A 56,078-nucleotide genomic window follows, 5' to 3' on the forward strand; every position below is an offset into this window, starting at 1 on the left:
CCCGTCCGCGCCATCAGCCGCCAGGGTGATGACGGCCCGCTCGCCATAATGAAGCGCATTCTCGACCAGATTGGTCAGCGCCCGCTTCATCCCGAACCGACGCAGGCGGCAGTCGAAATGATCCGGCCCGATATAGCGGACATCGCGACCATGATCGGTCGCATCGTCCGCCAGATTGGCGCACAGGATGGCGAGATCGGTCAGCTCGGGCTGTTCGACATCCCCCTCCCCGCCCAGAAAAGCGAGCAGCGAGGCGACCATCGCCTCCATTTCCTCGATGTCGTTGCCGATCGCCTCGCGCACATCCTCCTGCGCGATCGCATCGGCGCGCAGGCGCAGGCGGGCGAGCGGCGTGCGCAGGTCATGGCCCACCGCCGCCAGCGCCCGGGTCTGTTCGTCGATCAGCCGGCCGATCCGTGCCTGCATCCGGTTGAACGCGCGCGTCACATGGCGAACCTCGCCCGGCCCGCGTTCGGGCACGATCAGCGCCCCCTGCCCGCCCTGCCCGCGCCCCAGCTTGTCGGCGGCCCGCGCCAGCATCCGCAGCGGATGGAGGATACGGCCGATGAGCGCGCCGCTGAGCAGCATCAGCGCGATCGCCGGGATCAGCGCGAGCAGCACCCGGCCCAGCGCCAGATCGAGCGTACGCACCCCTTCGCGCATCCGGAAGATGAGGATCGACCCATCCTCCAGCCGCAGGTCGCCGGTCACGACGGAGGTCCGCCCGGGCGACGTCAGCCGCAGATGGATGTCGTTTCGGGCGAGAGTCGGTTCCCAATCGATGATCTGCCGGCGCATGCCGGCCATTGCCGGTGCGATCGGAGGCAGCGGCGGCGTCTCGGCCGACCAGCTGACGATATAGCGATCGGTGGTCAGTTCCTCCGCGACTTCGACCCGCTCGGACGGCGGACGCTCGCTGAGCACCCTCCGTGCGACGATCAGATGCTCGGCCAGCCGCCGCGCCTCGTCGTCGCGGACCGAGACATGGCTGGCGCGCTCGTAGAGATAGGTGGAGACGGCGAATTCGATCGTGACCGCCAGCAACAGGATCGCGACGATCCGGCCCAGCAGACCGACCGAGGGACGGATCACCGGCGCTCGACCGGCACGTTCAGCATATAGCCGACGCCGCGTACCGTCACGATCGGCGCGGCGCCACCCGCCCCCGACAGTTTGCGGCGCAGGCGGCTAACCAGCACGTCGATGCTGCGGTCCGAACTGTCGCCGATCCGGGCGCGCGACAGCTCGATCAGCCGCTCGCGCGCCACCACGCGCTGGGCGTTATCGAGAAAGGCGACGAGCAGGTCGAACTCGGCACCGGTCAGCTCGACCTGCGCACCCGACGGCGACATCAGTTCGCGACGCGGCAGGTTGGCGGTCCAGCCGTCAAAGCCGAGGATACCCGCTTCGCGCTCGCCCGGTGAATTCTCCAGCCCGCCCCGCCGCAGGACGGCACGGATGCGCGCCACCAGTTCGCGCGTGCTGAAGGGCTTGGGCAGATAATCGTCGGCGCCCAGTTCCAGCCCGACGACCCGGTCGACCTCGCTGCCCTTGGCGCTGATGAAGATGATCGGAACCGCGCTTTTCTGCCGCACCTGCCGGCACAGGTCGATGCCGCTAGTGCCCGGCAGCATGATGTCGAGCAGGATCAGGTCGATCTGCCCGACCTCCAGCGCCTGCCACATTTCGGGGGCGGCATTGGCGAGCTTGACCGCGAACCCGTTCTCTTGGAGCGCGCGGGCGGTCAGGGTCCGAAGGGCGGGATCGTCCTCGACGATCAGGATGGTTGGCGGCGTCACCCCCTCTGGCTAGGCAGGTGCGCGTCCGGCGTCAACGGCCGTTCCGGACCGATCCTCGTCCAGTCGCCGCAGCGTGGCGGCATAGCGACCGGCGCGTTCGGTATAGCCCAGCGCCGATCCGCGGAGGCGTTCGCGGTCTTCGGGACCGAGTGTACGGATCGCCTTTGCCGGCGCGCCGACGATCAGGCTGCCCGGGGGGAAGCGCTTGCCCTCGGTCACCAGCGCGCCCGCGCCGACCAGCGATCCCGCCCCGATCACCGCATCGTTCAGGATGGTCGCGCCCATACCGATCAGGCACCCCTCCTCGATCGTGCAGCCATGCAGAACCGCGCGGTGTCCCACGGTGCAGTCCGCGCCGATGGTCAACGGACTGCCCGGATCGGAATGCAGCACCGCTCCGTCCTGAATATTGCTCCGCGTGCCGATATGGATCGGCGTATTGTCCGCCCGCACGACCGCACCGAACCACAGGCTGACCTGCTCGTCGAGGATCGCCTCGCCGACGACATCGGCCGATGGGGCGATCCAGGCGCTGGGGTGTATCTGCGGTCGGCGGTCGTCCAGGGCGTAGAGTGGCATCAGGCGGCATCCCTTCGGTCGGTCTTGCCCGACAGACGATAGCGATGGAGCAGCGGTTCGGTATAGCCATTGGGCTGCACCGCCCCCTCGAAGATCAGCGCGCGCGCCGCCTGGAAGGCCAGCCCGTCTCTGCCCGAACCGCTCATCGGTCGGTAGAGCGGGTCGTCGCCATTTTGCGCATCGACCTTCGCGGCCATGCGGGTCAGTGCCGCATCGATCTCCTCCGCCGTCACGACGCCGTGGAGCAGCCAATTGGCCATATGCTGCGCCGAGATGCGCAGCGTCGCGCGGTCCTCCATCAGGCCGACATCATGGATGTCGGGCACCTTCGAACAGCCGATACCCTGATCGATCCAGCGGACGACATAGCCGAGCAGCCCTTGGGCATTGTTATCAAGTTCGACCCTGATCTCCGCCTCGCTCCAATCGCGCGAGGCCGCGACCGGCGGTGTCAGCAGGCGTTCGAGCGGCGCCACGGCTTCGCTGGCCCGCGCCCGCTGGCGTGCGGCGACATCGATGCGGTGGTAATGGGTCGCATGCAGCGTGGCAGCGGTGGGCGACGGCACCCAGGCGGTCGACGCGCCGGCCATGGGATGCGCGCCCTTTTGCGCCAGCATGTCCGCCATCCGGTCGGGCGCCGCCCACATGCCCTTGCCGATCTGCGCCCGGCCGGCAAAGCCGCATGCCAGCCCGATCTGGACATTGCGGTCCTCATAGGCGGCGATCCAGTCGCTGGCCTTCATATCGGCCTTGCGCACCATCGGGCCGGCGTGCATCGCGGTGTGGATCTCATCACCGGTGCGGTCGAGGAAGCCGGTGTTGATGAACACGATCCGGTCCTTCACCGCATGAATGCACGCCGCCAGATTGGCCGAGGTCCGGCGCTCCTCGTCCATGACGCCGATCTTGATCCGGTGCCGGGTCAGGCCCAGCATATCCTCGACCGCGTCGAACAGGCGATTGGCGAAATCGGCTTCCTCCGGCCCATGCATCTTGGGCTTGACGATATAGATCGACCCGGTGCGGCCGTTGCGCATCGGTTCGCGGTCGCGTCCGTCGCGCTGGGCGATCAGGCTGGTGACGATGGCGTCGACGATCCCCTCGGGCGCCTCGCGGCCATCCGGCATGCGGATGGCCGGGGTCGTCATCAGATGGCCGACATTGCGGACGAACAACAGGCTGCGACCGGGCAAGGTGAAGGCCGTACCATCCGGTGCGGTATAGTGGCGATCCTCCGCCAACGTGCGGGTCTGTGTCCGGCCGCCCTTGTCGAAGCTGGCGGACAAGGTGCCGTCGATCAGGCCCAGCCAATTGGCATAGCCCGCGATCTTGTCCTCCGCATCCACCGCCGCGACCGAGTCCTCCAGGTCGCAGATGGTGGTCAAGGCGGACTCGAGCGATATGTCGGCGATGCCCGCCCGATCGGTCCGACCGATGGGATGGCTGCGGTCGACGACAATCTCGATATGCAGCCCATGGTGACGAAACAACAGGCCGGTCTCGCTGCGCCCCAGGAATGCGTCGGGGTCGCGCAGGGTCGCGACCGCCGCCTCGACATCGGTCACGTCATGCCAGCTGCCGGCAATGGGCAGCGTATCGTCGAGGAAATCGCGCGCCCAGCGGATGACGGCCTCGCCGCGCTCCATGTCATAGCCGCGCGTATCGCCGGGCGGCAGGATCGCGTCGGTGCCGTAGAGCGCATCGTACAGACTGCCCCAGCGCGCATTGGCGGCGTTCAGCAGGAAACGGGCGTTGAGCATGGGCACGACGAGCTGCGGCCCGGCCAGCCGCGCGACTTCGTCATCGACCGATCCGGGCGCGATGGTGAAGGGTTCCGGCTCGGGCGTCAGATAGCCGATCTCGGTCAGGAACGCCCGCTGCGCCGCGCCGTCCTGCGCGCCGCCTGCGCGATACCAGTCGTCGATCCGCGCCTGCAGCGCATCGCGCCGGGCGAGCAGCGCCGCGTTTTCAGCAGCGAAACGCGCCAAGACATCGGCCATGCCCGCCCAGAAGCGATTAATGTCCACGCCGCTGCCCGGCAGGGCACGCTCCTCCAGGAAACGGACCAGCGCAGGCGCAACGGACAGGCCGTGACGGTCGATCATATCCACTCTCCCATTCTCCTCACGACGGGATAGGGCATCGCCAGTCGCATCGGTAGATGGCATAATCGCACACCTGTCGATCGCTGGAGGAACGAATGGACCCCGATCTCGCGCTGTTCGTCGATGTGGTGCAGGCCGGCAGTCTGGCCGGCGGGGCCAGGCTCTGGCGGCTGTCGCCCGCCATGGTGTCGAAGCGGATGGCGCGGCTCGAGGCGCGGCTGGGGGTCCGGCTGCTTCACCGCACTACCAGACGGCTGACCATGACCGAGGCGGGGGCGGCCTTCCACGCCGAGGTCGCGCCGCTGATCGCCGGTCTTCGGGCGGCGGAGGCGCGGGTGTCGCCGATCGCCGCCGGGCCAACGGGTCCGTTTCGCGTGACCGTGCCGACGTCATTCGGACGGATGTGGGTCGCGCCCCATCTTCCCGGCTTTCTGGAACGCTATCCGGCCGTTCGCCTGTCGCTGGACCTGACCGACGACTTCGTCGACGTCATGGGCGAACGGGTCGACCTGGCCATCCGGATCACCGCCGCGCCGCCAGGCGGCTTGGCGGCGCACCGGTTCGCGGACAATCGCCGCGTGTTGTGCGCCAGTCCGGCCTATCTCGCCAAGGCCGGTACGCCGGACAGCATCGCGGCACTCGCGGATCACCGGCTGCTCGCGGCGAAGGGCCAGTTGCCGTGGCGGTTGACCGGCGCGACGGTAACCGGGGAAAGTCTGGTCGAGACCAATTCCAGCGAGGTGGTGCGGGAGATGGCGCTGGCCGGCGCCGGCATCGCGCTGCGGTCGCTGTGGGACGTGGCCGATGCGCTGGCGGATGGCCGGCTGGTGCGGGTGCTACCGCGCTATGAGGGGTCCGTGGCGGTCGGCATCATCGGGCTTCACGCCCCCGCCCGCGCGCCGGCCGCCGTCCCCGCCCTGATAGCCCATCTGGCCGAGGCATGGAGGGATGCGGCCTGGATGACATGACGGGTCCGTCATTTTTCCGTGCATCCATGGGCGACAGCTTCTAGGCAGGGCGGAGTTCAACAGAAATAGCAGGGCATTCGAATGGCAGGGGGTTTGGTTGCGTTGCTGGACGATGTGGCGGCGATCGCCAAGCTGGCGGCGGCGTCGCTCGACGATGTCGCGGGGGCCTCGGCCCGGGCCGGTGCGAAGGCGGCGGGCGTCGTCATCGACGATACGGCCGTCACGCCGCGCTATGTCGTCGGCCTCGCGCCGCAACGCGAACTGCCGATCATCGGCAAGATCGCGCTGGGGTCGCTCCGCAACAAGCTGCTGTTCCTGCTGCCCGCCGCGCTGCTGCTCAGCGCCTTCGCGCCCTGGGCGATCACGCCGATCCTGATGCTGGGCGGCGCCTTTCTGTGCTATGAGGCGAGCGAGAAGATCGTCGAGACGCTCATGGGCGGGCATGGTGCGGAAGAGGAAACCGCCGTTACCGATCCCAAGACGCTGGAGGATCGGCAGGTGTCGGGCGCGATCCGGACCGACCTGATCCTGTCGGCCGAGATCATGGCGATCGCGCTGTCCGAGCTGCCCGATATGTCGATCTGGACCCAGGCGATCGCGCTGGCGCTGGTCGGCATCGCGATCACGGTGGGTGTCTATGGACTGGTTGCCGCGATCGTGAAGATGGACGATATCGGCCTGCATCTCGCGCAGCGCGGCAACAGCGTCGCCCAGGCGGCCGGGCGCGGGCTGGTCAAGGCGATGCCGGTTCTGCTGCGCGTCCTAGCGGTCGTCGGCACGGCCGCGATGGTCTGGGTCGGCGGCGGCATCATCGTGCACGGGATGGAGGAGTTCGGGCTGACCACCCTGCCCCATCTGATCCACGACACCGCGCATCACGCGGCCGAGGCGCTGCCCTTCGCCGCCGGTGCCGTGAACTGGATCGTCGGCGCGATCGGCGCGGCGATCGTCGGACTGATCATCGGGGCAGTGATCGTCGGTGTCCTCCATGTCCTGCCGGGGCGCAAGGCGGCGCACTGAGCCGCGGTCAAACGCCCCGCACGCCATCGGCTTCGAACAGATCGGGCGCGATCATGCGCCCGGTCACCGCAACGGATTTGCCGACATGATCGACGGGCACGCGCGGCAATCGCAATTCGACCGTTCCGCCCTCATCCCGCTGTAGGATGAAGGCACCGTCACGGCGGATCAGCCGCCCCGTAAAGGTCAAGGGCGTCATCGGCTCGGGCGGACAGTCGGTCATGCCGAGGCAACGGCACGCATCGCACCGGGGTTCCACCGCTCAATCACCATGAGCCGGCTCCACCTGGTTCCGGCCGTTGCGCTTCGCCCGGTACAACGCCTCGTCCGCGCGCCGGATCATCCGCGCGATCTCTTCATCCGATCGCCAGGCCGCGACGCCCGCGCTTAGCGTCACCGCGATCGACTGGCCGTCCGCCATGATCGGGGACGATGCGATCATCTGACGAACGCGCTCGACGATCCCCAGTGCCTCGCCCTTCGTCGTGCGGGGAAACAGGATCGCGATCTCCTCGCCGCCATAGCGGGCCACGACATCCTGCAACCGGACCCCGCCGCGAATGGCGGCGGCGATCGCGACCAGCACCGCGTCGCCGGCACCATGACCATAATCGTCGTTGACCCGCTTGAAATGATCGACGTCGAGCAGCGCGAAGACGAACGCCTCGCCCCTATCCCGCGCCCGCATGACGGCCGCGTCGATCGTCGCCATCAAGGTCCGGCGGTTGTCGAGGCTGGTCAGCGGATCGGTGCTGGCCAGCCGATCGAGCTGCGCATTGGCGTCGCGCAACTCGCTGGTCCGCCGCTCGACCATCGCCTCCAGCACGCGCGCACGCCGCCGGACGACGGCGGTGACCAGCCAGAAGGCACCGCCCAGCGCCAGCGCCGCCAGCAACGCCCCCAGGATTCGCGCCGGCCACGTCTCGTACCATTGGGGTGCCACCATGATGCGCACCCGGTGGGTCACCGTCTGCGCCGCAAGGCCCGGCACCTGCGCGCGCAGCCGCAGCCAATATTCGCCCGCCGGCAAATTCGTATAGGTCGCGCTGGCCGGGGTCCCCGCCGGCACGATCATCCACCCCCGGTCGAACCCTTCCAGCCAATGGCTGTACCGGATTTCCTCGGGCGCGTCATAATCGGTCAGCGAGAAACCAAGCCGCAGGGTGCGCCCTTCGCGCTCCAGGTCGAGCACCGGCTGCCGCGCGGCCGAGTCGATCGGCATGGCCTGCCCGTCGATCTCGGCTTCGCTGACGATCAACCGCCCGGCTTCCGCGTCATGACGCCGTGCGAGCAAGGCATTCGGGTTCAGGATGATCAGCCCGTCGGGCGACCCGAAGAGCAGCGAACCATCGGCGGTGCGCGCCGCCGCACGCTGGTTGAAGGCGTTGATGGTCAGCCCGTCGCGCCGGCTCATGACGTGGATCGAGCGCTGACGCGGATCGATGACCGAGATGCCCCCGGCCCCGGCGGCCCATAGCCGCCTGCGATCGTCGAGCGCCAGCGACGCGACATTGTCCCCGGCCAGGCCTTGCGTCTCCGCCAGCGCCCGGAAGTACCAGCCCGTTCCATGGGACCGGCCGAAGGCCACGCCGCCATAGGTCGCGGCCCAGATGTTCCGGCCGTCCGGAATGATCGAACCGACATAGTTTTGCGGCAGGCTGAAGGGGTCGCGAACATTGTTCGCATAGGTCACCACCCGTCCCGTTCGCAGGTCCAGCCGGGCCATACCCGCCGGGGTTGCCAGCAGCACATCGTCGTCCGACAGGGGGACGATGTTGATGATCTCGTTATTGGGCAGGCTATCGGGGTTCGCCGCCTCATGCTGGAGCTGTCGGACCGCGCCCGTGGCCCGATTGCGGAGGAACAGCCCCTTATAGGTGCCGATCAGCAGATCGGTGGCCGTCTCGCCCAGCGAAATGACCGGCAGATCCTCGATCAGCGCGGTGGGAACGTCGCGCTGCGCCAGCGTTTGCGGATCGATGGCGATGACGCCGCGCGCGCCGATCAGGATCGTGCCGTCACGCGCGTCGAGCAACGCCTTGATGTCCTGCCCGGCATGATGCCCGTGCAGCTTGATGTGACGAACCCGCTCCCCCTGCCGGTCGAGCTGGTCGACCGAACCATCGCTCAGGCCCAGCCAGAGCCGGTCCCGGCGGTCGACCAGGATGCTGCGGACATTGTCGTCGGCCAGCGCCATCTCGGGTCGGGGCATGGCCGATCCGATCCGCAGGATATTGTCGTTCGGCCCCCTTGTCCGCGAGGCACCCAGTTCGGTCGCCGCCCAGATGCCGCCATTGCCGTCGAGCGCCAGCGCGCGCACCGTATCGCCCGCCAAGGATGTGGGATTGGCCGCCACCCGGCGAAGCGCGCTGGCGAAGAAGTTGCGCGCCGGATCGACCAGCACGATCCCCGCGCCATCGGTTCCGATCCAGATACGCCCATGATCGTCCTCCATCAGCGCGCGAATGGTGCGATGCGCGATCAGCGGCGCGGACTCCGCCAGCGACGCAAGCTGGACGAATTGTGGGCGCGGCCCCCGCGTGGTCGACACATAGACGCCCTTCGAGCCGGTGCCGACCCACAGCCGTCCCTTGCGGTCGCGCAGGATCGACCAGACGTCGCCCACCGAATGCGTCGCGTTGACGAACATCCGCTCGAACCGCCGCGTCCCCGGCCGCATGGCCCAAAGCCCCTGCTCGCAGCCCGCCCACAAGGTGCCGTCCGGATCGCGATGCACGGCGAACGCGCCCTGCCGGCGACTGCTCCCCTCCAGTGGGATCACACTGGCGGTCATGGGGTCGATCATGTCTTTCGACCGCACATAATGATGAACGCCCTCATCCGATGCGATGAAGGCACCCCCCGCTCCGTCGGGCGCGAGGCTGGAGATGCGGCCACCGATATGCCCGGACGACGGGCTCAACCGGACGAAACGCCCCGTGGCGGGATCGAATCGCGCGACGCCACCGACATTCGTACCGATCAGAATACCGCCATCGTCGAGCGCCAGCAGTGCCCGGACATAATTGTCGGGCAGGCTCCGGCGGTCGGTCGCGACCTGTTTGAAGGTACGGACACGCTGCCCGTCATAGCGGGTCAGGCCGCCACGCGTGCCGATCCACATCGTCCCATCCTTGGCGCGGACGATCGCGGTCGTGGTGACATGCGGCAAGCCCATGGCATCGCCAAGATTGGTAAAGGAGGCCGAACGCCACGCCGCCCATGGGTCGGCGGCCCCGGCGCTCGCCCAAGGCATCGTCGCCATGATCAGAAGCAGGGCGGCCGCGCCCACGGATCTCAATAACGTCATGCCGTCATCCCGAGACACGTCGTAGCAGCATGATGCATAAAAGTGGGTTAATGCCTGAGACCGGTAACATCGACGCGCGTTTTTCTTTTGTTCCGGTTTTGGGTGGCCCTTGCTTTCGGTGCAGGCTATCATACCGCAACCTAACGACGTTTTTCCTCTGACGCGGCGGAAGAGCGAAACAGCGCGGCCCCCTTTGAGCGACGAACACGATACGCCTTCGACCACCCGCAAGATCATCCATGTCGACATGGACGCCTTCTATGCGTCGGTCGAGCAACGGGATGATCCGGCGCTGCGCGGTCGTCCGGTCGCCGTCGGCGGGTCGCGGGCGCGAGGGGTGGTCGCGGCGGCAAGCTATGAGGCGCGCGGCTTTGGCGTGCGGTCGGCGATGCCGTCCGTCACCGCGCTGCGGCGATGCCCCGATCTGGTCTTCGTACCGCCGCGCTTCGACGTCTATCGCGCCATATCCCAGCAGATCCGGGCGATCTTCGCCTGCCACACCGATCTGATCGAACCGCTATCGCTCGACGAGGCCTATCTTGACGTGACCGAGGATCGCAACAGGCTGGGGTCGGCCACCGCGATCGCCGAGGCGATCCGGGCGGCGATCCTGACCGAAACCGGGCTGACGGCGTCCGCCGGGGTCAGCTACAACAAGTTCATCGCCAAGCTGGCGTCGGATCAGAACAAGCCAAACGGCATCTGCGTCATCCCGCCGCACCACGGCGCCGCTTTCGTCGCCGCCCTGCCGGTCAAGCGCTTCCACGGCGTCGGCCCCGTCACCGCACGCAAGATGGAGGCGCTGGGCATCCTGACCGGGGCCGACTTGCGCGACCAGTCGCTCACCTTCCTGCAACGCCATTTCGGCAGCTATGCCGATTATCTCTACGGCGCGGCGCGCGGTATCGATCATCGCCCTGTTCGCGCGCATCGCATTGCCAAGTCGGTCGGCGCGGAGCGTACTTTCGAAACCGACCTGTCGGCGCGTGAGGCCCTTCACGCCGCGCTGGAAAGGGTCGTGGAGGCGGCCTGGACCCGTATCGAGCGCAGCGGCGCGACCGGGCGGACGGTGACCCTGAAACTACGCTATAGCGACTTTCGGACGATCACCCGCGCGCGGTCCTCGACGCAAGGCATCACCGATCGCGCGGAGTTCCTGGCGATGGGCATGGCGCTGCTTGACCAGCAACTGCCGATCGATGGCGGCGTCCGCTTGCTGGGCCTGACGCTGTCGGGTCTCAGCATGTCCCAAGCCGAAGACGGGGACACCGTCTGCATTCCGGTCCAGCCCGAATTGCCGTTGTGACGGACGGACCGCGCGTCAGGCGAGAACGCTGACGGCCACCGCCTCGTCCGATGGCACGGGCATCATCGGCAAGGCGCGCCGCGCGGCGAGCTTGCGGGCTTCGCAGGGCGCGACGGGGCGCGAGAACAGGAACCCCTGCAAGTGGCTGGCACCCGCGACCCGCAACGCCTGGGCCTGCGCCTCGGTCTCGACGCCCTCCGCCACAACTCCCAGGCCCAGCGCGCGGCCGAGGTGGATGATCGAATGGACGATGGCCGCCGACTCGCGCTCACGTCCCATGCCGTCGATGAAGCTACGATCGATCTTCAGGCAATCGAGCGCGAATTTGCGGATATTGTAGAGGCTGGAATAGCCCGTCCCGAAGTCATCGAGCGCGATGCGGAAGCCCAGCTTGCGCAATTCGCACAGGGTCTGCGCGGCGCGTTCGGCGTCGTCGAAGATCGCGGTTTCCGTGATCTCGATCTGGACCCGGGCGGGGTCGACGCCGGCGCGGCGGACGCTGTCGAGGATATGGCCGACAAAGTGCGACCGGCGAAACTGCACCGGGCTGAAATTGACCGAGACATATTGATCCGGCCAATGCCGCACCTGCGCCAGCGCTTCGTCGAGCACCCAGTCGCCCAGTTGGTGGATCAGGTTGCTCTCCTCGGCGATCGGGATGAAGATCGCGGGACTGACCGCGCCATGTTCCGGACTGTGCCAGCGGACCAGCGCCTCGAACCCCGCGATACTCAGGTCGCCGCGCCCGACGATCGGCTGAAAGACCAGGGTCAGTTCGTCGCGCGCGATGGCCTGGGTCAGGCCGGCCTCCACCAGACGACGAACGCGAATACCCTCGTCCATCTGTTCGTCGAACAGCCGGACGATACCCCGTCCGGAGCGCTTGGCATCATTGAGCGCCATGTCCGCGCGACGCACGAGGTCGGTCGGATCACGCTCGCCCGCCTCGTCGCTCATCACCAGTCCGCAGGACGCGCCACAGCGTACGGAGTGGCCCAGGATGCTGAAGGTCTTGGCGCAGGCGGTGACGATGCGTTCGCAGGCGGCGATCGCGACGCTCTCGTCGGCCATATCGAAAATGATCCCGAACTCGTCGCCGCCGAGCCGCGCCACCAGCGCGCCTTCCGGGGCGGCGTGCTGAAGGGTCGCGCAGACCTCCCGGATCAGCTCGTCACCCGCCAGATGACCAAGCGTATCGTTGACCAGCTTGAACCGATCGAGATCGAGCATCGCGGTGACGAAGCGGCCGGGCATGCGCCCGCGCTCGGCGAGACCGCGCAGAAAGGCCGAGCGGTTGGGGGCGTCGGTCAGCGCGTCATGCATCGCGATGTGCATCGCGCGGCTCTCATTGGCGCGAAGCTCGGCCGATTTCTCCTCCAGCGCGACGACCTGCGCGGCCAATTGCGCGCGCGCCTCGGCCAGTTCGCGGTCATTCTGCCAGCGTCGGCACAGCGCGATCGCGGTCTGCGACACCTCGGCAGGCGCGAAGGGCTTGGCGATGTAGAAAATCTTGTCGGCCGGGCCGGCGACCTGGCTGATCTCGGCGGGGGTGAAGTCAGTGTATCCGGTGACGATCACCAGATGAATGTCGGGATCGAGCTGGCGGATACGACGCGCCGTCTCGCGGCCGTCGATCCCCGGGGGCATGCGAATGTCGATGAAGGCGACCGCGAAGGGCCGATCCGTCGCCAGCGCGCGGGCGACCTCGGCCACCGCCTCCTCGCCTTGGAAGCAGTGATGGATGTCCTCGATCGTATCGGCTTCGGCCGCGCGCTGCCCTGTGTCGGCGGGCTGCGGAACAGGCGAGAAGCAACGGTCATAGCTGGCATGAACGGCCGCTTCGTCGTCGACGATCAGAATACGCATCCGGTTACCATCACTCTCACGCTACTTTACGAAAGCGATGGTAACCATAGACGTTTAATCTGACGTAAATGGACAGTTATTCGACGGTTACACTCTTTGCCAGGTTGCGCGGTTGATCGACGTCGGTGCCCTTGGCCACCGCGACATGATAGGCGAGCAGCTGGACCGGGACCGCATAGACGATCGGCGCGATCAGCGGATGGACCTTGGGCATGGTGATCGTGGCGATGCAGCCCTCGCCTGCCGCCTCGATCCCGTCATAGTCGGAGATCAGCACGACCTTGCCGCCGCGCGCCTGCACCTCCTGCATGTTCGACACGGTCTTTTCGAACAAGGGCCCCGACGGCGCGATGACGATGACCGGCACCGATTCGTCGATCAGCGCGATGGGGCCGTGCTTCATCTCGCCGGCGGCATAGCCCTCGGCATGGATGTAACTGATCTCCTTCAGCTTCAGTGCGCCCTCGAGCGCCAGCGGATAGTCGGTGCCGCGACCGAGATACAGGACGTCGCGCGCACCCGCGATGGCACCCGCCATGCCCTCGATCGCTTCGTCATAGGCCAGCGCGCCGTTGATCGCGGCGGGGGCTTCGGCGAGGTGGCGGACGATCTGCTTTTCCTCGTCGACGCTCAGCCGCCCCTTGGCCTTGGCCAGGTTGGCGGCCAGTGCGGCGAGCACGCTGAGCTGGCAGGTGAACGCCTTGGTCGAGGCGACGCCGATCTCCGGCCCGGCATGGGTGGGGAGCAGCAGGTCGGCCTCGCGCGCCATCGAACTGGTGGGCACGTTGACCACCGCCGCGATCGTCTGCCCCTCGCTCTTGGCGTGGCGCAGCGCGGCGAGCGTATCGGCGGTCTCGCCCGACTGGCTGATGACGATCATCAGGCCGCCTGGCTCCATCACCGGGGTGCGGTAGCGGAACTCGGAGGCGACATCGATGTCGACCGGCACGCGCGCGAACTGTTCGAACCAATATTTGGCGACCATGCCCGCATAGAAGCTGGTGCCGCAGGCGACGATGGTGACGCGCTTGATCCCCGACAGGTCGAAGTCGGGGATGGGCAGCGCGATCTGCCCCTCCAGCCGCTGGAGATACGAGCGCAGCGTCTGAGCGACGACGATCGGCTGCTCGTAGATTTCCTTCTGCATGAAGTGGCGGTGATTGCCCTTGTCGATCAGCGCGCCGGTGACGCCCGAGATCGTGACCGGACGGTCGACCGGGTTGTTGTCACGGTCATAGACCTGCGCGCCTTCGCGGGTGCAGACGACCCAGTCGCCCTCGTCGAGATAGGCGATACGCTGCGTCAGCGGCGCGAGCGCCAGCGCGTCCGAGCCGAGATAGGTCTCGTCATCGCCGTATCCGACGACCAGGGGCGAGCCGAGCCGTGCGCCGATCAGCAGATCGGGCTGGTCGCGGAACAGGATGGCGAGTGCGAAGGCGCCGTGCAGGCGGGGCAGGATCTCGCGGACGGCAGCGACGGCGTCCAGCCCCTGCTCGACCTTCTCGCTGACGAGATGCGCGACGACTTCGGTATCGGTCTCGCTGGTGAAGACGCGGCCGCGCGCCGTCAATTCTTCGCGCAGCGCCTTGAAATTCTCGATGATGCCGTTGTGCACGACCGCGACATGATCGGTGGCATGGGGGTGGGCGTTGTTGGTGGTCGGCCCGCCATGCGTCGCCCAGCGGGTGTGCGCAATGCCGATCGTGCCGGGCAGCGGATGTTCGGCCAGCTCGCGCGCCAGGTTGACCAGCTTGCCCGAGGCGCGCCGCCGCTCGATCGAACCATCGTCGATCGTCGCGATGCCGGCGGAGTCATATCCGCGATACTCCAGACGGCGCAGGCCATCGAGCAGACGCTCGGCGACATCCTCGCCGCCCAGGATTCCCACGATACCGCACATAAGTCTTACTCCCCAGCCTTCTTCGCGGCCTTCTTGGCCGTCATCATATCCCGAAAACGCTTGGCCCAACCGGCCTTGGTCTGACGCTCGGCGCGAACCAGCGCGAGCGCATCGGCCTCGACATCGCTCGTCACCACCGCGCCCGCGCCGACAATGGCACCGGCCCCGATCGTCACCGGCGCGACCAGCGCCGAATTGGAGCCGATGAACGCCCCCTCGCCGATCACGGTGCGATATTTGAGGAAGCCGTCATAATTGCAGGTGATCGTGCCCGCACCGATATTGGCCCCCGCCCCGACCTCGGCATCACCGAGATAGGTCAGGTGATTGGCCTTGGCGCCGGGACCGAGAACGGCCTTCTTCATCTCCACGAAATTGCCGACCCGTGCGCCCTCTCGGACGTCGGCGCCAGGGCGAAGCCGCGCATAGGGACCGATGTCCGCACCGGTCGCGACCTTGGCGCCCTCCAGATGGCTGAAGGCGTGGATGGTGACGCCATCGGCGACCGTCACACCGGGGCCGAAGACGACATGCGGCTCGATCACCACGTCCCGCCCGATCAGGGTGTCGTGCGAGAACCACACGGTATCGGGCGCGATCAGCGTCGCGCCTTCGGTCATGGCACGCATGCGCCGGCGCTGCTGCCAGTCGCCCTCGACCACCGCCAGTTCGCCGCGACTGTTGACGCCCGCGACCTCGCCCGCCCCGGTTTCGATCACCGCCGAGTGCCGGCCATCGCCCGCTGCCAGCATGACGATGTCGGGCAGATAATATTCGCCAGCCGCATTATCGTTGCCGACCCGGTCGAGCAGGCCGAACAGATCCTCGGAGCGAACCGCCATCAGTCCGGAATTGCAAAGCGTTACGGCACGCTCTTCGGTGCTGGCATCCTTGAACTCGACCATGCGGTCGATCCGGCCATCGGCGTCGGCGATGACCCGGCCGTAAGCCGCAGGATCGCTCGGGCGGAAGCCGAGAACGACGGCGGCGGGTCGGTCGGCTTCGCTCAACCGGTCGATCATCCGCTTCATCGTCGCGGTCTCGACCAGCGGCACATCGCCGTAAAGGATCAGCACATCGCCATCGAAGCCCGCCAGCGCATCCCGCGCCTGCGCCACCGCATGGCCGGTGCCGAGCTGCTCCGCCTGAAGCGCGGTGCCGACGCCCAGCGGCGCGACCGCCGCCTCGACCTGTTCGCGGCCCGCACCCGTGACGACGACGACACGTTCGGGCGACAATCGCCCGACGCTGTCGATCAGGTGGAGCAGCATCGACCGCCCGGCAATGGGGTGCAGGACCTTGTGCAGGTCCGACTTCATGCGGGTGCCCTTGCCCGCGGCGAGGATGATGGCGGCGACTGGTCTCGTCATGGCGGTTGCGCCTGCCATGGATTTCCGGCCAAAGCCAGCCCGCAGACTGCACCGGGACCCGATTATGGACAGCTATTCACGTCACCGTTTCCCCTTCGCCATCGTCGGGTTCGATCTGGACGGAACCCTGCTCGACACGAGCGGCGATCTGGCCGCCGCCGTCAACCACGCGCTGGGCTCGATCGGGCGCCCGCCGCTAAGCGTTGACGCGGTCAAGCCAATGATCGGCGGCGGTGCGCGCGCGATGTTGCGGCACGGGCTGGATGCGACCGGCGGCCATGACGACGCGACGCTGGATGTGCTGCATCGCCGGCTGCTCGACCATTATGAAGCGAATCTGGCGGTGCACACCGCGCCCTTCCCCGGCGCGCTCGACGCGCTCGACGAACTGGCCGTGCGCGGCGTGACCATGGGGATCATGACCAACAAGCTCGAACGCTTCGCGCGCGCGATCCTGGGGGGGCTGGGTCTTGCCGACCGGTTCGCCGCGATCATCGGCGGCGATACGCTGGGGGTCGCCAAGCCTTCACCGATTCCCATCCAGGCGCTGGTCAACCAGTGTGGCGGCGGCAGGGCGGCCTTTATCGGCGACTCGATCTTCGACGTTCAGGCCGCGCGCGCCGCCGGCCTGCCGATCGTCGCCTGCCGCTTCGGCTTTCTCAGTCAGCCGGTCGAGGAGCTGGGCGCCGACGCGATCATCGACGACTATGCCGGGCTTATCCCGACGCTGGAGCGGCTCTCCCCTTCCGCCACTTGATCCACAGGTGGCGGAGCAGAAGCGGAAGCGGCATCCGGATCAGATGCGACCGGACGTAGAAGGCCAGTCGCGTAAGAGGATGGCGCCCCCGCCCCCAGCCATCGCGTGCCAGCATCCGTCGCCGAAAAATCCGGTCCGGGATCGTCAGCCGCTGCCAGCGTGGCGCGACAGGCGTGGCGTAGAGCGCATGGCTCAGCCGCATGGCCCGGTCGACGGCAAAGCCCAGCCCATGCTGCGCCGCACGTTGGGCCAGACCATCCGCTCCGCCCTCGACGACCAGCGCATGAATGTCCCACAGATTGCGCAGCCCCCCCGACAGGTCGCCATCGGCGAAGAGATGCGCGGCCGCGTGAATCAGCATGTCATTGTGCGACAATATGGCGAGCCCCCCGCCCAGGGGGACGGCATCGGCGATCAACGCCGTCGCATCGGGTGTCGGCCGCGCGGTCGGGGGAAGGATGGTGTGGTGCACATCCAGCATCCGGTCGCGATCGCGGTGGATCAGCGGCGGCAGCTCGTGCATCCAGCGGCGATAATAGAGATCGTCATAGGCGTCGGGCTTCACCCATTCCCAGCCCGCCTCGGCCAAGGCAGCCTCGGCGGCCGGTAAGACCGCCTTGGGCAGCAGGATGTCGCAGTCGCCGATCGATCGTCCCTGTCCGGCGGCCAGCCCCGCCGCCACGAACGCCGTCCCCTTCAGCAGGATCACCGGAACGCCCAATCCCGCCAAAGCGTGCGCGACCCGATTGGCTTCCCATAGCGCGGTACGGCGCACCTCCGATGCCTCGGCGCGGGCATCGTCCAGGACCGCCCGGACCTCCGCCGTTACGGCCAGACCGTCAAGGCGATGGGCGAGCGTCCCCAGCAGCAGTTCGGCGCGTGCGACTGTCACGACATCCATCCACTCGGAAAGGCCGAGTGCATGCGCATTGCCGGGATCGCGCAGCATGGCGACGAGGCGCGCGGATGCCGTCACAGCGCGGCCCATAACGCCTCGACCGCCGCAACACCGGACGGCCCGTCGGGATAGTCGAACGCGATCGCCGGCACCGTCGAACGCAGCCGGACCATCGCGCGGAAACCGGCTTCCCCCAGAGCGACATAGTTGGTCGAGGCTTGGGTCAGCCGCACGAAGCTTTCGGCCGGTGGCAAGACGCGGGTAGCGGCGGGAAAGCCGAACCGAGGAAAGAGGATGAGAACGGGCTTGGCCGGCCGATCCATGGCGGCGAGCGCTTCCACGCTGGGCGCGACATGGCGAATATCGCCCTTCGGCGTACCCGCCAGAAGCGGCCCCACCCGGCTGCCCGCCGGAATGACCGACAGGCTTTCGTTCTTCAGGCTGACCGGACGTGGGAAGGGCACGACCAGCCCCGTGTCCGGCTCGATCAGCGCGAACTCGTCGCTCAGGAAGCGCCAGCCCTGTTGGGCCAGCAACAGCGCGAGCGTCGATTTGCCCGCCCCGGATATGCCGCTCATGATGACCGCCCGCCCGTCGCGCTCGACGACGGCGGCGTGCAGCAGCAGATGGCGACGATGCCCCAATGCCATCTGCAAATTCATGCCCAGTTCGGCCGCCAGCAGGCCCTGCCCCAGCGGCAGCGGCGCGGCCTCGGGCAGGCGGTAATCGCCGCCGATCCGCACCGATGGACGTATCCAGCGCCGCCAGACATGCTCCGCCTCGAGCCGCACCGTATAGTCGGCGAAATCGGGCTTGGGATAATCCCGGTACAGGGCCTCAATGGCGGCGATCGGCGCGCGCCAGTCCGAACCCAGACGATAGCCGACCGGGCCGACCCGCAAGATCGTCGCGTGCCTCATAGACGGTCGACCAGCCCCACGGCTTCCAGCTCGTCCAGCCGCGCCTGCAAGGTCGTGGCGGCGTCGGCGGCGTCCAGATCGAAACGCTGCGTCAGGAACTGGACCAGTGCGGCCAGCGTCAGCGGTGCCGGCACCAGCGCCTCCATGATCTGCGGCGCCGGCTCGCTCAACAAATGGGTGATGCCGGAGGGCCGGTGGAAGACCGCCGTGAAGATGTCCAGCGGCTCGACCAGGATCAGATCCGCCGCCACCGTGCGATAGCGCGGCTCCGCCATGGATCAGCCACCCGGCATCTGAAGCGAGGCGTAGCAGGTGAAACCACCCTGCCCGCGCTGCAACCGCCGGATATAGTTCAGATAGGCCTGGTTGCTGAAGTAATTGGTGTTGGGCAGCATGCCGCCCTGCAACGCGCGCTTCACCTCCTCGCCGGTATAGGGGCGGCTGGGCGGCGCGAAGGCGAACAGGGTGCGCGCGGGCACCGTCGAACCATCGAGCGCGATATAGCTGCCCGCCCGCGCCTGATCCGGGATCGGGATTTCGCAGGTCAGCACCGATCCCGTCGTCTGCGCCAGCGCGGGGCGGATCGCGACCACCGTACTCGCCCCCAGTGCCCCCAGCATCAGCGCGCGCCGGCTGGTCGCGCCGCCGGCCGGCGCCTCGGTCGCGGGCGGCAGTTCGCCATGTTCAGAGGGTGTTGGCGGCATCTCTTCCATATCGCGGGTGATGTCCCACATTCGCCGCGGCGGAACAAGCACCTGGCGCTGCCCATATGCCCCAAGCTGGGAGGAAGACAGGCCGCCCCGCGCCCGCTACATCGATGCGCCATGGGATTCGGCATTCGCACCTTGTGGGCCATCATCGTGGCGGTCGTCGCGGCCGTCGTCGTGTTCCTGTCGGGGGGACCGGGCCCTGCCATCATCACGCTGGTCGGCGGGATCGCCGCCGCGCTGGTCGCCAGCGAAGGCGTGAAGACGGACGAGGACGACGAGGACGCGGGCGAGGAGGACGGCGCGCCGCTGTCCCCGCTGCTCACCGAAGCGCTGGACGCGATCGTCGAGCCGGTCCTGCTGATCGACGAGGGTCGGGTCATCCTGGCCAACCGCGCCGCCCGCACCCTGCTGGGTGCGCATATCGTCGGCGAGGACGCCCGGATCGCCATCCGCCACCCCGCCGCCGCCGAGCGCCTGCTGGCGGCCGGACCGGTCGAGCCCGAACAGCCGATCTCACTGGTCGGACTGGGGTCGCTCGACCATCGTTGGGACATGCGGGTCGCCGATGTCACCAATGGCCAGCGCGTCGTCCATCTGATCGACCAGACCGCGCATGACGCCGCCGAGCGGATGCGCGTCGATTTCGTCGCCAATGCCAGCCATGAGCTTCGTACTCCCCTCGCCTCGATCCTCGGCTTCATCGAGACGCTGGGCGACGAGGCCGGTGACGATCCCGAAATCCGCGCCCGTTTCCTGAAGGTCATGTTCGACGAGGCGCGTCGGATGCAGCGGCTGGTCGAGGACCTGATCTCACTGAGCCGGATCGAGGCCGACAAATATCGCCAGCCCGCCCAGCCGACCGATCTGGCTGAGCTGGTCGAGGATGTCTGGGAGGAGTTTCTCGACTCCGGCGCGCCGCGCGCCAAGGACATTGCCTGCGACCTGGGCGAGGACCTGGCACCCGTCGCCGGCGACCGGGCGCAGCTGTCGCAGATGCTGCACAATCTGATCGGCAATGCGATGAAATATGGTCGGGCCGACACACCGATCCGCGTCACGCTGGGGCGCGACGGCGACATGCTGCGTCTGAGCGTCGCCGACCGGGGCGAAGGGATCGCCGCCGGCCATATCCCCCGGCTGACCGAACGTTTCTATCGCGTCGATTCGGGGCGCAGCCGCAGCATCGGCGGCACCGGCCTTGGCCTCGCCATCGTCAAGCATATCGTCGAGCGGCATCGCGGGCGGCTGGACATCGCGAGCGAAGTGGGTGTCGGCACGACGGTGACGGTGCGCCTGCCGCCGCTAAAGACCAGCACAAAAAGCCTTTCCGAGGCGGGTGTCACAAAAGAGCAATAGAAATGTCACACGGGGGTATGGTGAGCGTGGCAGCGCCAGCCCACACCCGTTCCGGTGGCTCAAGGAAATGAATGCGCCTGCCCTGCCTATTCGCCGCGATGTTCGCGCTGGCGGCCTGTCACGATCAGGCCAATGGTGGCGGTGCGGGCGTGCGCGACCAGATCACGGCGGTGGGGTCCTCGACGGTCTATCCCTTCACCACGATCATCGCCGAGCGCTTCGTCGCCGCTGATCCGGACGCCAAGGCACCGGTGATCGAGTCGACGGGCACGGGCGCTGGCATGAAGCTGTTCTGCGCCGGGATCGGTGCGGGCCATCCCGACATCGAAAACGCCTCGCGCCGCATGAAGGCGAGCGAATATCGCGAATGCGCCGCGCACGGCGCGAAGGCGCTGCTTGAAGTCCAGATCGGTATCGACGGCATCGCCTTTGCCGAATCCAAGCGCGGTCCACGCATGGCGCTGACCACCGCCGACATCTACCGCGCGCTCGCTGCCCGGCCCGGCGGGCGGGTAAACGGTGCGCGCACCTGGCGCGACGTGAACCCCGCACTGCCGGCCATTCCCATCCAGGTCTATGGCCCGCCCGCGACCAGCGGCACGCGCGACGCGCTCGCCGAGCTGATCATGACCCGTGGTTGTGACGCGGTGGAACCCGGCGCAACCGCGCTGGCCCGGCGGGATGCCGAGGCGCATCACCGGACCTGCACCCGCATCCGCGAGGACGGCGCCTATATCGACGCCGGCGAGAACGACAATCTGATTGTTCAAAAGCTGCAATCCAATCCCAACGCGATCGGCATCTTCGGCTATTCCTATCTCGAGGAAAACCGCCACATCGTCGACGGTGTCGCGATCAATGGCGTCATGCCCAGCTATCAGGCGATCGCCGAGGATCGCTATCCTGGATCGCGGCCGCTCTATGTCTATGTGAAGAAGGCGCATCTCGACGCGATCCCCGGTCTTCGCCAGTTCCTGATCCTCTATGCCGACAATTGGGGGCAGAACGGCCCGCTGGTGCGGCGTGGCCTGATCGCATCACCGGCCCCCATCCAAGCGCGGGCACGGGCCATCATCACGCGCGAGACGGTGCTCGATCCGGCGACCCTGCCATCATGAACGGTATCGTCCTCCTGATCCTGATCGTCGGCCTCGGCCTGATCGCCTGGGCCGTTTCGCGGATGCGCGCGCTGGGTTTCCGGCGGCGGCTGGGCACGCGGATCAGTTCGCTGCCGCATCATCATGGCTGGTATGTCGCGCTATGGACCGCCGCGCCGCCTTTGCTGTTCCTCGCCATCTGGGCGGCGACGTCGCCAGCACTGGTTACCGACATGGTGCTCGGTACGCCCGCCGCCGCGCAACTGCCGCCTCCGGGGTTCGAGCGCGCCGCGATCCTGTCCGAGGCGCGGGCGCTGGCCGCCGGGCGCGCGCATGGGGCCTTCCATACGCTGTCCCGTACCCTGGCACCCGCCTATGACGCGGCGCAGGCGCGGGTCGACTGGATCGCGACGGCGGTCGTGCTGATGCTGGCGCTGGCCGGCGGAACCTATGCCTATCTGCGGGTCCGCCCGGACTTTTCCGCGCGGACCCGGATCGAGCGGGTCATCCTCGGGCTGTTGCTCGGCGCGTCGCTGATCGCGATCCTGACCACCGCCGGGATTGTCGCATCGCTCCTTTATGAGGCGGGGCGCTTCTTTTCGGTCGTGCCGATCACCGATTTTCTGTTCGGCACGCATTGGAGTCCGCAGGTCATCGACCCGCGCGATCCCGGCGCGTCGCTGGGCGCGGTGCCGCTATTCTGGGGCACCTTTTTCATCGGCGCGGTGATCGCGATGGCGGTCGCCATCCCCTTCGGCCTGTTGAGCGCCATCTACCTGACCCAGTATGCCGCGCCGCGCGCCCGCCGCATCATGAAGCCGGTGCTGGAGGTGCTCGCGGGCATCCCGACCGTCGTCTACGGCTATTTCGCGGCGCTGACCGTCGCGCCGGCGGTGCGGCAATTCGCCGTATCGATCGGCATCGACTGGGCCTCGTCGGAAAGCGCGCTCGCCGCCGGGCTGGTCATGGGGGTGATGATCATCCCCTTTGTCTCGTCCATGGCCGATGACAGCCTGGCCGCCGTGCCCAATGCGATGCGCGACGGCAGCCTGGCCATGGGGGCGACCCCGTCGGAGACGATCACCCGCGTCATGCTGCCCGCCGCTCTTCCGGGTGTCGTCGGCGGCGTCCTGCTGGCCGTCAGCCGAGCGATCGGCGAGACGATGATCGTCGTCATGGCCGCCAGCGGCGTGGCGACGCTGACCGCCAACCCCTTCGCCAGCACGACGACCGTCACCCGCCAGATCGTCGACCTGCTGACCGGCGAGGCCGAATTCGACAGCCCCAAGACGCTGGCCGCCTTCGCGCTGGGCCTGACATTGTTCGTCATCACGCTGCTCCTCAACATCATCGCGCTGACGGTCGTGAAGCGTTACCGGGAAAGCTATGAGTAAGCGGCCGTCCCTGCCCGTGGCCGATGCGCCGGTCCGCCCGACGGTGTGGGACAGCCCCGCCATGGCGCGACGTCTGCGCCGACGTTATGCCGCAGAGCGGCGCTTCCGCCTGCTGGGGCTCGCCGCCGTCGCCTTGTCCGCTGCCTTTCTGGCGTTCCTGCTGGTGACGATGGTCGCGCAAGGGATTCGCGGTTTTACCGAAACAACCATCACGCTGCCGATCGACCTCGCCGCCGCCGACCTGCCGATCGAGCCGGCGCGCGTGAAGGGCCGCAGCGCCGATCTGGCGCTGGCCGGCGCCGGGCTGGAAGACGCGGTCGATACCGCCGCCACGATGCGGTTTGGACGGGACGGGGCCGACCTGCTGTCGCCGGGCGCATGGCTGGCGGTGCGTGATGCGATCAAGGCCGACCCGGCGATCCTGCGTCGCACAGTCACCTTCACCCTCCCGGTCGCCAGCCCCTTTGACGTCGCCGCCAAGGGCGAAGGGACGCCCGATGCCGAACAGGTGGTCGCCCGGCTGAAGGCGCAGGGCGTGCTGTCGACCGGCTGGAACTGGAATTTCCTGACTGATGCGGATGCGACCGACCCGACGCGGGTCGGCATCTGGGGAGCGGCCAAGGGATCGCTGCTGACCATGCTGGTCACGCTCGCGCTCGCCTTCCCGATCGGGGTGCTGGCCGCGCTTTACCTTGAGGAATATGCGCCCAAGAACCGCTGGACCGATCTGATCGAGGTGTCGATCAACAATCTGGCGGCGGTGCCCTCGATCATCTTCGGCCTGCTCGGACTCGCGGTGTTCCTCAACACCTTCGGGCTGCCGCGCTCGGCGCCGCTCGTCGGCGGGTTGACGCTGGCGCTGATGACCATGCCGGTCATCGTCATCGCCGGGCGCAACGCGATCAAGGCGGTGCCGCCGTCGATCCGCGACGCCGCACTGGCGGTGGGCGCGTCGCGGGTGCAGGTGATCTTCCATCATGTCCTGCCGCTCGCCCTGCCCGGCATCCTGACCGGCACGATCATCGGCATGGCCCGCGCGCTGGGCGAGACCGCGCCGCTCCTGATGATCGGCATGCGCGCCTTCATCGCAGCGCCGCCGCGCGGGCTGACCGATCCGTCGACGGTGCTGCCGGTCCAGATCTTCCTGTGGTCCGATCAGGTCGACCGGGGCTTCATCGAAAAGACCTCGGCCGCGATCATCGTCCTTCTGGTCTTCCTGCTCGCGATGAACGGGCTGGCCATCTACCTCCGCAATCGCTTCGAGACACGCTGGTGAGCATCCCCAAGATAACCGCGCGCAACGTCAGCGTGTCTTACGGCGCCAAGCAGGCGATCGACGACATCTCGATCGATGTCGACATGGACCATGTCATCGCGTTCATCGGCCCCTCGGGCTGCGGCAAGTCGACCTTCCTGCGCACGCTCAACCGGATGAACGACACCATCCCCTCGGCACGGGTGTCGGGTGACGTACGGCTGGACGGACAGGACATCTATGCGCCCGAAATGGACGTGGTGCAGCTGCGCGCTCGGGTCGGCATGGTGTTCCAGAAGCCCAACCCCTTCCCCAAGTCGATCTATGAAAATGTCGCCTATGGCCCGCGCATCCATGGGCTGGCCAACTCGCGGGCCGAGCTGGACGTCATCGTCGAGCGGTCGCTGACGCGGGCCGGCCTGTGGAACGAGGTGAAGGATCGCCTCTCCGAAAGCGGCACCGCGCTGTCGGGCGGTCAGCAGCAGCGGCTGTGTATCGCGCGCGCCATCGCGGTCGACCCCGAGGTTATCCTGATGGACGAACCGTGCAGCGCGCTCGACCCGATCGCGACGGCGCGAATCGAGGAGCTGATCCACGACCTGCGCGGCCGCTACGCCATCGCGATCGTCACCCACAATATGCAGCAGGCGGCCCGCGTGTCGCAGCGCACCGCCTTTTTCCATCTCGGCACGCTCGTCGAGTATGGACGCACGTCCGACATCTTCACGAACCCGAAGGAAGAGCGGACGAAGGACTATATTACCGGCCGATACGGCTGAGGACGAGGATCATGGACCACACCGTTAAAGCCTTCGACAACGACATCGGCCGCCTGCGCGGGCTGATCGGCCAGATGGGCGGATTGGCCGAAGAGGCGATCGCCAATGCCATCAAGGCGTTGCAACGCTCCGACCTGGAACTGGCGCGCAAGGTTCGCGAGGACGACAAGGCGATCGACGTGATCGAGGCCGAGGTCGAGCGGCTGGCCGTCCGCACCATCGCGCTGCGCGCGCCGATGGCCAACGACCTGCGCGAAGTCGTCGCGGCGCTGAAGATCGCCAGCGTCGTCGAGCGGATCGGCGACTATGCCAAGAACATCGCCAAGCGCGTGCCGATGATCGAGAGTGAGGATCGGATCGAGCCCGTCTCGATCCTGCCCGCCATGGCCAAGATTGCCTCGGCGATGGTGCATGACGTGCTGGACGCCTTTGCCGCGCGCGATGCCGAGGCGGCGATCCGGGTCCGCGACAGCGACAACGCGCTCGACGATTTCTACGATTCCATCTTCCGCACGCTCGTCACCCATATGGTCGAGAATCCCAAGACGATCGGACAGGTCGCGCACCTGCTGTTCATCGCCAAGAATCTCGAACGCATCGGCGACCATGCGACCAATGTCGCGGAGATGGTCTATTTCGCCGCCACCGGCACGCAAATGGGCGAGCGTGACCGCAGCGGCTCCTTGCCTTCTTGAGGGAACAGGCACCATGGCACGGGTAAAGATGTTGCTGGTCGAAGACGACGCCGCGCTGGCGGAACTGCTCGTCTTCCATTTCAAGCGCGAGGATTTCGAGGTCGTTCACACGCCCGATGGCGAGGAGGCGCTGTTGCTGGCGCGTGAGAACACGCCCGACATCGTCCTGCTCGACTGGATGGTCGAGGGGATTTCGGGGATCGAGGTGTGCCGCCGCCTGCGCCGCTCGCCCGAAACCGCCAATGTGCCGATCATCATGCTGACCGCGCGCGGCGAGGAAGAGGACCGGGTACGCGGGCTCGAGACGGGGGCGGATGATTACGTGACCAAGCCCTTCTCGCCCCGCGAACTGGTCGCGCGCGTCGGCGCGGTGCTGCGCCGGGTACGCCCGGCTCTTGCGGGCGAGGCGCTGGTCTATGCCGACATCGAGATGGACACGGTGGGTCACAAGGTCCGCCGCGCGGGCGAGGTCGTGTCGCTCGGGCCGACCGAGTTCCGCCTGCTCAAGCATTTCCTGGAGCATCCGGGCTGGGTCTTCTCGCGCGAGCGGCTGCTCGATGCGGTATGGGGGCACGACTCGGACATCGAGAGCCGGACGGTCGACGTGCATATCCGGCGGCTGCGCAAGGCGATCAATATCGGCGACCGGCCCGACATCATCCGCACCGTCCGCTCGGCCGGCTATTCGCTCGACGCCGGAGTCTGATCTCCTGCGCTTTCGGTCCGAAAACGGATGAAAAATGCGTTCGGAATCGGGCCGGAAGCGAAACGAGGGAGCCAAGGGCGGCGTGGGGCGTTCCCCTGACCGCGCTAACGCACTTGCGCTTCTGAACAGGAGATTCGCATGAAGTTCGTTTTTCTGGCGGCCACGGCCCTGATCGCCGCCCCCGTCTTTGCCCAGGACACGACCCAGGCCGATGCGGCCGCCCAGACCCAGATGCAGGGTCAGGCCAGCACCAGCACGACCGACGGCACCATGTCGGCGCAGGCGGGCGTCAACGCCTCGGCGGGTGCTCAGGTCGGCGGCTATCAGCCCGCACAGCCGGCGCTTGCCGGTACGCCGCAGCCCAGCGCGCCGGTCGTCTTCAAGCAGGCACCGACTCCGGCCCAGGCCTTCCCCGCCCCGGCACCGCTGGAAAGCTATCCGATCTGCAAGAAGGGTCAGTTCGACCAGTGCCGTCAGCGCGGCGGCAAGTGATCGCCCTGTAAAGTAACGACATGCGCCGGCTCTCGTTAGAGGGCCGGCGTTTTTCATGGCAAACGGGATTTATTCGTCGACCAGCTTCATCAGCCGGCGTTCGACGGGGGCGAGCACCGGCCCCAGTTCATGCCCCCGCTTCAGCACCATGCCGCCCTCGCCGATCAGCGCCCACATGCCCTGACGGTTGCGCAGCGCGGGCCGCTTCTCGATCCGATATTCGGGGCGTTCGGCCGCGCGCCGAAAGGCGGAGAACACCGCCGCATCCCGCCCCATGTCCATCGCATAATCGCGCCAATGTCCGGCGGCGACCATCCGGCCGTAAAGGTCGAGAATGCGAGTCAGCTCGACCCGCTCGAACCCCACCTGCCCGGGGGCCTTGGGAAAGGGTACGATCCCCATCAGGCGCGGTCGCGCTTCTCTTCCTGCTCGGCGAGCAGCATGTCGAGCTGTCGACGCAGCGTATCGAGTTCGCAGCGCAGCTTCTCGACCTTCTGGGTCTGCGGATCGAACAGTTCCGAACAGGGCGTGCCATACGGGACGAAGCGCTTCTCGGGCGCGGCGCCGCCCTCGACGATCGTGGGCCGGGCGGGAATACCGACCATGACCGCGCCTTCGGGCACGTCGCGCGTCACCACCGCGTTGGCGCCAACCCGCGCACGCGGGCCGATGATGATCGGCCCCAGCACCTGCGCGCCCGATCCGACGATCGCGCCGTCCATCAGCGTCGGGTGCCGCTTGCCCGCCACGCCATTGTCGGGACTGGTCCCGCCCAGCGTCACGCATTGATAGATGGTCACGTCGTCGCCGATCTCGGCGGTCTCGCCGATCACGACGAAGCCATGATCGATGAAGAAGTTGCGACCGATCTTCGCCCCGGGATGAATGTCGATCGCGGTCAGGAAACGGGTGAAATGGTTGACCAGCCGCGCGAGGAAGAAGGCACGCGACCGATACAGCCGATGCGCGACCTTGTGCCCCGCCAGCGCCCAGACGCCCGGATAGAGCAGGATTTCGGCGCGCGAATGCGGCGCGGGGTCACGCGCCCGGATCGAATCGAGATAAGCGGCCAATCGGCTCGGCATGAGCATGTCCCCATATGCGATAGGAGCATTTAGGCACGGGCTTCGACAAATTCCAGCGGAACGCGGGAACCGGTCTATGCCCCTAAAGTCTATCTTTGTTGCAGGATATAGCGTCAAACGGCATGGCCAAGCATCACCGCCCTTCCGGGCAAGGGGCAAGGAGATACAATGGACCTGAGCAGCTTCGACCTGATCCATATCCTGCCGTTCATCGGCGTCGGCTTTGCCGCGCAGGTGGTCGATGGCGCTCTGGGCATGGCGTTCGGCGTGATTTCCAACACGCTGCTGATGAGCCTGGGCGTCCCGCCCGCCGCCGCATCCGCCGGCGTGCATAGCGTCGAGACCTTCACCACCGCGGTTTCGGGGATCAGCCACGCGGTCCATCGCAATGTCGACTGGAAGCTTTTCCTGCGTCTGATGATCCCCGGCGTCATCGGTGGTGCGCTGGGCGCCTATGTCCTGTCGAACATCGATGCGGCGGTCGTGAAGCCGTTCATCCTGGTCTATCTGACCGGCATCGGCATCTACCTCCTGCTGCGGGCGCTGCGGCATCGGCCCAATGTCCGCGAGCCCAAGATCGTCGAGCCGCTGGGCCTGATCGGCGGCTTCCTCGACGCCGCCGGCGGCGGTGGCTGGGGGCCGGTCGTCACGTCCAACCTGCTGGCGCAGGGTGCCACGCCGCGCCTGACGATCGGTACGGTCAATACCGCCGAATTCTTCCTGACCGCCACCATCTCGGCGACGTTCATCACCCAGCTCGGCTGGGGCGCCTTTACGATGGCGACGCTCGGCCTGCTGATCGGTGGCGTGCTTGCGGCCCCGTTCGGCGCGATGCTCGCCAAGCGGATACCGCCGCAGCGGCTGCTGCTGATGGTCGGGATCATCGTGACCCTGACCAGCCTGTGGGGCCTTTACAACGCGTTCAAGTAGGACCTTGCCCGGTCGCCCCGCCGCCATGGCGGGGCGACCGGCGCAGGATCAGGCGACCGCCGAGTGGGTGGTGGCGACCGCCTGCATCACCGCCGCGATGCGGACTGCGGTCTGGATGACTTCGGCCGAGACGCCCGACTTCTTCAGCACCGCCTCATGCGCGTCGATGCACATGCCGCAGCCGTTCATCGCCGACACCGCCAGGCTGAACAGCTCGAAGTCGATCTTGTCGATGCCCGGCGCGCCGATCACGTTCATGCGCAGCTTGGCGGGCATGTTGCGATATTCCTGGTTCCCGGCCAGGTGGGTGAAGCGATAATAAACATTGTTCATCGCCATCACCGCCGCCGCCGCGCGCGCGGCGGTCGCCGCCTCGGGCGACAGCTTGGGCGTGCACTCGGCCTCAGCCGCCTCGACCAGCGGCTTGTAGCCCGAGCCGTGCGCGCAGGTGAGCAGCAGACCGTACTTGCGCTGATCGTTCAGCAGCGCCTCGTTCAGCAGCGAACCGACGTTCAGCCGGATGTCCTTGGCGAAATCGGGCAGCTGCCCGGCAAATTCCTTGAGCGACATGTTCATGCTCCAGATACGCGACGCCCCAGTCCGGGCCGCCGGTCGTGTCGACCGACAACCCTCGCCGGGGCATCGAAAAGATGGGCCGGGGGACGGGATCGCCCCCCGACGCGAGGATTACTCGGCCGCGAGCTGGAGGACGTCGTCGCCCTTGTTCCAGTTGCAGGGGCAGAGCTCATCGGTCTGCAGCGCATCGAGCACGCGCAGGGTTTCCTGCGGGTTGCGACCGACGTTCAGACCGTTGATCGTGACGTGCTGGATGACATTGTCGGGATCGATGATGAAGGTCGCGCGGTAGGCGACATGCTCATTCTTGTCGACGATGCCCAGCGCGTCGGCCAGGACGCGGCCATTGTCTGCGATCCAGGGGAAATCGGCGGCGGCCAGATCCGGGTCCGACTTGCGCCACGCCAGGTGGACGTGGGCGGTGTCGGTCGATGCGCCGATCAGCACGGCGTCACGATCCTCGAAATCGCCCTTCAACTCGGAATAGCCGACGATCTCGGTCGGGCAGACGAAGGTGAAGTCCTTCGGCCAGTAGAACAGGACCTTCCACTTGCCCTCATAGGAGGTGTCGCTGATCGTCTCGCCGGCGGGCAGCGCGTTGGTGCCCTGCTGGACGGGAACGGTGAATGCGGGGAGCTTGTCTCCAACGGTCAACATGGCAATAGCCTCCATTTCTTCCCAAAATTCGGCTTCAGCCATCCTCTGTGCACGCGCCGGCGGTGGACCGCCTGTATTCGTCGCGCTGACGGATATGGGGACTGGCGCCTTTGATCCAACAAGCTATTTGTCACATCGCAATCGACTGAGACGATCAATGGCCGCCACCTACCTACCGACACTGAAACAGCTTCAATATCTCGTGGCCTTGCAGGAGCATGGCCATTTCGGGCGTGCGGCCGATGCCTGCTTCGTCACCCAGTCGACCCTGTCGGCGGGCCTGCGCGAGCTGGAAACGCTGATCGGCGTGACCCTGGTCGAGCGGACGCGGCGGGTGGTGCGCTTCACGCCGCTGGGCGAGCGGATCGCCGACAAGGCGCGGCGGGTGCTGCGCGAGGCGGACGAACTGGGCGACATGGCGCGGGCTGCCGGCCGGCCGCTGTCGGGCGAGATGCGCATGTCGGTCATCCCGACCATCGCGCCCTTCATGCTGCCGCGCATCCTGCCGCGCCTGCGCCGCGACTATCCCGACCTCAAGCTGTTCCTGCGCGAGGAGCCGAGCGCGCCGGCCTGCGAGCGACTGCACAATGGGCGCACCGACTGCGTGCTGCTCGCGCTGCCCTTCGCGTGCGGCGAAGTGACGGCCGAGCCGCTGTTCGACGACCGGTTGTTCGTCGCCTTCCCGACCGACGAGGATCACACCCCGCCCCCCGCCTTCCCGGCCGCGGACATCGACGAGAACCGATTGCTGCTGCTGGAAGACGGGCATTGCCTGAAGGACCATGCGCTGGCGGCCTGCAACCGCCCCGAATTGCGCGCCGAGGCGACGATGCTGGGCACCTCGCTGCACACGATCGTGCAGATGGTCGACAATGGCCTGGGCATGACCATGTTGCCCGAAATGGCGCTGCGCTCGGGCATCCTGGACAATACCCATATCACCGCGCGTCCGCTGGATGCCGAGAACGCCATCCGCAAGATCGCGCTGGTCTGGCGCCGCGCCAGCCCCCGCGAAAAGGACTTCCGCCTGCTGGCACAGGTGCTGGCGGAGGCCGCCTGACACGCAACCGCCGGGGCATTGCGGCGTCTTTGCACCCGATATCGTCATTCATCTTCGAAGGAGACTGGCCCATGACCCGGAACATTCGGCCGCTGATGACCCTGTTGCCGCTCACCGCGCTGGTGATGCTCGGCGCCTGCGGACGCGGGCGCGACGCGCGGGAGGTGCCCGCCACGCCGTCGTCCACCGCCGCCCCGGCGGCAACCAATGAGGGTGTGACGGCGGACCAGCCGATGGCGCCGACGCGTACGATCCTGGATAACGCGGCCGCCACACCGTCCCTGTCGTCGCTGGTCGCCGCGATCCGTGCCGCCTCGCTCGCCACTACCCTGGCGGGGCCCGGGCCCTACACGCTGTTCGCGCCGTCGAACGCCGCCTTTTCGCGGCTTGCGCCCGGCGTGCAGGAGCAGCTGCTCCAGCCCGCCAATCATGGCTCGCTCGTCCGGTTGCTGCGCTTCCACATGCTGCCCGGCGTCGTCACCGTCTCCGACCTGCAACAGCGGATCGCGGCGGGCGGCGGCACTGCGACGATCATGACCGTACAGGGCGAGCCGCTGACGCTCAGCATGACGCAATCGGTCATCACCCTGACCGATGCGAGCGGCAACAAAAGCTATATCGAGGCGGGCGATCTGCGCCAGGCGAACGGCATGATCCACATTGTGAACGGCGTGTTGGTGCCAAAACTGGATTAAGAACGTTACTCCCCACGGAATGCTCGTTTCGCACCCGGATCGGGCATTCGTCTCTTCATGCGTGGTGTGCAGCGTTCGCGCTCCACCGCCAATCGTGGGAGTAAGCTTTTATGATCAAGACTGTCGCCATTCTCGCCTCGGCCACGATGCTGGCCGGCGTCGCTCAGGCCCAGACGGCCCCCGCCCCCGGCGCGGCCCCGGCGCAGACCATGCCCGCCCCGGCCACCGCTGCACCGGCGCAGGCCGCCCCGGTCGCCACGGGTACGATCGTCCAGGTGCTGGCCGCGACGCCCGACCGTAGCACGCTCGCCAAGCTGGTCACCACCGCCGGCCTGACGGCGGACCTGTCCGGCCCGGGTCCGTTCACCGTCTTCGCCCCCAGCGACGAGGCGTTCAGCCGCATGCCGGCCGGCGCGCTCGACAATCTGAGCAAGCCGGAGAACAAGGCCGCGCTGGCGACCATCCTGAAGTACCATGTCGTGTCGGGCAAGGTGACCGCCGACCAGCTGAAGCAGCAGATCACCGCCGGTAACGGCACCGCCACGCTGACGACGCTGGCCGGCCAGCCGCTGACGGCGCAGCTCGGCCCGAACGGCAATGTCATGCTGACCGACGTGAACGGTCAGAAGGCCTATGTCGACAAGGCCGATGTGCCCGCGACCAACGGCGTGATCCACCTGACCAACGGCATCAGCGTGCCGAAGATCGGCTGATCACGGTCCGTCGTCAGATCGGGGAGGCGGGGTTTCGGCCCCGCCTTTTTTCATGCCTGCCAGCGCTCGGCGGCGGCCGCATCGCTCTCACGCGCTTCGACCCAGCTTGCCTGTCCGTCCCGCGTTTCACGCTTCCAGAACGGGGCATCGGTCTTCAGCCGATCGATCAGATAAGCGCACGCATCCAGCGCATCGCGACGATGCGGCGCGGCGGCCGCGACGAAGACGATCCGCTCGCCGGGGCGCATAGGGCCGACCCGGTGGACGATCGTCGCCGCCTGCAGCGACCAGCGGGCCAGGGCGTGGTCAGCGATCCGCTCCAGCGCGGCCTCGGTCGCGCCGGGATAATGTTCGAGTTCGAGGCAGTCGACACCATCGTCCGCGCGGACCAGCCCGCAAAAACTGGCGACCGCGCCGGCCTTTGGCCGCTCGGCCAGCGTCATCTCGGTCGCGATGTCAATCGGATCGGGTGAGACGTGAACGCGGATCATCCGCCCGTCACCGGCGGAAATATCGCCACTTCGCGCGCACCGGCCAGCGACGCGTCGAGGCCGACGAAGTTCTGGTCGATCGCGGCGCGCAACCGTTCGGGCGCGGCCATCGCCTCGGCATAGCCGCCGCCGCGCGCCGCCAGCCAGCCGACCAGATCGGCGACCGTCGCCACCTCGGCGGGCACGGTGACGACCTCCTCGGCCTGCCCGATCCGCTCTCGGACCCAGGCGAAATACAGGACGGTCAGACGCATTCAGCTATCCATATGCTTGAGGCCGACGCGCAGATAATCCCAGCCCGTCACCAGCGTCAGCACCGCCGCCGCCCACAGCGCAGCGAGCGCCGCCGTCTGCACCCAGGGCCAACCAGGCAGCGCCCCGCCCAGGATCAGTCCGCCCAGCGCCACCAGCTGTAGCGTCGTCTTCCACTTCGCCAACCGCGAGACGGGGACCGACACCTGCAACTGCGCCAGAAACTCGCGAAGGCCCGATACCGCGATCTCCCGCAGCAGGATGATCAGGCCGGCGATCACGCTCGCGCCGCTGATCACCTGCACGGCGACCAGCACCAGGATGACGGCGGCCACCATAATCTTGTCGGCGATGGGATCGAGAAAAATGCCCAGCTTCGACACCGCGCCATTGGCGCGCGCCAGATAGCCGTCGAAATAATCGGTGATGCCCATCAGGCAGTAGAGGACGAAAGCGATGCCATAGCCGAGCGCCCATTCGGGCCGCCATAACAGCCCCGCCAGAAGCGGCACGGCCAGGATACGCGAGAGCGTCAACAGATTGGGCAGCGTCAGCATAACGCCTTCTAACGACAAGGCCGGCCATGACAAACCGCTTTAAGCGGTTGGCGATGCGGCATCGCATGGTTATGTTGTCGCCATCCTGTTGCCACGATCGGGCCATTTTTCGTTATGCTCAATGCCCTCGGGCTTCTCAAGCGGCGCCGGTTCCTGCCGCTGTTCACCACCCAGTTCCTCGGCGCTTTCAACGACAATCTGTTCAAGACGTCGATGGTGCTGTTCGCCACCTACACGATCTTCACCGATCCGGTCTCCGAGTCCTATTTCAACGCCGCCGCGACCGGCGCGGCCATCCTGCCCTTCGTCTTCCTTTCGGCGCTGTCGGGTCAGCTGGCGGACAGCCATGACAAGGCGCGCATCATTCGCATCGTCAAGACGGTCGAGATCGCGATCATGCTGGTCGGCGCGTTCGGGCTGATGATCGCCAAGGCAGGCTATACCACCGCCGGCTTGGCGCTGATGCTGGGTACGGTGCTGGCGCTGGGTGTCCATTCGACCTTTTTCGGCCCGATCAAATACGCCATCCTGCCCCAGCATCTGGAGCCCGGCGACGTGCTGGGCGGCACCGGGCTGGTCGAGGCGGGGACCTATCTGGCGATCCTGCTCGGCACGGTCGCGGCGGGATGGATTCCGGTCGAGGCGGCGGCGATCGGCGTGCTCGTCGTGGCAGGGCTGGGATGGTTCACCGGCCGCATGGTGCCCCCCGCCCCGCGCGAAGGCCCGCCGCTCAAGCTGAACTACAATCCTTTCACCGCCTCGTGGCGGCTGATCGCGGCGACGCTCCATATCCGTCGCCTGTTCCTGGCGATCATCGCGATCAGCTTCTTCTGGACGATCGGCTCGGTGCTGATCATCGTCTTCCCGCCATTGGTGAAGAACGTGCTGACCGCCGACAAAGAGGTCGCGAGCCTGGCCATCGCCATCTTCTCGGTCGGGGTCGCGATCGGATCGGTGGTGATCAACACGATGCTGAAGGGCGAGATTTCGGCGCGCTACTCGCCCGTCTCGGTCATCGCGATGGGCGCGTTCGTGGTGCTGTTCTCGTTCCTCTGTCGGAACTGGACGCCCGCGCCGGCCGGCACGCTGTATAGCTGGCAGAGCTTCCTTGCCGAGCCGCGCGCCATCGGCATCCTGGTGACCTTGCTGGCCATCGCGACGACGGGGGGCATGTTCGTCGTGCCGCTCTATGCGTTCCTGACGACGACCGTGGAAAAGGACCAGACCGCGCGGACCGTGGCGGCGAACAACATCGTCAACTGCTTCGCGATGACGATCGGATCGGTTTGTGTCTTCGGGATCAGCGCGATGGGCGTGACGCCGCAGGACATGCTGTTCCTGGTGGCGGGCATGTGCCTCGTCTCCGCCTGGCTGGCGCTGCGGCTGCACCGCGCCTGCGACGATGGCTGCCCCAACGCCGCCTGATCCGGGACCTGGCCCGGATCAGAGCAGGAAAGTGTAGATACTGATGAAGAAGGCGGTGAAGCTCAGGACGAACAGGCGCAGGTCCTGATCGTCGTCGCGCCGGCTGCGGGCGAGCTGGGGCGGCGGCAGGCTCCGTCGAAAGGGATGACGGGCGGCTTCGTTGGTCAGGACAAGTCGGCGTCTCATGGCGAATTTCTTAACGCGCCGTTAACTTTTTCGTCTCCCCGGCTCTTGTCGGCCCGTGTCCCTCCTGCCCCGATAAGGGACAGCCCCCTTTGCAAGGCCGTCGGCGCGCGCCGGGATCAGCTTCTATTGGGCCGATAGGCGTTCAGATCGATGCCATGCCGGGCGACCTTGTCGTAAAAGGTCTTGCGCGGGATGGCGAGGATGGCCAGCGCCGCGCGGACGTCCCCCGCCACCTCCTCCAGCACCGCGCGGATCGTCGCCCCCTCGAACCGTTCGACCCGTTCGGGCAGCGACAGCGAATTGCCATCCTCCTGCCCCTCGCTCACGGTGCCCCCCGCCAGCCCCAGCGCGACGCGATTGGCATAGTTGCGCACTTCGCGGACATTGCCCGGCCAGTCGTGCGACAACAATCGCGCCTGCACCTGGCCGTCGATCATCGGCACTGGTCGCCCGAACCGCTCGGCCGCCTCACGCAGGAAGTGTGCGAAGAGCAATGGCACATCGGCCCGCCGTTCGCGCAGCGGCGGCACGCGCAGGCGTACGGCGTCCAGGCGATAGAGCAGGTCGGCACGAAACCGTCCATCCTCGACCGCGCGGACCAGATCGGACTTGGCCGCCGCCACGATCCGCAGGTCGAGCAGCTGCGGGTCCTCCGACCCGATCGCGCGCACCTCGCGCTCCTCGACCACACGCAGCATCCGGCCCTGCAGGGCGGGCGCCATGCTGTCGACCTCGTCGAGGAACAGCGTGCCCCGGTTGGCGGCGGCGATCCGGCCCGTCGTGCGGCCATGGGCATGGCCGAACAGCTCGTCCTCGGCGATCGCCTCGGGCAGGGCGGCGCAGTCGACCGCGACGAACGGCCGTGTCCGCCGCGCGCTCCAGCGGTGGAGCAGCAGCGCGACCAGTTCCTTGCCGGTCCCCGTCTCCCCCTCGACCAGCACGTCGACATCCGCCTGCGCCACCTGCCGCACCGTCTCGCGCAGCCGCATCATCACCGGGGTCTCGCCGATCAGCGGATAGGCCCCTTGCGCTTCCTCCGCCGCGTGGCGCAGCCGGCGATTGTCGAGGACCAGCCGCCGCATCTCCAGCGCGCGGCCAGCACTGGCGATCAGATGATCGGCGGCGAAGGGCTTGGCGACGAAATCGAACACGCCCTGTTTCAGCGCCGCGACCGCCATCGGCACATCGCCATGCCCGGTCATCAGGATGACCGGAATTTCGCTATCGATCGCCGCTACCCGACGGGCGAGTTCGATCCCGTCGATGCCGGGCATGCGAATGTCCGACACCACCATGCCCGGAAAATCGGGCGTGATCGCGTTCAGCGCGGTCAGCGGGTCGCCATGTGCCTCGACATCGATGCCGGCCAGCTCGAAGGACTGGGCCAGCGCCTGACGCAGCACCGTGTCGTCGTCGACCAGCAATACGCGCAGGTCGTTGGGTGCCTCGCTCTGGCTCATGCCCGGCGCAACCGGATGATGAAGCCCGCCCCGCCCAGCGAGGAGGGAATGGTGTCCAACATACCGCCAAACTCCCGCATGATGTCCCTCGCGATGCCCAACCCCAGCCCCAGCCCGTCGGGCTTGCCGGTGACGAAGGGCGTAAAAATCTCCGGCGCGATGTCCGGGTCGAGGCCCGGTCCGTTATCCTCGACGGTCAGTTCGATGCTATCCCCTTCCTCGCGAACGCACATCCGAACGCGCGGGCTGGGCCGATCGGCAACGGCGTCCAGCGCGTTCTGGAGAAGGTTGACCAGCACCTGCTCCAGCCGGACGCGCCCCGCGACCACGACGGGCAGCGAACCGCCCGTCGGCCGTTCGAGGACGACGCCCGCGCTACGAAACCGGTCACCGATCAGCAACATGGTGCCGTCGAGCACCGCGTCCAACGCCACCGGCCCCATGCCATGCGTACCCCGCCGGACGAAGCGGCGCATTTCCTGGACGATCGAGCTGATCCGTTCGGTCAGCTCGACGATCGTCGACAAATTACTCGCCGCCTTGTCGGGCGCGGCGCGGGTCAGGAAGGTGCGGGCATTTTCCGCCAGCGTGCGGATCGCCGCCACCGGCTGGTTGATCTCATGCGCGACGCCGGCGGTGATCGAGCCCAGCGATCCCAGCCGATTGGCCTGCGCCAGCTCCTCGCGCGCGGCACGGAAACGCTGATCGGCACGAACGCGCTCGGCGATCTCGATGGTCAGCCGATCGTTGGTCGCGCGCAGCTCCGCCGTCCGTCGTGCGACCTCCGCCTCCAGCGCCTCGCGCGCCTGCACCACCCGCTCCGCCCGGGTGCGCCGCCAGATCGCGAGCAGCGCCAGCGCGAGCAGGCCGACGCCGATCAGCGCGGTGGCCGAGCGGACCCAACTGTCGGCCGCGCGAAAGGCCGGACGCGACGGCAGCAGGTGAATCAGCCGCCATCCGGGCAACGGCACCGCCACCCGCGCCACGACATGGCGATTACCCTCGTCATCCGTCGCCCAGCCGCCCGGCTCCAATCGATAGGGGGCCGGGCGCAGGCGGACCCCGCCGAACTGCTGCGCCTGTTCGATTTCGCCGCGTGCGCGGGGTGTCAGCGCCTGCATGGTGGTGAACAGCGCGCGCGGGTCTGAGGTGACGACGACCACGCCATGATTGTCGGTCAGCAATGTCTGCCCCGGATCGCTGGCCCAGGCCTGAGCGATCCGGCGGAACTCCACCTTGACCACCACGACCCCGTCGGGCGCGTTCGCTGGACCGATCCGGCGCGCCAGGAACAGGCCGGCGCGGTGGCTGGTATTGCCCAGCGCGAAATATTCCGACGTCCCCTGGGTCAGCGCCTGCCGGAAATAGGGGCGGAAGGCATAATTGCGCCCGACGAAGCTGTCCGGCTGCCCGGCATTGGAGGCCGAGACGGTGCGCCCCTGCCGATCGATCGCGTAGATGACCGGCGCGCCCGTCCGCTCGGCTAGGCCGCGCAGCTTCTCGTTCAAGCGGTCGGCCGCCTGTCGCGAGCCATTGCGCAGCGCGTCGCCCAAATCGGGATATTCGACCAGCACGATGGGCAGCAGGCGAAAACGCTGCAACTCGCTGTTGAGCAGCCGTTCCTGCTGGCGCGCGATCCGGGTGGCATCCGCGCGCAGTCCCGCGACCGCCTGCCGATGCGCATAGATGTGCAGCATGACGGCCGCGGCCAAGGTGAGCAGCAGAACGCCGATCAGCGGGATCGCATGACGCCGATAGGGGCGAAGCGGGGCGAGAAGGCGGCGCATATGTGCGGAATATCGCAAGCCGGGCCGTCGCACCATGCGGAATTTCGCCCGGTCGCAATGACTTTCGGCGATATTATCATCATTTTACAGATACTTACATCGTTTATCTCGTGATTTTGAATCCTGTTTGCGATCCCGCACACTGTGGGCAACCCGGAACGCGGCCTACCGCGTCCGACTCTTTTGTAGAGGATGATGAAAGCCGTGATTGCCCAAGATTACGCTGTCGCCGAAGCGCCCAAGCGCGCTCGGGTCTGGTCCCATCTTTATGTTCAGGTTCTGGTCGCGATCGCGCTCGGCGCGATCATCGGCCATGTCTGGCCGAGCTTCGGCGAATCGCTGAAGCCGATCGGCGATGCCTTTATCAAGCTCGTGAAGATGATCATCGCACCGGTCATCTTCCTGACCGTCGTCACCGGCATCGCCGGCATGCGCGAACTCGGCTCGGTGGGCCGGGTCGCGGGCAAGGCGTTCTTCTATTTCATCACCGTATCGACCTTCGCGCTGGTCGTCGGTCTGGTCGTCGCCAATGTCGTCCAGCCGGGCGCGGGCATGAATATCGATCCGTCGACGCTGAAGGTCGGGTCGATCGCCGAATATACCGCCAAGGCGCATGATACCACGGTCACCGGCTTCCTGCTCGGCATCATCCCCGACACACTGATCAGCGCGTTCACGCAGGGCAACATCCTGCAGGTGCTGATGGTCGCCATCCTGTTCGGCATCTCGATGGCACTGGTCGGCGAGCCCGCCCGCCCACTGCTGATCTTCCTGGAGCGGATCAGCGTCGTCGTCTTCCGCATGGTCGGCATCCTGATGCGGGCCGCGCCGATCGGTGCCTTCGGCGCGATCGCCTTCACCATCGGCAAGTATGGCGTCGGCAGCCTCGTCAACCTGGGCGCGCTGGTTGCGACCTTCTATCTCACCTCGATCCTGTTCGTCGTCGTCGTGCTGGGCACCATCGCCCGCGCCAACGGCTTCTCGGTCCTGAAGCTGATCCGCTACCTGAAGGCGGAACTGCTGCTCGTACTCGGCACTTCCTCGTCGGAGGCCGCGCTGCCCAACCTTCTCGTGAAGATGGAAAAGGCCGGTTGCGAGAAGTCGGTCGTCGGTCTGGTCGTGCCCACCGGCTATTCGTTCAACCTGGACGGCACCAACATCTACATGACGCTGGCCGCGCTGTTCATCGCCCAGGCCTGCGGCGTCGACCTGTCGCTGGGTCAGCAGCTGGCGCTGCTCCTCGTCGCGATGCTTAGCTCCAAGGGTGCGGCGGGCGTCACCGGTGCGGGCTTCATCACCCTGGCCGCAACCCTGTCGATCGTGCCCGACGTGCCGGTCGCCGGCATGGCGCTGATCCTCGGTGTCGACCGCTTCATGTCGGAATGCCGCAGCCTGACCAACTTCATCGGCAACGCCGTCGCCACGGTCGTCGTCGCCCGCTGGGAAGGTGCACTGGACAAGTATGCGCTGGATGCGGCGCTCAACAGCAAGCCGGCCCTGCCGGCCGCGCAGCCCGCCATCGCCTGATCCAAGCGAAAGATCCGGCCAGTCCCACTGGCCGGTTTTTTCTTTAACCTTGCCGCGTTAGTGAAGCCGGCGTCACGACAGACCGGTACGATTGAGGGGACTATCATCATGAAATTCGTTTGGCTCGCCGGCTCGGCCGCCCTGGTGGTGGCTGGGTTGGCCCCAAGCATGGCCGGCGCGCAGAGCGTGACGCCCAAGGCCGCGGCCGAACCGGCCAGCCCCGCCAGCACCGCCTATCCGACATCGGCGGCCGGCGACGGCAACACGGTGGGCGGCTATAACCAGTCGCGCTGGGCCGAGGATTGGCGCAAGCTGTGCGACCCCGCCAAGCGCGACGATCCGATCGACGCGCTGAAGTGCGTGAAGCTGACCGAGGACGGCAAGTCCTACGTCACCTTCTCGGGCGAGTTGCGCACGCGCATGAACCTGACCACCAACCCCAATCTGCGCGAAGTCCAGCAGCAGCGTCAGGACATCGCCCGCATCGTCGGCGGCGCCGACGTCCATCTGGGCGATCATTTCCGCGTCTTCGGCGAACTGGGCCGCGCGGAGTTGCAGGGCATCAACCTGGGTACGCCCAACGCCAATCTGCGCAACAAGCTGGCGGTGCAGCAGCTGTTCGCCGAGGTGAAGGGCAAGGCGCTGGGCCTCGACGTCGGCGTGCGCGCCGGTCGTCAGGAGTTCTTTGACGGGCCGCAGCTGCTGACTGTCGGTCGCGACAACAACACGCTGTACTTCGTCCTCGACGGCGTCCGGGCCTATGCACGCGGGACCAACGCCCGGGTCGACGTGTTCGACCTGAACTATGTCAATTACGGCTATGAGGGCATCAGCGACGACAAGACCAATCCCGACGTCCGCTTCTCGGGCGCGACCTTCGGTTTCCGTCTGTCGCCCAAGCTGTTCGGCGGCTCGAAGCTGTATCTCGATCCATTCATCTGGCGGCTGCGCAACCGCCGCGCCGTCTGGGGTCCGACGACCGGGCTGGAAGAACGCTATTTCCTGGGTCTGCACGCTTATGGTGACGCGGGCCCGGTCAATATCGACTGGACGGTCAACAACCAGCGCGGGACCTTCGTCAACCGTCCGATCTCGGCATGGCAGGCCTTCATCGCGCAGACCTATCGCCTGGGCAAGAAGCCGGATTCGCCGCGCGTCGGCATCCACTTCGACTATGGCTCGGGTGGTGGCGCTTATGACCGCGCCGGCCCGCTGAACACCACCAACGGTCTGTTCGGGAACAACATCTATTACAGCTATGGCCTGTTCCTGACGCCGACCAACCTGCTCTACACCGCCCCGAACTTCACCTTCACGCCGATCAAGGGCGTGCGCGTGGCGGCGGAATATGGTTTCGCCTGGCGGCCCGACGAGTTCGACGCGGTCTACCGTGCCAGCGGTGTTGCCTGGGCGGGCACGCAGAATGTCCGGGGCAAGAAGGTGGCCGAGGTCGCGCGCCTCCAGGCGGTCTAGACCATCACGCCGCGCCTGTCCTTCACCGGCCGCTACGAGCATTTCCAGGCCGATACCGTGCTGAAGCGGGCCAATCTGAAAAGCTCGGATTTCTGGGCCGGATGGCTTAGCTTCCGCTTCTAACAGAAACGACCAAGGGGAGTAGATATGTCCGATGCCATCGCCGATCCGGCACGCCACCGCCTGAAATCCATCATCGGCGGATCGACCGGCAACCTCGTCGAATGGTTCGATTGGTATGTCTACTCCGCCTTCACCCTCTATTTCGCACCGCATTTCTTCCCGTCGGAGAACCGCACCGCCCAGTTGCTGAGCGCGGCGGCGGTCTTCGCGGTCGGATTCATCATGCGGCCGATCGGTGCGTGGATCATGGGCATCTATGCCGATCGCAAGGGGCGCAAGGCGGGCCTGACGCTGTCGGTGACGCTGATGTGCGCCGGCTCGCTGATCATCGCGATCACGCCGGGCTATGCGACGATCGGGCTGGCCGCCCCCGCCCTGCTGGTCATCGCCCGCCTGATGCAGGGTCTGTCGGTCGGCGGCGAATACGGCGCCAGCGCGACCTATCTGTCCGAGATGGCGGGCAAGGACCGGCGCGGATTCTTTTCGTCCTTCCAATATGTCACGCTGATCTCGGGCCAGCTGCTCGCCATCTGCGTGTTGCTGATCCTGCAGACGACCATGAGCGAAGCGGCGCTCGACGAATGGGGCTGGCGCATCCCGTTCGCGCTGGGTGCGGTGCTGGCGGTCGTCGTCTTCTATATCCGGCGCGGTCTGGCCGAGACCAAGAGCTTCGAGAACACCAAGAAGGACGGCGCGCCGCGATCAGGGCTGATCCAGTTGTTCACCAAGCATCCGCGCGAGACGATGACGGTCATGCTGCTGACCGCCGGCGGCACGCTCGCCTTCTACGCCTATTCGATCTACATGCAGAAGTTCCTGGTCAACACGAGCGGCTTCAGCCGCGAGGTCGCCAGCCAGATCAACGCCGTCACCCTGTTCGTCTTCATGCTGCTGCAACCGGTAGCGGGCGGGCTGTCCGACCGGATCGGGCGCAAGCCGTTGATGGTGGCGTTCGGCATCGCCGGCGTGCTGTTCACCTATCCGATCTTCTCAACGCTGGAGACGACGCGCGATCCGATGGTGGCGGGGGCGCTGGTCATGGCCGCGCTGATCATCGTGACCGGCTACACCTCGATCAACGCGGTCGTGAAGGCCGAGCTGTTCCCCGCGCATATCCGCGCGCTGGGCGTCGCCCTGCCCTATGCGCTGGCCAACACCATCTTCGGCGGCACGGCGGAGTCGGTCGCGCTGCTGTTCAAGCGCGCCGGGTTCGAGCAGGGCTTTTATTGGTATGTCACCGCGATGATCGGCATCTCGCTGATCGTGTATCTGCGCATGCGCGACACCGCCAAGAACAGCCAGATCGTCGAGGACTGACCTTTAGAAACCCCGCGCGCCCAGCACGCGCGACACGATCGGGCCGAGGCTTTCCGCCTTGGCCCGATCCACATGGGCGATATGGGTGATCAACGCCTGATCGAGAACCGTGTCGATCGGTGAGGCGGTCCGCTCCGCCGGCAGCAAGGCCGCCAACTGGTTCACCAGCCCGCGTGCGGTCGCTGCATTGCTCGCCAGTTGCGCCAGCACGGCATCGACCTCGACATGCGCCTCGTCCTCGCGCCAGCAGTCGTAATCGGTGACCATGCCGATCAGCGCATAGGGAAGCTCCGCCTCCCGCGCGAGCTTGGCCTCGGGCATCGCGGTCATGCCGATCACGTCCGCGCCCCATTGACGATAGAGGTGGCTCTCCGCACGGGTCGAGAATTGCGGCCCCTCCATCGCCAGATAGGTGCCACCTCGAGCGACCGAGGCCCCCGCCCGCTCCGCCGCCTCGGCCGCGAACACCGACAGGCGCGGGCAGACCGGATCGGCCATGGAGACATGCGCGACCAGGCCACCCCCGAAAAAGCTGGTGTCGCGGTGCACCGTCCGGTCGATGAACTGGTCGACCGCGACGAAATGGCCCGGCGGCAGCTCCTCGCGCAACGACCCGATCGCCGAGATGGCGAGCACATCGGTGCAGCCTGCCAGCTTCAACGCATGGATGTTGGCGCGCGCATTGACCTCGGTCGGCGACAGGCGATGCCCACGACCATGACGCGGCAGGAACACGAAGCGCACCCCGCCGATGCGCCCCCGCACCAGCGTATCGGAGGGCGCCCCCCAGGGCGTGTCGAGCACCAGTGTCTCGACGTCGTGGAGCGCGTCTATCGCATACAGGCCCGAGCCACCGATGATCCCGATCGTCCAGCCCGTCATTGCGCCCTCCTGTTCCATCCGATGTCGGTTAGGCGCTACGCCCGACAAAGCAAAGGGGCGCACGGGGGGAGAACCCATGCGCCCCTCGCTCGACCGCGGCGACCGGGCTTGGGGGATTAGCCGCTCGCGGGAACCGTCGACGCCGCTCCGGTCTCGCGCAGGCCACCGCCCAGCGCGACATAGAGGGTGACGTCATTCTGAAGCGCCGAGCTGCGCAGGGTCAGCAACTGCTGCTCGGCGGAAAACAGGTTCCGCTCGGCATCGAGCACTTCGAGATAGATGGCGATGCCGTTATTATAGCGGAGTCGCGCGGTACGGGCGAGCCGGCGCTGCGCATCGACCGCGCGGGTCTGCGCCTCGATCTGCTCGGCGAAGCGACGGCGGGCGACGAGCGCATCGGCCACTTCGCGGAAGGCACCTTGCACCGTTCGCTGATAGGCGGCGGTCAGTTCGTCGGCCTGCGCGCGGCTGAGGTTCAGCTGCGCCTTGCGACGCCCCCAGTCGAAGATCGGCAGAAGTGCCGCCCCCTGCACCTGATATTGCCGCGAATTGTCGTCGATCAGGCTGCTCAGCGCGGGCGAGACGAAGCCCGCCAGACCCGTCAGCGAGATGCTGGGCAGGAAGGCCGCGCGCGCCGCGACGATATTGGCGTTGGCCGCCAGCAATTGCTGCTCGGCCTGCAGCACGTCCGGCCGGTTGACCAAAAGCGCGGAGGGCAGTCCGGGCTCAATGGCGGCGAACTGGTTCTGGTCGCCAAGCCGACGCCCGGCCGGAAGCGGCCCCGTGATCGGCCCGCCGACCAGCACGGTCAGCAAATTCTGCGACTGCGCCACCGTGCGGCGCAGCTCGGCCAGCTGCGTCTCCGCCTGGGTCAGCAGCGCCACCGCCTGATCGTAATCGACGCTGGAGGTGACGCCCGCATCCATCCGCCGCTTGGCGATGCCCAGCCCCTCGCGGCGGCTGGTGACGGTGCGCTCGGCCAGCGCAATTTGTTCCTCGGCGGCGCGAATCTGAAGGTAGGTCGCCGCGACCTGCCCGACCAGCGACAGGCGGAAGGCGCGCTCGGCCTCCACGGTCGCCAGATATTGCCGTCGCTGCGCCTCGGCAAGATTGCGCACCCGGCCCCAGAAATCGAGCTCGAACGCCGACACCCGCGCGCCCAGCGCGAACTGGTTATAGGTGATCGAGGTCGGGTTCTGCGCGTCTCCGCCACCCGGCAACGCATCGCCAAAGCCCAGCGAATTGAGCGGAATCCGCGTCCGAGCGGCGCTGGCCGACAGGTCGAGCGGCGGCAGCCGCTGCGCATCCTGGATGCGATACTGCGCCCGCGCCTGCGCGACGCGCGCCACCGCCTGGGCCAGATCGCGGTTATTGGCCAGTGCCGCCGCGATATAGGCCTTGAGCTGTTCGTCGGCGAAGAACTCCCGCCATCCGATCTCCGCCGCCGTCCGCGTGCCAGCCCCTGCGTCAGGATAGGTGGCGGAGACGGGGGCGATCGGCTGGCGATATTGCGGCGCCAGATTGCAGGCGGTCAGCGCGCTGGTCAGCGCCAGCATGGCAGCGGCACGGGAGAAGGCTTTACGCATGGGCCGGGCCCTCCGCATCGTCGGTTCGGTGATGGGCATCGCCCGCCTCACGTTCACGCGCTTCCTCCTCGGCATCCTCGGCCGCATGATTGTTCTCGCGCGCCAGCCACTTCTTGGCGGCGATATAGAAGACCGGGGTGAAGAAGATGCCGAACGCAGTGGCGGCGATCATGCCGCCCATCACGCCCGTACCCACCGCACGACGGCTCGCCGCGCCCGCACCGCTGGCGATGAACAGCGGCACCATGCCCAGGATGAAGGCTAGGCTGGTCATCAGGATCGGGCGCAGACGCTGCCGTGCCGCCTCGACCGTCGCCTCGAACGGCGTGCGGCCGGCCTGCTGGTCCTCGATCGCGAACTCGACGATCAGGATCGCGTTCTTCGCCGCCAGACCGATGATGGTGATCAATCCGACGTTGAAATACACGTCCTGCGAGAAGCCGCGCAGGATGGTCAGCAACACCGCGCCGAGCACGCCGAACGGCACCACCAGCAACACCGCCAGCGGGATCGCCCAGCTTTCGTAGAGCGCGGCCAGCAACAGGAAGACGACGATCAGCGACAGGCCAAGCAAAAGCCCGATCTGGCCACCCGCCTGCTTCTCCTCGAACGCGGTGCCGGTCCATTCGAAGCTCATGCCCGCCGGCATCACCTCACGGGCGATCTTCTCCATCTCGATCAGCGCGGTGCCGGTCGACTGGCCGGGCGCGGCCATGCCCGAGACGGTCAGCGACGGATAGCCGTTATAGCGCTCCAGCTGCTGCGGCCCGTTCTGCCAGCGCACCTTCGTGAAGGCCGAGAAGGGCACCATATTGCCCTGCTGGTTGCGCACGCGCAGCCCCAGCACGTCCTCGGGCGACATGCGCTGCGGCGCATCGGCCTGAAGATAGACGCGCAACACATTGCCTTCGCGGACGAAGTCGTTGGCATAAGCCGAGCCGAAGGCGATCGACAGCGTCTGGTTCACATCGGCGATCTGGAGGCCCAGCGCCCGCGCCTGGATGCGGTCGATATCGACATAGAGCTGCGGCGCCGGTCCCAGACCTTCGGGGCGAACGCCCATCAGTGCCTTGTTCTGCGAGGCCTTGGCCAGGATCGCACCCTGCGCCTGTTGCAGCGCGGCGGCACCCAGCCCTGAGCGATCCTCGATCTTCATCGAGAAGCCGGTCGCGTTGCCCAGCGCCTGGATCGGCGGCGGGTCGAGCGCGAAGATGGTCGCCTCCGGGATCGACTGGACGAAGCCCATCGTCTTGCCGACCAGCGTGGTCGAATTGTTCTCGACGCCCTTGCGCTCCTCCCACGGCTTCAGGTTGACGAACGAGATACCCGCCGCCTGACCCTGGCCGAAGAAGTTGAAGCCCGCGACCGACACGATGTCGGACACCTGCGGCTGGGCGTGGAGGAACTTTTCGACCTTGGTGATCGCCTCGCCCGTCCGCTCCAGCGTCGCGCCGGGGGCGGCGTCGTAGGACACGAAGATATAGCCCTGGTCCTCGGTCGGCAGGAAGCCGCCGGGCACGCGGGTGAACAGCAACCCGGTGATGACGACGACGACGGCGAACACCGCCAGCCAGCGTACCGGCCGCGACATCATCCGCTTCACGCCGCCAGTATATTTCTCCGTCCCCCGGCCGAACTTGTCGTTGAACCAGTTGAAGAAACGCTGCGGCAGGCCGCGCACGCCGGGCTTCGGCTCGGGCCGGTCCTCCAGATGCGCGTCCTCCTGCTTCAACAGCGTGGCGCACAGCGCCGGCGTCAGCGTCAGGGCGAGCAGCGCCGAGAAGAAGATCGACACGGCCAGCGTCACCGAGAACTGGCGATAGATGCCCCCCGTGGAGCCGGGGAAGAAGGCCATCGGGATGAACACCGCGACCAGCACCAGCGTGATGCCGATGATCGCGCCGGTGATCTGCCCCATCGCCTTCACGGTCGCGCGGCGGGGGCTGAGCCCCTCCTCCGACATGATGCGCTCGACATTCTCGACGACGACGATCGCGTCGTCGACCAGGATGCCGATCGCCACCACCATGCCGAACAGCGACAGCGTGTTGATCGAGAAGCCGAAGGCCAGCAGGCCGATACAAGCGCCCCCCAAGGCGATCGGCACGACGATCGCGGGGATCAGCGTGGCGCGCCAGTTCTGGAGGAACAGGAACATCACCAGGAAGACCAGGATCATCGCCTCGACCAGCGTGTGGATCACGCTGTCGACCGAGGCGGTGATAAACGGCGTCGTGGTGAACGGCACGCTCCAGGTCACATCGGCCGGGAAGCTCGACTCCAGCGCCTTCATCCGTGCCGACACGGCGTCCGCCGTCGCCAGCGCGTTCGCGCCGCTCGCCAGCTGAACGGCCAGACCCACGGTCTCCTTGCCGTTCAGGGTCAGGCGGAAGCCGTAATTGTCCTTGCCCAGCTCGACCCGCGCGACATCGCCCAGTCGGATCGCCGAGCCGTCGGGATTGGCGCGGATGATGATCTGGCGGAACTGTTCGGGCGTGGCGAAGCGGTTCTGGGTGATGATCTGCGCGGTGAACTCGGCGGTGCGGGTCAACGGCTGTGCGCCGATTGAGCCACCGGCCACCTGGCTGTTCTGCTCCTGCACGGCGGCGAGCGCTTCCGAGGCGGACAGGCTGTACCCCGCCAGCTTCTGCGGATCGAGCCAGATGCGCATGGCATAGGGCGAGCCGAACAGCTGCACGTCGCCGACGCCATCGATACGGCGCAGTTCGTTGCGGATGTTGTTCTCGGCGAAGTTGCCCATCTCGACCGGACTGGTCTTGCCGGTCTTCGAGCTGAGCGTGATGACTTCGAGGAAGCCCGCCGAGCCTTCGGTCACCTGGATGCCGAGCGCGCGGACCTCCTGCGGCAGGCGCGGTTCGGCGCGGCTGAGGCGATCCTGGATCTGGGTACGCGCGACATCCAGATCGGTGCCGGGCTTGAAGGTGACGGTGATCTGCGCGGTGCCGTTCGAGCGGCTGGTCGACGCCATGTAGAGGAAATTGTCGACGCCGTTCAGTTCCTTCTCGATGACCGCGGTCACCGAACGGTCCATCACCTCGGCATCGGCGCCATTATAGCTGATCGCGAGGTTCAGCGAGGGCGGCGCGACCGAGGGATAGCTCTCGATCGGCAGCAGGCGGAGCGCGATCACGCCGAACAGGGCGATGAAGAGCGCGATCACCCAGGCGAAGACCGGGTGATAGACGAAGAAGCGGTTCATGTGATGCGTTCCCCGGCGATCAGCGACCAGCGGCGGGCTGTCCGCCCGGCTGGCCCTGCGCCTGTTGCCCATTGGCGGGTGCGCCGCCCTGGTTCGGCGCCTGCACGCGGACCTTTTGGCCCGGCTGCACCTTCTGCCAACCCTCGGTCACGACCTTCTCGCCGGGCTTCAGCCCCGACAGGACGACCCAGTTGCTGCCAACCTGTCCGCCCAGCGTGATCGGCCGCGCCTGGACCGTGCCCGATCCATCGACGACCATCACCGAGGCGGCCTGATTGCTCAGCTGGACCGCGCGCTGCGGCACCGAGATGCCGTTGCGGATGGTGCCCGCCGTCACATGCGCGCGGACGAACTGGCCCGGCAACAGCGCGCGATTGGCGTTCGGGAAGCGCGCGCGAAGCTGCTGGCTGCCCGTCGTCGGATCGACCGTCTGGCCGGCGAAATCGATCTGCCCGGTCGGCCCATATTCGGTCCCGTCTTCCAGCGTCAGCCGCACGGTGATCTGCGACAGGTTGGGCAGCGCCAGACCGCCCGAGCGCGCCTGGTTGATCAGTTCGCTGAGCGCCGCATTGGACTGGGTGAAGACGGCGTAGATGGGCGACATCTGGTCGACCTGGGTCAGCGGCGTCGCCTGAGTCGCGCTGACCAGCGCGCCCTCGGTCACCTGCGCGCGGCCGACACGGCCGGCGATCGGCGCGCGGACGATGGTATAGCTCAGCTGCAACTGCGCCCGCGACAGCGCGGCGCGCGCGTCGGCCACGCTCGCATCCGCCTGGCGCAGCGTCGCCTGGGCCGCGTCGAACTCCTGCGCGCTGACCGCGCGTTCGGACACCAGCGGCTGGTAACGGCGCACGATCGAGGCCGCATTCACCCGTGCCGCCTGGGCCCGGGCCAGCGCGGCCTGGGCCTGCTGGACCTGCGCGCGATAGTCGCGCTGGTCGATGCGGAACAGCGGCTGCCCCTCGGCGACGTCGGTGCCTTCGCGGTACAGGCGCGCCTCGACGATGCCGTCGGTCCGGGCGCGCACCTCGGCGGTGCGGATCGCCTCGATCCGGCCGGGCAACTCGATGATGTTGGGCACCGCGGCACCCTGCACCGTGATGGCCGTCACCACGGGCGGCGGCGGGGCGGCCTGTTGCTGCTGCTCATTGCCCTGTCCGCACGCCGCCAGTGCGAGCGCCATCGCGAGCGACGACCCAGGAACGAAAAATTTGGCCACGCCGAGAAACTCCCTGAACCACATGACGTTTGAGTCATTGAGTTTCCCCTCTACCTCGCACCCGCAGAAAAGCAACGCGCTGGTGCAATTAAATTTGACCTCCTGCCTTACAGGCCGCAAAGGGGACGCATGGCGACCATCAAGAGAAGCGCAGGGCGTCCCACGCGGGAGCAGGCGCAACATATTGACGACATCATTCTATCGGGTGCGCGCGAAGCCTTTTGCCGGCGCGGCATCGAGGGCACCTCGATGGAGGAATTGGCGCTATCTGTAGGGGTTAGCAAGCATACCATCTATCGCCGCTACACCGGCAAGATGGCCCTGCTGGACGCGGTCGTCACCCGCGACCTCGATCGCCTGCGCCAGGCGATGGATGAGGACGGCACGGGGCACAGCCCGTTGGAAAGACTCCGTTTTGCCGCCCGCCGCTTTTTCCTGTTCTGCGTCGAGCCCGATTCGGTCCGATTCATGGCGTTCATGACATCCGAGTCCGTTTTCTCCGAAGAACTCCGCCAGCGATTCGCGACGTGGGACCGGGTATTGTGCGATCCGATCGTCGCCTGCGTCCGCGCGGCGCAGAATGCGGGCGAGCTGCGCGGCGACGAACCGGCGCAGAGCCTGTTCAATCTCCTCGCCGACATGCTCGATGGTCCCAGCCGCCGGTTGCAGTTCGATCTGCCCGACCCCTTTGGCGGATTAGACGCCGACAGTTTCTTCGAGCATCGCTGGTCCGTCTTCCTGAAGGTCGCCACCGCACGGTGAGGCGGAACGGGACGGGAGAGCAGACGTTGGCGTGGCGATGTCCGATGACCAGCTGATCTTCCGCCCCGACGATGTCGATCTCACCCGATCGCCGCTGCGCCGGGGTATCGCCGAACCCACATTCGTCCTCGGCGCCTTCAATCCCGGCATGACCCGACTGCCCAGCGGCAATCTGTTGCTGATGGTCCGCGTCGCCGAAGCGCTGTCGCAGCCCATCGATGGGGATCATGTCCGCGCGATCCGGTGGGAGGACGGGACCTATGTCCTCGACCGCTATCCGGTCGATCAGGTCGACATGACCGATCCTCGCCAGTTCGCCATTCGGGGCGCGGCGCATCGTATCCTCGCCCTCACCTCGCTGTCCTGGCTTTTGCCGGTCGAACTCTCCCCCGATGGCGCAAAGATCGTCGCGGTGTATTACGACAAGGCGATCGAGCCGGCGGCCAGCTGGCAGGATTACGGTGTCGAGGACGCACGGATCAGCCGGATCGGCGACCGCTGGTACATGACGACCTGTTCCGTATCGGCCGAGCGGCACTCCACCACGCTGCACATCTCGGACAATGGCCTCGACTATCGGCTCGCCGGGATCATCCTCGACCATCAGAACAAGGACATGCTGTTCTTCGAGGGGCTGGTCGACGGGCGCTTCATGGCGCTGACCCGGCCCTTGGGCGAGGTCTATTTCGCCTATCCGTCCAATAGCCCCTTTGTCGGCGGCCCCTCGATCAATTTCGCGACCTCGCCCGATAGCCTGCACTGGAAACCGTTGGAAGCGCCCGGCATCCGCGCGCGCAAAGCATCGACCTCGGCGATGAAGGTCGGGGGCGGCACGCCGCCGATCCTGACGGACCAAGGCTGGCTGACCCTCTATCACGGGGTCGAACGGCGCGACGCCGTGGGCATCTATCGCAGTTTCTGGGCGCTGTTCGATGCGAAGGACCCGACCAAGATCCTTCGCATTGAGGACGACGCCGCGATATTGGAGGCCGATCCGTCGCTTACTGCACCGATCGCGCATCAAATGTATCTGCCGACCCCCGTGGTCTTCTCGACCGGCATCGTCGATCAGGGTGACCATTATCTGGTCGCCAGCGGCGAGGCCGATCTGGCCTGTCGCATGACCCGCATCGCCAAGGAGCGCTTTCGGTGAGCGTCAGGCCCTGGTGGCAATCGGCCGTCCTCTATCATATCTATCCGTGGTCGTTTCAGGATAGCGATGGCGACGGCATAGGCGATCTGCGCGGGATCGAGGCACGTCTCGACTATCTCGTCGATCTGGGCATCGATGCCATCTGGTTATCGCCCATTTTTCCTTCACCTATGGCCGATTTTGGTTATGATGTGGCGGATTATTGCGGCATCGATCCTCGGTTCGGAACGCTGGCCGATTTCGACTCCCTCCTCGCGTCGGCGCATGCGCGCGGGTTGAAGCTGCTCCTCGACTTCGTGCCCAATCACAGCTCGGACCAGCATCCCTGGTTTGTCGAAAGCCGGTCGTCGCGCGACAATCCGAAGCGCGACTGGTATATCTGGCGCGACCCCGCGGCGGATGGCGGACCGCCCAACAACTGGATCAGCGACTTTGGCGGGCTGGCCTGGACCTATGACGCGGCAAGCGGCCAATATTATTCCCATGCCTTCCTGAAGGAGCAGCCCGATCTCAACTGGCGCAATCCGGAGGTGCGGGCGGCGATGCTCGACGTCCTGCGCTTCTGGCTCGCGCGCGGAGTCGATGGGTTTCGGATCGATGTGTTGTGGCACATCGTCAAGCACGCCGATTTCCCCGACAATCCGCTGAACCCCGATTGGGACCCCGCCACCGGCGAGATGCACCGGGTCTTCCAGCTCCATTCGACCGACCAGCCCGAGGTGCATGACATTGCGGCCGACATGCGGGCCATTGCCGATGCCTTTGGCCGAGAGGGTGACCAGCGCGTTCTGATCGGAGAGATTTACCTGCCGGTCGAGCGTCTTATGCGCTATTATGGCCTGGCGGGCGAAGGTGTGCACCTGCCCTTCAATTTCCAGCTAATCGACGCCCCCTGGCATGCGCGCGAGCTGGCACGGATGATCACGGACTATGAGGCGGCCTTGCCCGAAGGCGGCTGGCCGAATTGGGTGCTGGGCAATCACGATCGTCCGCGCAGCGCGACCAAGCGCGGAGCGGCACAGGCGCGTGTCGCGGCCATGCTGCTCCTCACGCTACGCGGGACGCCGACGCTGTATTATGGTGACGAGCTGGGGATGGAGAACGGCGTCATCCCCCCGGACCGCGTTCGCGATCCCCGCGAATTGCGCGAGCCGGGTCTCGGGCTCGGCCGGGACCCCGTGCGCACCCCCATGCCATGGGATGACAGTGCGCAAGCGGGCTTCACGCAAGGCGAGCCTTGGTTGCCGCTTGGTGACGGTTGGCAAACGCGCAACGTCGCCGCCGAGCGCGATGACCCCCATTCGATGCTGACGCTGCACCGGACACTCCTGAACCTGCGGCGCTCGACGCCGGCGCTGGCGACCGGCAAGATCCGGTTGATCGAGGCCGAGGGTGACGTCCTGGCCTATGAGCGGGAACAGGACGGAGATCGCATCATCGTTGCACTCAACCTGGGGGCCCGCCCCGCCCCGGTCGATCTGCCGATGGCGCGTCCCATCCTTTCCACGCTGCCAGGCCCGCTGATCGAGACCGCGCCCTCCATTCTGCGCCCCGATGAGGGGCTGATCCTGAAAGTCGACGCCAAGCCATGAAAATCGCGATGATCGCCCCGATCGCATGGCGCACGCCGCCGCGTGCCTATGGCCCCTGGGAACTGGTCACCAGTCTGTTGACCGAGGCGCTGGTCGCGCGTGGCGTCGACGTCACGCTGTTCGCCACGCAGGACAGCATCACGCAAGCCACACTCGCCGGTCCGGTGCCTGCCGCCTATTCGGAAGACCCGTCGGTCGATGCCAAGGTCTGGGAGATGCGTCACCTCGCCACGGTGTTCGACCGGGCGGCGGAGTTCGACCTGATCCACAATCAGGCGGACTTCCCGGCGCATGCCTTTTCCCGGCTGGTCGATACGCCGATGGTGACGACGATCCACGGCTTTTCCTCCAAGCGTATCATGCCGATGTACGAGCCCTATCAGGACCGCGTGCATTATGTCGCAATCTCCGACGCGGATCGTCACCCCCGCCTCCGCTATGCCGCGACCGTCCATCACGGCATCCCGATCGATGATTTTCCTTTCGATCCCGTGGGTCACGACGATCTTCTGTTCTTCGGTCGCATCCATCCCGACAAGGGTGCCGCCGAAGCGATCGCGGCGGCGAAGGCCAGCGGCCGTCGCCTGGTCATGGCCGGCATCGTCCAGGATCAGGGCTATTGGGAGCGGGAGGTCCGCCCGCATGTCGATGACGACCGCATCGTCTATCGCGGCCCCGTCGGCGGTGCCGCGCGGACCGCAACGCTGGGTCAGGCCCGCGCGCTGCTCCACCTCATCAACTTCGACGAGCCGTTCGGACTGTCGGTCGTCGAGGCCATGGCGTGCGGAACGCCGGTCATCGCCATTCGACGCGGGTCGATGCCCGAACTGATCGAGGATGGTGTGACCGGCTTTCTGGTCGACAATGTCGATGAGGCCATCGCCGCGATTGACCGGATCGACGAGATCGATCGCGCCGCCTGCCGTCGGGCCGCCGCGACCCGTTTCTCGGTCGATCGGATGGCGGACGAGTATCTGGCGCTCTACCGCTCGATCCTGGGCTGATCGCGCAGCGACAGCGCGACGCTGTCGATCCGGCGCAGCATCGCGACGAAGACTTCCAGTTCCTCGGGGCGGAAGCCTTCGAACAATTGCCCCTCCAATTCCAAGGCCTTGGGCGAGACATCCGCGTAGAGTTCTCGCCCGGCATCGGTCAGCACCAGCAGATGTGAGCGCCGGTCGCCCTCATGCGCGGTGCGTGCCATCAAGCCGCGTCCGACCATCGCGATCGCCGCGCGCGATACCGTGACCTTGTCCATGCGGCTGCGCTCGCACACCGCCGACTGGGCGACCGCACCCTCCTCCGCGACGATCGCGATCAGCCGCCACTCCGGGATCGTGAGGCCGAACAGCTGCTGATAGGCACTGGCGATATGGTCGCTGACCAGGTTGGACGTGATCGACAGACGGTAAGGAAGAAAGGCATCAAGCCGCAATTCGCGAGATCGTAACATTTGACACCAATTCTCCAGTCTGCGATTTGGTTACCAACGTTACTGGATCAGGAGTTGGACGTCATGGCAACCACCCCGAACAATCCGCTGGGCCTCGACGGCTTCGCCTTTTGCGAGTTCACCACCCCCGAGCCCGAGACGCTGGCGCGCCAGTTCGACATGATGGGCTTCGTCCCCACCCATCGCCATCCCGAAAAGGCGATCACCCGCTACAAGCAGGGCCGCATCACCCTGCTGCTGAACGCCGAGGATGAGGGCCAGGCCGCCGACTTCCGGGCCGAGCATGGCCCCTCGGCCAGCGGCATGGGCTTCTATGTCGCCGATCCGGCGGAGGCGTTCGATCACGCGATTCAGGGCGGCGCCACCCCGGTCGATGCGACGCGCGGTTGCCTGACGCCCGACGCCAAGGCGATCGAAGGGATCGGCGGTAGCTATCTCTACCTCGTCAAGGCGGGCAGCAACCTGTTCGCCGGCTGGAACGAGATCGAAGGCTGGCAACAGGCGGAGGCGGAGAACAATGTCGGCCTCGACCTGCTCGACCACCTGACCCACAATGTGCGGCGCGGCGAAATGCGCACTTGGTCGGGCTTCTACTCCAAGCTGTTCGGCTTCGAG

General features: G+C 66.8%; 53 protein-coding genes (2 of these 53 running past the window's edge). 25 read left to right on the top strand and 28 right to left on the bottom strand.

The window, feature by feature from the left end:
• The 4 genes in view from GGR48_RS05680 to GGR48_RS05695 are tightly spaced (at most 9 nt apart) and all read right to left on the bottom strand, a layout consistent with a single transcriptional unit that may run on beyond the window.
• Positions 1 to 1,092, bottom strand: the 5' portion of a protein-coding gene (locus tag GGR48_RS05680) for an ATP-binding protein (RefSeq protein WP_183950905.1). It extends 234 nt beyond the left edge of the window; only the first 1,092 of its 1,326 coding nucleotides appear in the window; its start codon is at positions 1,090 to 1,092; the stop codon falls past the left edge of the window.
• Entirely contained in the window at positions 1,089 to 1,799 is a 711-nt protein-coding gene (locus GGR48_RS05685; protein WP_183950906.1) for a response regulator, read from the bottom strand. Before GGR48_RS05685 ends, GGR48_RS05680 begins: the two co-directional genes overlap by 4 nt.
• Positions 1,800 to 1,808: 9 nt before the next feature.
• Positions 1,809 to 2,378 (bottom strand): gamma carbonic anhydrase family protein, encoded by a 570-nt coding sequence (locus GGR48_RS05690; protein WP_183950907.1) that lies wholly within the window; start codon positions 2,376 to 2,378, stop codon positions 1,809 to 1,811.
• A complete protein-coding gene (locus tag GGR48_RS05695) occupies positions 2,378 to 4,483 on the bottom strand; it encodes a malate synthase G (RefSeq protein ID WP_183950908.1) in 2,106 nt (701 codons plus the stop codon). Before GGR48_RS05695 ends, GGR48_RS05690 begins: the two co-directional genes overlap by 1 nt.
• A gap of 95 nt (positions 4,484 to 4,578) precedes the next feature.
• Here GGR48_RS05695 and GGR48_RS05700 point away from each other — a divergent pair, with 95 nt between their 5' ends.
• A complete protein-coding gene (locus GGR48_RS05700) occupies positions 4,579 to 5,451 on the top strand; it encodes a LysR family transcriptional regulator (protein ID WP_183950909.1) in 873 nt (290 codons plus the stop codon).
• Between the two features lie 81 nt (positions 5,452 to 5,532).
• Entirely contained in the window at positions 5,533 to 6,471 is a 939-nt protein-coding gene (locus GGR48_RS05705) for a DUF808 domain-containing protein (RefSeq protein ID WP_183950910.1), read from the top strand.
• 7 nt (positions 6,472 to 6,478) lie between these two features.
• Here the strand turns inward: GGR48_RS05705 and GGR48_RS05710 are convergent, their stop codons facing one another.
• On the bottom strand, positions 6,479 to 6,694 hold the full coding sequence (locus tag GGR48_RS05710) for a DUF5818 domain-containing protein (RefSeq protein ID WP_240455968.1): 216 nt from the start codon (positions 6,692 to 6,694) through the stop codon (positions 6,479 to 6,481).
• Positions 6,695 to 6,733: 39 nt separating this feature from the next.
• On the bottom strand, positions 6,734 to 9,736 hold the full coding sequence (locus tag GGR48_RS05715) for a ligand-binding sensor domain-containing diguanylate cyclase (protein ID WP_206362453.1): 3,003 nt from the start codon (positions 9,734 to 9,736) through the stop codon (positions 6,734 to 6,736).
• 238 nt (positions 9,737 to 9,974) lie between these two features.
• Here GGR48_RS05715 and dinB point away from each other — a divergent pair, with 238 nt between their 5' ends.
• Positions 9,975 to 11,087, top strand: a complete 1,113-nt coding sequence (dinB, locus tag GGR48_RS05720; RefSeq protein ID WP_183950912.1) for a DNA polymerase IV — start codon at positions 9,975 to 9,977, stop codon at positions 11,085 to 11,087.
• 15 nt (positions 11,088 to 11,102) lie between these two features.
• Here the strand turns inward: dinB and GGR48_RS05725 are convergent, their stop codons facing one another.
• The 3 genes from GGR48_RS05725 to glmU all read right to left on the bottom strand — a co-directional run bounded on the left by GGR48_RS05725 (position 11,103) and on the right by glmU (position 16,223).
• Complete coding sequence (locus GGR48_RS05725) at positions 11,103 to 12,953, bottom strand: putative bifunctional diguanylate cyclase/phosphodiesterase (protein WP_183950913.1); 1,851 nt, start codon at positions 12,951 to 12,953, stop codon at positions 11,103 to 11,105.
• Between the two features lie 76 nt (positions 12,954 to 13,029).
• Positions 13,030 to 14,853, bottom strand: a complete 1,824-nt coding sequence (gene glmS / locus GGR48_RS05730) for a glutamine--fructose-6-phosphate transaminase (isomerizing) (protein ID WP_183950914.1) — start codon at positions 14,851 to 14,853, stop codon at positions 13,030 to 13,032.
• 5 nt (positions 14,854 to 14,858) lie between these two features.
• On the bottom strand, positions 14,859 to 16,223 hold the full coding sequence (gene glmU / locus GGR48_RS05735) for a bifunctional UDP-N-acetylglucosamine diphosphorylase/glucosamine-1-phosphate N-acetyltransferase GlmU (protein ID WP_183950915.1): 1,365 nt from the start codon (positions 16,221 to 16,223) through the stop codon (positions 14,859 to 14,861).
• A 64-nt stretch (positions 16,224 to 16,287) separates the two neighbouring features.
• Here glmU and GGR48_RS05740 point away from each other — a divergent pair, with 64 nt between their 5' ends.
• Positions 16,288 to 16,980, top strand: coding sequence for an HAD-IA family hydrolase (locus GGR48_RS05740; protein WP_183950916.1), 693 nt, complete (start codon positions 16,288 to 16,290; stop codon positions 16,978 to 16,980).
• Here GGR48_RS05740 and GGR48_RS05745 read toward each other — a convergent pair.
• From GGR48_RS05745 to GGR48_RS05760, 4 genes are read right to left on the bottom strand one after another with little or no spacing between them, the layout of a single operon-like run.
• Positions 16,940 to 17,968 carry a nucleotidyltransferase domain-containing protein gene (locus GGR48_RS05745; RefSeq protein WP_183950917.1) on the bottom strand — a complete coding sequence of 343 codons (1,029 nt, stop codon included), beginning with the start codon at positions 17,966 to 17,968 and terminating at the stop codon, positions 16,940 to 16,942. The genes GGR48_RS05740 and GGR48_RS05745 overlap by 41 nt on opposite strands.
• Positions 17,953 to 18,798, bottom strand: coding sequence for an HprK-related kinase A (locus tag GGR48_RS05750; protein WP_183950918.1), 846 nt, complete (start codon positions 18,796 to 18,798; stop codon positions 17,953 to 17,955). The genes GGR48_RS05745 and GGR48_RS05750 overlap by 16 nt, the downstream gene beginning before the upstream one ends.
• On the bottom strand, positions 18,795 to 19,073 hold the full coding sequence (locus GGR48_RS05755) for an HPr-rel-A system PqqD family peptide chaperone (protein ID WP_183950919.1): 279 nt from the start codon (positions 19,071 to 19,073) through the stop codon (positions 18,795 to 18,797). The genes GGR48_RS05750 and GGR48_RS05755 overlap by 4 nt, the downstream gene beginning before the upstream one ends.
• A 3-nt stretch (positions 19,074 to 19,076) precedes the next feature.
• On the bottom strand, positions 19,077 to 19,511 hold the full coding sequence (locus tag GGR48_RS05760; protein WP_409787109.1) for a hypothetical protein: 435 nt from the start codon (positions 19,509 to 19,511) through the stop codon (positions 19,077 to 19,079).
• A 111-nt stretch (positions 19,512 to 19,622) separates the two neighbouring features.
• Between GGR48_RS05760 and GGR48_RS05765 the strand changes: the two genes are divergently transcribed.
• The 8 genes from GGR48_RS05765 to GGR48_RS05800 all read left to right on the top strand — a co-directional run bounded on the left by GGR48_RS05765 (position 19,623) and on the right by GGR48_RS05800 (position 27,282).
• Positions 19,623 to 20,864 (top strand): sensor histidine kinase, encoded by a 1,242-nt coding sequence (locus GGR48_RS05765; RefSeq protein WP_183950920.1) that lies wholly within the window; start codon positions 19,623 to 19,625, stop codon positions 20,862 to 20,864.
• A gap of 71 nt (positions 20,865 to 20,935) precedes the next feature.
• Positions 20,936 to 21,982, top strand: a complete 1,047-nt coding sequence (locus tag GGR48_RS05770) for a substrate-binding domain-containing protein (RefSeq protein WP_183950921.1) — start codon at positions 20,936 to 20,938, stop codon at positions 21,980 to 21,982.
• The gene (gene pstC / locus GGR48_RS05775) at positions 21,979 to 23,355 is read left to right on the top strand and encodes a phosphate ABC transporter permease subunit PstC (RefSeq protein ID WP_183950922.1); all 1,377 of its coding nucleotides are present in this window, start codon (positions 21,979 to 21,981) and stop codon (positions 23,353 to 23,355) included. The genes GGR48_RS05770 and pstC overlap by 4 nt, the downstream gene beginning before the upstream one ends.
• Positions 23,356 to 23,416: 61 nt before the next feature.
• Positions 23,417 to 24,631, top strand: a complete 1,215-nt coding sequence (gene pstA / locus GGR48_RS05780) for a phosphate ABC transporter permease PstA (RefSeq protein ID WP_183950991.1) — start codon at positions 23,417 to 23,419, stop codon at positions 24,629 to 24,631.
• Positions 24,625 to 25,389, top strand: coding sequence for a phosphate ABC transporter ATP-binding protein PstB (gene pstB, locus GGR48_RS05785; protein ID WP_183950990.1), 765 nt, complete (start codon positions 24,625 to 24,627; stop codon positions 25,387 to 25,389). The genes pstA and pstB overlap by 7 nt, the downstream gene beginning before the upstream one ends.
• An 11-nt stretch (positions 25,390 to 25,400) precedes the next feature.
• Entirely contained in the window at positions 25,401 to 26,084 is a 684-nt protein-coding gene (phoU, locus tag GGR48_RS05790) for a phosphate signaling complex protein PhoU (protein WP_183950923.1), read from the top strand.
• A 13-nt stretch (positions 26,085 to 26,097) separates the two neighbouring features.
• The gene (gene phoB / locus GGR48_RS05795; RefSeq protein ID WP_183950924.1) at positions 26,098 to 26,790 is read left to right on the top strand and encodes a phosphate regulon transcriptional regulator PhoB; all 693 of its coding nucleotides are present in this window, start codon (positions 26,098 to 26,100) and stop codon (positions 26,788 to 26,790) included.
• Positions 26,791 to 26,928: 138 nt separating this feature from the next.
• Entirely contained in the window at positions 26,929 to 27,282 is a 354-nt protein-coding gene (locus tag GGR48_RS05800; protein WP_183950925.1) for a hypothetical protein, read from the top strand.
• A 69-nt stretch (positions 27,283 to 27,351) separates the two neighbouring features.
• On the opposite strand, the gene GGR48_RS05805 is transcribed toward GGR48_RS05800, so the two are convergent.
• On the bottom strand, positions 27,352 to 27,684 hold the full coding sequence (locus GGR48_RS05805; protein WP_183950926.1) for a DUF2794 domain-containing protein: 333 nt from the start codon (positions 27,682 to 27,684) through the stop codon (positions 27,352 to 27,354).
• A complete protein-coding gene (gene epsC, locus GGR48_RS05810; protein WP_183950927.1) occupies positions 27,684 to 28,367 on the bottom strand; it encodes a serine O-acetyltransferase EpsC in 684 nt (227 codons plus the stop codon). The genes GGR48_RS05805 and epsC overlap by 1 nt, the downstream gene beginning before the upstream one ends.
• 168 nt (positions 28,368 to 28,535) lie before the next feature.
• Between epsC and GGR48_RS05815 the strand changes: the two genes are divergently transcribed.
• Positions 28,536 to 29,297, top strand: a complete 762-nt coding sequence (locus tag GGR48_RS05815; protein WP_183950928.1) for a sulfite exporter TauE/SafE family protein — start codon at positions 28,536 to 28,538, stop codon at positions 29,295 to 29,297.
• Positions 29,298 to 29,345: 48 nt separating this feature from the next.
• On the opposite strand, the gene ahpD is transcribed toward GGR48_RS05815, so the two are convergent.
• Both ahpD and GGR48_RS05825 read right to left on the bottom strand, forming a co-directional pair.
• Positions 29,346 to 29,867, bottom strand: coding sequence for an alkylhydroperoxidase, AhpD family (ahpD, locus tag GGR48_RS05820; protein ID WP_183950929.1), 522 nt, complete (start codon positions 29,865 to 29,867; stop codon positions 29,346 to 29,348).
• A gap of 117 nt (positions 29,868 to 29,984) precedes the next feature.
• A complete protein-coding gene (locus GGR48_RS05825) occupies positions 29,985 to 30,530 on the bottom strand; it encodes a peroxiredoxin (protein WP_183950930.1) in 546 nt (181 codons plus the stop codon).
• Positions 30,531 to 30,687: 157 nt separating this feature from the next.
• On the opposite strand from GGR48_RS05825, the gene GGR48_RS05830 reads away from it, so the two are divergent.
• The 3 genes from GGR48_RS05830 to GGR48_RS05840 all read left to right on the top strand — a co-directional run bounded on the left by GGR48_RS05830 (position 30,688) and on the right by GGR48_RS05840 (position 32,998).
• Complete coding sequence (locus GGR48_RS05830; protein WP_183950931.1) at positions 30,688 to 31,590, top strand: hydrogen peroxide-inducible genes activator; 903 nt, start codon at positions 30,688 to 30,690, stop codon at positions 31,588 to 31,590.
• A gap of 71 nt (positions 31,591 to 31,661) precedes the next feature.
• The gene (locus tag GGR48_RS05835; RefSeq protein WP_240455967.1) at positions 31,662 to 32,285 is read left to right on the top strand and encodes a fasciclin domain-containing protein; all 624 of its coding nucleotides are present in this window, start codon (positions 31,662 to 31,664) and stop codon (positions 32,283 to 32,285) included.
• A gap of 110 nt (positions 32,286 to 32,395) precedes the next feature.
• Positions 32,396 to 32,998, top strand: a complete 603-nt coding sequence (locus tag GGR48_RS05840; protein ID WP_183950932.1) for a fasciclin domain-containing protein — start codon at positions 32,396 to 32,398, stop codon at positions 32,996 to 32,998.
• Between the two features lie 50 nt (positions 32,999 to 33,048).
• Here GGR48_RS05840 and GGR48_RS05845 read toward each other — a convergent pair whose 3' ends face one another.
• The 3 genes from GGR48_RS05845 to pgsA are packed head-to-tail and all read right to left on the bottom strand — an operon-like array spanning position 33,049 to position 34,298.
• On the bottom strand, positions 33,049 to 33,489 hold the full coding sequence (locus GGR48_RS05845) for a molybdenum cofactor biosynthesis protein MoaE (RefSeq protein WP_183950933.1): 441 nt from the start codon (positions 33,487 to 33,489) through the stop codon (positions 33,049 to 33,051).
• Positions 33,486 to 33,743 (bottom strand): molybdopterin converting factor subunit 1, encoded by a 258-nt coding sequence (moaD, locus tag GGR48_RS05850; RefSeq protein WP_183950934.1) that lies wholly within the window; start codon positions 33,741 to 33,743, stop codon positions 33,486 to 33,488. Before moaD ends, GGR48_RS05845 begins: the two co-directional genes overlap by 4 nt.
• Positions 33,744 to 34,298 carry a CDP-diacylglycerol--glycerol-3-phosphate 3-phosphatidyltransferase gene (gene pgsA, locus GGR48_RS05855; RefSeq protein ID WP_183950935.1) on the bottom strand — a complete coding sequence of 185 codons (555 nt, stop codon included), beginning with the start codon at positions 34,296 to 34,298 and terminating at the stop codon, positions 33,744 to 33,746.
• Between the two features lie 114 nt (positions 34,299 to 34,412).
• On the opposite strand from pgsA, the gene GGR48_RS05860 reads away from it, so the two are divergent.
• Complete coding sequence (locus GGR48_RS05860; protein ID WP_183950936.1) at positions 34,413 to 35,723, top strand: MFS transporter; 1,311 nt, start codon at positions 34,413 to 34,415, stop codon at positions 35,721 to 35,723.
• An 18-nt stretch (positions 35,724 to 35,741) separates the two neighbouring features.
• Here GGR48_RS05860 and GGR48_RS05865 read toward each other — a convergent pair whose 3' ends face one another.
• From GGR48_RS05865 to GGR48_RS05875, 3 genes are all read right to left on the bottom strand, one after another.
• Positions 35,742 to 35,909, bottom strand: coding sequence for a hypothetical protein (locus GGR48_RS05865; RefSeq protein ID WP_183950937.1), 168 nt, complete (start codon positions 35,907 to 35,909; stop codon positions 35,742 to 35,744).
• Positions 35,910 to 36,025: 116 nt separating this feature from the next.
• Positions 36,026 to 37,369: a sigma-54-dependent transcriptional regulator gene (locus tag GGR48_RS05870; protein ID WP_183950938.1), complete on the bottom strand. Its 1,344-nt coding sequence runs from the start codon at positions 37,367 to 37,369 to the stop codon at positions 36,026 to 36,028.
• Positions 37,366 to 39,156 carry a sensor histidine kinase gene (locus tag GGR48_RS05875; protein ID WP_183950939.1) on the bottom strand — a complete coding sequence of 597 codons (1,791 nt, stop codon included), beginning with the start codon at positions 39,154 to 39,156 and terminating at the stop codon, positions 37,366 to 37,368. The genes GGR48_RS05870 and GGR48_RS05875 overlap by 4 nt, the downstream gene beginning before the upstream one ends.
• 195 nt (positions 39,157 to 39,351) lie before the next feature.
• On the opposite strand from GGR48_RS05875, the gene GGR48_RS05880 reads away from it, so the two are divergent.
• The 3 genes from GGR48_RS05880 to GGR48_RS05890 all read left to right on the top strand — a co-directional run bounded on the left by GGR48_RS05880 (position 39,352) and on the right by GGR48_RS05890 (position 43,596).
• Positions 39,352 to 40,683: a dicarboxylate/amino acid:cation symporter gene (locus GGR48_RS05880; protein ID WP_183950940.1), complete on the top strand. Its 1,332-nt coding sequence runs from the start codon at positions 39,352 to 39,354 to the stop codon at positions 40,681 to 40,683.
• Between the two features lie 108 nt (positions 40,684 to 40,791).
• Entirely contained in the window at positions 40,792 to 42,156 is a 1,365-nt protein-coding gene (locus tag GGR48_RS05885) for an alginate export family protein (RefSeq protein WP_240455966.1), read from the top strand.
• Between the two features lie 147 nt (positions 42,157 to 42,303).
• Positions 42,304 to 43,596: an MFS transporter gene (locus GGR48_RS05890; protein WP_183950941.1), complete on the top strand. Its 1,293-nt coding sequence runs from the start codon at positions 42,304 to 42,306 to the stop codon at positions 43,594 to 43,596.
• 3 nt (positions 43,597 to 43,599) lie between these two features.
• Here GGR48_RS05890 and mtnP read toward each other — a convergent pair whose 3' ends face one another.
• The 4 genes from mtnP to GGR48_RS05910 all read right to left on the bottom strand — a co-directional run bounded on the left by mtnP (position 43,600) and on the right by GGR48_RS05910 (position 50,503).
• Positions 43,600 to 44,478 (bottom strand): S-methyl-5'-thioadenosine phosphorylase, encoded by an 879-nt coding sequence (mtnP, locus tag GGR48_RS05895; protein ID WP_183950942.1) that lies wholly within the window; start codon positions 44,476 to 44,478, stop codon positions 43,600 to 43,602.
• Between the two features lie 116 nt (positions 44,479 to 44,594).
• Entirely contained in the window at positions 44,595 to 46,064 is a 1,470-nt protein-coding gene (locus GGR48_RS05900; protein WP_183950943.1) for an efflux transporter outer membrane subunit, read from the bottom strand.
• The gene (locus tag GGR48_RS05905) at positions 46,057 to 49,284 is read right to left on the bottom strand and encodes a multidrug efflux RND transporter permease subunit (RefSeq protein ID WP_183950944.1); all 3,228 of its coding nucleotides are present in this window, start codon (positions 49,282 to 49,284) and stop codon (positions 46,057 to 46,059) included. Before GGR48_RS05905 ends, GGR48_RS05900 begins: the two co-directional genes overlap by 8 nt.
• Before the next feature lie 19 nt (positions 49,285 to 49,303).
• A complete protein-coding gene (locus GGR48_RS05910; protein WP_183950945.1) occupies positions 49,304 to 50,503 on the bottom strand; it encodes an efflux RND transporter periplasmic adaptor subunit in 1,200 nt (399 codons plus the stop codon).
• A 129-nt stretch (positions 50,504 to 50,632) separates the two neighbouring features.
• Here GGR48_RS05910 and GGR48_RS05915 point away from each other — a divergent pair, with 129 nt between their 5' ends.
• From GGR48_RS05915 to GGR48_RS05930, 4 genes are read left to right on the top strand one after another with little or no spacing between them, the layout of a single operon-like run.
• Positions 50,633 to 51,265, top strand: coding sequence for a TetR/AcrR family transcriptional regulator (locus GGR48_RS05915; protein WP_183950946.1), 633 nt, complete (start codon positions 50,633 to 50,635; stop codon positions 51,263 to 51,265).
• Between the two features lie 37 nt (positions 51,266 to 51,302).
• The gene (locus GGR48_RS05920; RefSeq protein WP_183950993.1) at positions 51,303 to 52,418 is read left to right on the top strand and encodes a glycoside hydrolase family 130 protein; all 1,116 of its coding nucleotides are present in this window, start codon (positions 51,303 to 51,305) and stop codon (positions 52,416 to 52,418) included.
• Positions 52,415 to 54,010 carry an alpha-amylase family glycosyl hydrolase gene (locus tag GGR48_RS05925; protein WP_183950947.1) on the top strand — a complete coding sequence of 532 codons (1,596 nt, stop codon included), beginning with the start codon at positions 52,415 to 52,417 and terminating at the stop codon, positions 54,008 to 54,010. Before GGR48_RS05920 ends, GGR48_RS05925 begins: the two co-directional genes overlap by 4 nt.
• Positions 54,007 to 55,014, top strand: a complete 1,008-nt coding sequence (locus GGR48_RS05930; RefSeq protein WP_183950948.1) for a glycosyltransferase family 4 protein — start codon at positions 54,007 to 54,009, stop codon at positions 55,012 to 55,014. The genes GGR48_RS05925 and GGR48_RS05930 overlap by 4 nt, the downstream gene beginning before the upstream one ends.
• Here GGR48_RS05930 and GGR48_RS05935 read toward each other — a convergent pair.
• A complete protein-coding gene (locus GGR48_RS05935; RefSeq protein ID WP_183950949.1) occupies positions 54,993 to 55,463 on the bottom strand; it encodes a MarR family winged helix-turn-helix transcriptional regulator in 471 nt (156 codons plus the stop codon). The two genes, GGR48_RS05930 and GGR48_RS05935, sit on opposite strands and share 22 nt — an antisense overlap.
• A 63-nt stretch (positions 55,464 to 55,526) precedes the next feature.
• On the opposite strand from GGR48_RS05935, the gene hppD reads away from it, so the two are divergent.
• Positions 55,527 to 56,078 carry the 5' portion of a 4-hydroxyphenylpyruvate dioxygenase gene (gene hppD, locus GGR48_RS05940; protein WP_183950950.1) on the top strand. It continues 510 nt past the right edge of the window, so only the first 552 of its 1,062 coding nucleotides appear in the window; the start codon lies at positions 55,527 to 55,529; its stop codon lies off the right edge, out of view.

The organism is Sphingomonas pseudosanguinis (assembly GCF_014196255.1).
Taxonomy (GTDB): Bacteria; Pseudomonadota; Alphaproteobacteria; order Sphingomonadales; family Sphingomonadaceae; genus Sphingomonas; species Sphingomonas pseudosanguinis.

Excerpts from the sequence above, each read along its gene's own strand:
- GGR48_RS05690 (WP_183950907.1), bottom strand. The coding sequence starts at position 2,378 with ATGCCACTCTACGCCCTGGACGACCGCCGACCGCAGATACACCCCAGC.
- GGR48_RS05695 (WP_183950908.1), bottom strand. The coding sequence starts at position 4,483 with ATGATCGACCGTCACGGCCTGTCCGTTGCGCCTGCGCTGGTCCGTTTC.
- GGR48_RS05700 (WP_183950909.1), top strand. The coding sequence starts at position 4,579 with ATGGACCCCGATCTCGCGCTGTTCGTCGATGTGGTGCAGGCCGGCAGT.
- GGR48_RS05705 (WP_183950910.1), top strand. The coding sequence starts at position 5,533 with ATGGCAGGGGGTTTGGTTGCGTTGCTGGACGATGTGGCGGCGATCGCC.
- GGR48_RS05710 (WP_240455968.1), bottom strand. The coding sequence starts at position 6,694 with ATGACCGACTGTCCGCCCGAGCCGATGACGCCCTTGACCTTTACGGGG.
- GGR48_RS05715 (WP_206362453.1), bottom strand. The coding sequence starts at position 9,736 with ATGGCGACGATGCCTTGGGCGAGCGCCGGGGCCGCCGACCCATGGGCG.
- GGR48_RS05725 (WP_183950913.1), bottom strand. The coding sequence starts at position 12,953 with ATGCGTATTCTGATCGTCGACGACGAAGCGGCCGTTCATGCCAGCTAT.
- glmS (WP_183950914.1), bottom strand. The coding sequence starts at position 14,853 with ATGTGCGGTATCGTGGGAATCCTGGGCGGCGAGGATGTCGCCGAGCGT.
- glmU (WP_183950915.1), bottom strand. The coding sequence starts at position 16,223 with ATGACGAGACCAGTCGCCGCCATCATCCTCGCCGCGGGCAAGGGCACC.
- GGR48_RS05740 (WP_183950916.1), top strand. The coding sequence starts at position 16,288 with ATGGACAGCTATTCACGTCACCGTTTCCCCTTCGCCATCGTCGGGTTC.
- GGR48_RS05745 (WP_183950917.1), bottom strand. The coding sequence starts at position 17,968 with ATGGGCCGCGCTGTGACGGCATCCGCGCGCCTCGTCGCCATGCTGCGC.
- GGR48_RS05750 (WP_183950918.1), bottom strand. The coding sequence starts at position 18,798 with ATGAGGCACGCGACGATCTTGCGGGTCGGCCCGGTCGGCTATCGTCTG.
- GGR48_RS05755 (WP_183950919.1), bottom strand. The coding sequence starts at position 19,073 with ATGGCGGAGCCGCGCTATCGCACGGTGGCGGCGGATCTGATCCTGGTC.
- GGR48_RS05760 (WP_409787109.1), bottom strand. The coding sequence starts at position 19,511 with ATGGAAGAGATGCCGCCAACACCCTCTGAACATGGCGAACTGCCGCCC.
- GGR48_RS05765 (WP_183950920.1), top strand. The coding sequence starts at position 19,623 with ATGGGATTCGGCATTCGCACCTTGTGGGCCATCATCGTGGCGGTCGTC.
- GGR48_RS05770 (WP_183950921.1), top strand. The coding sequence starts at position 20,936 with ATGCGCCTGCCCTGCCTATTCGCCGCGATGTTCGCGCTGGCGGCCTGT.
- pstC (WP_183950922.1), top strand. The coding sequence starts at position 21,979 with ATGAACGGTATCGTCCTCCTGATCCTGATCGTCGGCCTCGGCCTGATC.
- pstA (WP_183950991.1), top strand. The coding sequence starts at position 23,417 with ATGGCGCGACGTCTGCGCCGACGTTATGCCGCAGAGCGGCGCTTCCGC.
- phoU (WP_183950923.1), top strand. The coding sequence starts at position 25,401 with ATGGACCACACCGTTAAAGCCTTCGACAACGACATCGGCCGCCTGCGC.
- phoB (WP_183950924.1), top strand. The coding sequence starts at position 26,098 with ATGGCACGGGTAAAGATGTTGCTGGTCGAAGACGACGCCGCGCTGGCG.
- GGR48_RS05800 (WP_183950925.1), top strand. The coding sequence starts at position 26,929 with ATGAAGTTCGTTTTTCTGGCGGCCACGGCCCTGATCGCCGCCCCCGTC.
- GGR48_RS05805 (WP_183950926.1), bottom strand. The coding sequence starts at position 27,684 with ATGGGGATCGTACCCTTTCCCAAGGCCCCCGGGCAGGTGGGGTTCGAG.
- epsC (WP_183950927.1), bottom strand. The coding sequence starts at position 28,367 with ATGCCGAGCCGATTGGCCGCTTATCTCGATTCGATCCGGGCGCGTGAC.
- GGR48_RS05815 (WP_183950928.1), top strand. The coding sequence starts at position 28,536 with ATGGACCTGAGCAGCTTCGACCTGATCCATATCCTGCCGTTCATCGGC.
- ahpD (WP_183950929.1), bottom strand. The coding sequence starts at position 29,867 with ATGTCGCTCAAGGAATTTGCCGGGCAGCTGCCCGATTTCGCCAAGGAC.
- GGR48_RS05825 (WP_183950930.1), bottom strand. The coding sequence starts at position 30,530 with ATGTTGACCGTTGGAGACAAGCTCCCCGCATTCACCGTTCCCGTCCAG.
- GGR48_RS05830 (WP_183950931.1), top strand. The coding sequence starts at position 30,688 with ATGGCCGCCACCTACCTACCGACACTGAAACAGCTTCAATATCTCGTG.
- GGR48_RS05835 (WP_240455967.1), top strand. The coding sequence starts at position 31,662 with ATGACCCGGAACATTCGGCCGCTGATGACCCTGTTGCCGCTCACCGCG.
- GGR48_RS05840 (WP_183950932.1), top strand. The coding sequence starts at position 32,396 with ATGATCAAGACTGTCGCCATTCTCGCCTCGGCCACGATGCTGGCCGGC.
- GGR48_RS05845 (WP_183950933.1), bottom strand. The coding sequence starts at position 33,489 with ATGATCCGCGTTCACGTCTCACCCGATCCGATTGACATCGCGACCGAG.
- moaD (WP_183950934.1), bottom strand. The coding sequence starts at position 33,743 with ATGCGTCTGACCGTCCTGTATTTCGCCTGGGTCCGAGAGCGGATCGGG.
- pgsA (WP_183950935.1), bottom strand. The coding sequence starts at position 34,298 with ATGCTGACGCTGCCCAATCTGTTGACGCTCTCGCGTATCCTGGCCGTG.
- GGR48_RS05860 (WP_183950936.1), top strand. The coding sequence starts at position 34,413 with ATGCTCAATGCCCTCGGGCTTCTCAAGCGGCGCCGGTTCCTGCCGCTG.
- GGR48_RS05865 (WP_183950937.1), bottom strand. The coding sequence starts at position 35,909 with ATGAGACGCCGACTTGTCCTGACCAACGAAGCCGCCCGTCATCCCTTT.
- GGR48_RS05870 (WP_183950938.1), bottom strand. The coding sequence starts at position 37,369 with ATGAGCCAGAGCGAGGCACCCAACGACCTGCGCGTATTGCTGGTCGAC.
- GGR48_RS05875 (WP_183950939.1), bottom strand. The coding sequence starts at position 39,156 with ATGCGCCGCCTTCTCGCCCCGCTTCGCCCCTATCGGCGTCATGCGATC.
- GGR48_RS05880 (WP_183950940.1), top strand. The coding sequence starts at position 39,352 with ATGAAAGCCGTGATTGCCCAAGATTACGCTGTCGCCGAAGCGCCCAAG.
- GGR48_RS05885 (WP_240455966.1), top strand. The coding sequence starts at position 40,792 with ATGAAATTCGTTTGGCTCGCCGGCTCGGCCGCCCTGGTGGTGGCTGGG.
- GGR48_RS05890 (WP_183950941.1), top strand. The coding sequence starts at position 42,304 with ATGTCCGATGCCATCGCCGATCCGGCACGCCACCGCCTGAAATCCATC.
- mtnP (WP_183950942.1), bottom strand. The coding sequence starts at position 44,478 with ATGACGGGCTGGACGATCGGGATCATCGGTGGCTCGGGCCTGTATGCG.
- GGR48_RS05900 (WP_183950943.1), bottom strand. The coding sequence starts at position 46,064 with ATGCGTAAAGCCTTCTCCCGTGCCGCTGCCATGCTGGCGCTGACCAGC.
- GGR48_RS05905 (WP_183950944.1), bottom strand. The coding sequence starts at position 49,284 with ATGAACCGCTTCTTCGTCTATCACCCGGTCTTCGCCTGGGTGATCGCG.
- GGR48_RS05915 (WP_183950946.1), top strand. The coding sequence starts at position 50,633 with ATGGCGACCATCAAGAGAAGCGCAGGGCGTCCCACGCGGGAGCAGGCG.
- GGR48_RS05920 (WP_183950993.1), top strand. The coding sequence starts at position 51,303 with ATGTCCGATGACCAGCTGATCTTCCGCCCCGACGATGTCGATCTCACC.
- GGR48_RS05930 (WP_183950948.1), top strand. The coding sequence starts at position 54,007 with ATGAAAATCGCGATGATCGCCCCGATCGCATGGCGCACGCCGCCGCGT.
- GGR48_RS05935 (WP_183950949.1), bottom strand. The coding sequence starts at position 55,463 with ATGTTACGATCTCGCGAATTGCGGCTTGATGCCTTTCTTCCTTACCGT.